Origin of the sequence: Acidiphilium rubrum, assembly GCF_900156265.1 — a bacterium.
Classification (GTDB): Bacteria; Pseudomonadota; Alphaproteobacteria; order Acetobacterales; family Acetobacteraceae; genus Acidiphilium; species Acidiphilium rubrum.
In genome coordinates, this window is sequence record NZ_FTNE01000009.1 from 1 (window position 1) to 57671 (window position 57671).

The window sequence follows — 57671 nt, forward strand, 5'->3', positions numbered from 1 at the left end:
CGCCGCTGATTTGCCCAATGCCCGCGGCATCGACAGCGCCGCACTCGCCATCACGCGGACCGGAATGAACTCCGGCTCCACCCGCACCGGCGCCAACTCACCGCGCCGAACCTGCCCGCGCCATTTCCACAACTGCCCTCGCGAAATCTCGTGCCGCCGTGCCACCAAGGCAAATACAGCATCCGGTGCCTCAGCTTCCGCGACAATCCGAAGCTTGTCTTCATCCCGCCAGCGACGCCGGCGCTCAGTCCCCGTGATGATCTCCATCCGCCACAGCTCCCTGCATATGAATCAGCTCATAGCAGCGCTCTTATGAGCGGCTTCTTCCCGTAGCGGCAGGCGGCTCAGACCGGATGGTTACGGCGGTGGGGACGGCGGGAGTTTTGTTTCTGCTGTGGGCGGCGCGGCGGGAGGTTTTGCGGCGCGTCGTGATGCCGGTGCCTAGTTTCAATTCCTCGGCCGGGTTCGGTCGCGTCTGGCGCTAGGGGCACTGATAACGTGCCTCGATGCCGGGCTCCGCACGCCGCTGCACGCAACCATATGTGAAACGTTAATAGGCCGGGCCACCGAAGCCAAGAGTGATCGGGGGACGTGGTCGTGCCCGGCTCCGTTGTCGCCAGATGAATATGAACGCCCTGAAACTGAGGATTCATTGTGAATTGGTTGGACCGATGCCGGCCAGTGGATGGCGGAGTCGGCGAGCCGGTCGCGCGGTTGAAATTGTGGGACGGTGATGGTCTCGCTGGCGGCGTTGGGATCGGCCCTCCCGACGTCCCGATCGCCCTGAAGTAGCGGTTACCCCGCCTGGTGCGAGCGGCCCTGCCGCAACCGTGCCGCCTCGGTGGCGATATGGCTTTCGAGGTCTGCGGCCAGGGCTTTGCGGCCGATATTGGCGTCGACCGGGGTGCCGAGGACGATGCGGGCGCGCCAGTTGTGGCGGCCGAACTGGGCGTAGTGCGAGGCGATGTCCATATCGCCGTACCAGGCGATGCGGGGGCGGTTGCGCCGGCAGATCGGCAGGCCGTCCATCTGGTCGTAGACGATGGTGACGGGCTGGACGATCGGGTTCGACGGATCGTTGGCCAAGGCGAGGAAGGTTGCGTGGAACTTCATGACGCGCGCGCCATCCGACGTGGTGCCTTCGGGGAACAGGATCAGGCTGTCGCCGGCGGCCAGGCGGTTTTGCATGTCGTTGCGTTCGCGCCCGGTGTTGCCGTGGCGGCGCGAGACGAAGATGGTGCGGCCGGCCTTGGCGACGAGGTTGATGCCGGGCCAGCGGGCGATTTCGCCCTTGGCGACGAAGCAGCCGGGCAGGACGGCGCCGAGGGCGACGATGTCGAGCCAGGAGCTGTGATTGGCGATGAACAGGACCGGGCGGGCACCATCGGTGGCGATGGTGCCGGTGACGTCGAGCTTGACGCCGAGGATGCGGGCGACGCCGGACCAGTAGAGCAGCGGGATGCGGCGCTTCGCGGTGCCCGACAGGTTGATCAGCACAAGCTGGATGGGCAGGAGCGCCAGTGTCCAGCCGATAAAGGCGACGAGGCGGGCCAGCATGCGGAACTGGCCCAGACGGTCATTGTGTTCGATCAGGGTGCGTCGCCCCGCAGCATGGTGCGCAGATCGGCGATGATCGGACCCGGATCGACGCCGAGGGTTTCGCGCAGGACATCCGCCCAGTCGCCGATGTCTTCGACTCTTGTGGGGTTGTCGCGCAGGAGTTCGCGCTTGATGAACGGGTAGCCCGATAGCAGCAGGTGGCGCCAGAGATCGGACGTGGGGTTGAGCGGTTTGCGCCGGGCGATGGCGTCGCGCAGGCGCAGGATGTGCAGCCAGCGGGTGAGATCGAGCGGGTCGTTGCGCGCGCCGGCCGCGCCATCGCCATCGAGGTAGCCGGCCAGCTGATCGCGCGTGATCTGCTTGGTCAGCATTTCGTAAGGCCAGAGCACGGCGACGCGCATTCCGGCTTTGATCATCGCCTGGGTCATGCCGATTTCGTATTTGCCGATGACATAGGCTTTCGAGGGTGCCGGAATGACCTGTTGCCAGAATGTGCGGAAGGCGGGCGCGCGGATGGCGCGGGGGCCGAAGGCGACGAAATAGGATTGCAGGTGATAGCGGCGCTGCCAGCTTTCGGTCAGGCCCCAGACATCGGCATCGGTGTAGTCGAGCCGGAGCAATGTCGCTTCCAGCGGGCGGACCGGACCGAACACGCTGTCGTTGACGATGATGATTTCCTCGGTTTCGGGTTGGGGCAGGTTGAGGGTTTCGATGCCGTCGCGCCAGCCGCCGAAATCGTAGCCGATGTTGCGCCGGATCAGCACGCCGGCGCAGATGGTGAGCAGGCGGGCCTCGGCGTTCGGTTCGATCTTGCCGGCGTTGGTGATGAACACCACCGAGCGGCCGGATTCCGCGAGTTGGGCGATGTAGGTGAACAGCGCCTCGCGCACCCGGCCGCCGCGATCCCAATGCAGGAACAGCACGATTTTGGGACCGAGCACGATGCCGGTGGCGGGTTTGCTGACGATGACCTGATGCGGGCTGCGCAGGCGGCCCAGCACGCCGGCGACCGTGAGGGTGACGGCGGCGCGCACGGCGCTGATGCCCAGCCAGAGTCGACGCAGAATACTCGCCATCGGCCTGTGTTATCCTTTGAGTTCGAGGGCGAGATCGTCTGGTGCTGCGCCATAGCGATCGAGCATGGCGCGGCCGAGCGCGTTGGCTTCGGCGGCGCGGCCGGTCTGATGCAGGGCGATGAGTTCGCCGCGCAGCGATTCCCAGAACAGCGGCGGTGCCGCATCGCCTTGGGCCAGTTCGGCGGCGAAGCCGCGGCGGACCGCAGCGAAGGCGGCTTCCGCACGGTGGGGTTGCGGCGGGTCTTGCAGGTCGAGCACGCCGAGGGCGAAGCCGGCACCGCGCAGGGCATCGGTGGTCGCTTTGGCGTAGTTGGTGAAATCCGGCTCGATCCTTGGGCGCAGCAGCGCGGCATCGGCGAAATCGCCCCGGTTGACCGCGGTGACGAAGCCGCGCAGCGCCAGGTTTTTCACGCGGATGGGGTCGGCGTGGTCGGTCTCCAGCGCATCGAGCAGGGCGGGGACGGCAGCGGTGGCGTGATCCTCGATCGCGAAATGCGCCTCGGTTGCGATCAGATCGATCCGGCTGGCGGGGTCGAGCAGCGCGTAATCGATCAGCGCGATCAGGGGGCGGGCTTCATCGAGCCGCCCGAGATGGATCAGGCGCAGCGCGGCCTGCGCCCGGGCATCGGCCTGGGCTTCTGGCGACAATCCGGGCAGTTGGGCGAGCAGGGCGGGGACCGCGGCGGGGTCGCCGGCCACCAGGGTCAGGGCGATCAGGGCGATCGAGGCGTCGATCGCGTCGTCATCGATGATGGTGGCGGCCCAGGTATCGATCGGGGTGGTGGCGCGCAGGGTGGCGGCGTCGTCGTAGCGGCCGCGGTTGACCAAAGTGACGAAGGCACCGAGCGTGATCTGGCGGCGGCGTTCGGCGTCGATGTCGATGGTTGCGATGCGGCGGGGGGCTTCGGCCGGGTCGCCGGTGACCAGATCGAGGATGGCGAGGCCGATGATCGCATCGCGGCCGGCAGCGTCGTGGACGGTGCTGGGTTCGGGGGCTGCCAATTGGGCGATGGCCTGGGCGGTCGCGTAGGCTTGGGCATCCTGGTAGCGCGCCGCGTTCACCAGGCGGGAGAACGCGCCGATCAGGATGTCGCGGCGGCGTTGTTCGTCGATTGCAAGTCCGGCGAGGCGGGTGGGCACGTCCATCGGGTCGCCGGTGGCGAGGTCGAGCAGGGCGAGGGCGAGGCGGGCGTTGCGGCCGGCGGTATCGTCGCGCGCGACGGCGCGGCTGACGATGTTTTCGGCATCCGCCATGCTGATCGCCGCCTCGTAGCGGCCGGTATCGACCAGGCGGCAGAAGGCTTCGAGCAGGATGGCGTCGCGCCGGGCGGGGTCGAGCGGGATCGGGCGGAGCAGGGCAGGGATGGCGGCGGGGTCGGCACCGCGCTCGATCGCGATGGCGAGCGCATTGCGTGCATCGGTTGCGGCGGCGCTGTCACCCGCGGTGCAGGCGGCGGTGACCTGGGGGACGTAGGGCAGCGCCTCGGTGAAGCGCGCGCGGTTGACCAGGCGGACGAAACCACCGCCCAGCAGGGTCGCGTAGGCGGGATCGGTGGGGCCGAGCGCCTCGGCCATGGCGATGGCGGCGAGCGGATCGCCATCCGGTGCCAGGGCAAGCTGGGCGATGACGATTTGGGCGTCGCGCCGGACGCCGTCCGGCAGATCGGGCGGCGGGGTGGTGAGGTGTTCGCGGGCGAGGAGGTCGCGCGCGAGGGGGGTGGCGCCGGCATTGGTGAGTTCGATGACGCCGCGCCAGACGATGGCGGCGCGTTCGGCGGCGGCACCCGCGATGGTTTGCAGGGCGGCGAAGCGGGGCAGGGCTGCGGCGTCGCCGCTTCGCGCGGCTTCGATCGCCGCTTCGGCGATGCCGCGCCATGATAGTTCCTTGGCGAGACCATCGTTCAGGGACAGGCGGGCGAGGGCGGTGTGCAGGGTGCTGGCGGCGGCGCTGGCGAGCAGGAACAGCGGGGCGGCGCGATCGCGCGTGGCGGGATCGGCGCGCAGGCGGCTCGCTTCGGCGTAGAGGATCATGCCGAGGTTGAGCGGCATGTGGTCCTTGAGTTCGGCGAGGCTGAGGGGTGCGAAGGCTGGCGGCAGGGCATCGATCGTGTCGAGATCGAGGCCGAAGCGGGCCTGGATGGCGGGCCAGAGCCGGTCGCGCATGGTTCTGGCAGCCGGCCAGTCGAGGTCGATTGCGGCTTCGAACAGGGCGCGGCCGGCGAAGCCGAGGCCGAGATCGGTCGTGGGTGGGATGTGTGCGGCGCGGGTGGTGAGGTAGGTGCGGAAGCGGCGGCGCTGCAGTTCATCGTCATCGATCAGGGCGTCGTCGGTCGCGCCGGCGTAGGCGACCAGGGTGAGGCCGTCGTGGCCCATCACGGCACCGGTGAAGCCGGCGCGGTCGAGCAGGCGGCGCAGGCTGGTCGCGGTCTGGAACACCATGTGGATGCCGGGTGCCAGGAGTTGGACCAGGGCGGCTTCCGGGGTTTCGCGGGTGATCGCGGCGCCATCCGGCGTGGTCAGCAGCAGCAGACCGCCGGGGTTGAGCCGGGCGCGGATGGCGGCGAGGAGGTCGGCCGGGGTTTCGACGTGTTCGATCACCTCGGTCGCTGCGATGACGTCCCATAACGCCGCTGCGGGATCGGCCTGGGGGAAATACCCGTCGTTGATGGTGATGCCGAGATCGGCCGCACCGAGGCGCGCCATCGGCGAGGGGTCGATGCCGAGGCCGTGCCAGCCGAGCGCGTGGATTGCGAAATCGAGGCCGAAGCCATAGCCGCAGCCGATTTCGAGGAAGCGCGTGCCGGCGGGGCGGGCGATGCGGCCGATGGTTTCGGTGATCGGCACCAGGCCGGCGCCCTGCTGGATGTGGAACTGGTGCCAGCCCCAATCCATCACATCGGGATCGTGGTAGTTCGGCACGTCGAGCGGCGGGTAGAAACGCGCGGTGCAGGCAGGGCAGGCGAATACCGGCTTGCGGTCGCCGCCTTGGAGTTTCGGGGCGGTCCAGGCGACATCGAGCAGGTGCGGCTTGGCACCGGACGCGCCGCAGTTCGGGCAGGGCCGTTCGTACGGCGGTTGTTCGGTGTCCGGCCAGATGACGCGGATGGCGGGCGGCGGCGGTTGCGGCAGATCCATGGCGCCTTCGCTTCCGGCCGCTGGAGTCAAGCGAACAGGGCCGGCATGCGGGCGCGCAGGGCTTCGGTCAGCTCGTCGCGACGGGCCCAGAGCGCGTGGTACCAATCGGTGCGGGCGCGGATCTGGTAGGCGAGCATGCGGTTGTCGCTGATGTCGGCGCGGGCGGCATCGGCGAGACGCTTGGCGGCTTCGGGGTAGGCGAGTAGGCGGAGCAGCTGCATGCGCAGATGATCGGGGCTGCGGAACAGCAGGCCGTTCTCACCCTCGCGGATGCTGGCATCGTAGACGGTGGGGCTGGCGAGGGAGACGACGCGCGCCGCACTCGCTTCGATGAATTTCAGGTCGGATTTGGCGCGGTTGAACGCGGTATCGGCCAGCGGCATGAAGGCGATTTCCGAACTGGCCAGGGCTTCGCGATAGGTTGCGTAGTCGCTGGTTGGGATGAAATTTTTATTGGTGGTGTCGAGCGCATCGAAAAAGCCGCGATCGTGCAGCACGGTGACGGCGAGGCGGGGGCCGACGGCGCGCAGCACCTCGTTCAGGACGGGCATGTAGGGCGCCCAATCGTCCTCGCGGTTCAGCGCGCCGAAGAACAGGGTCATGCGCTCGGGGTTGGCGAAGTTGCGCGGGGCGGCGAGCTCGGTGATCGCGTTGGGGAAGACGGCGATTTCGGGGTTGTATTCGGTGAGCACGGCGGCCAGCGCCTCGGTGCTGGTCTGCACCGCGTGGACGGCGGTGAAGGTCAGCAGGTCGGCGGCCGCGATGCCGCGCTGTTCGAGGAAGCCGGGGTGATCGTCGAACTCGGTGACGACGAGGTAGCCGCGCTCGATCAGGCTGCGCACGCGGGCGAGACCGGGCTCGCCGATCAGCAGCGGGCGGTGCAGCACGGCGATGTGGGGCGCGCCATCGAGCACGCGGTTGAGCTCGCTCTCGGGTTTGATCGCGGTGATCAGGGAGGGGTCGGTCGCGAGGCCGCGGATCGGGTCGATCACCCGCACATCGGACACGCCGCCGACCGGCGGCAGCATGGTGGCACCCAGCACGAGGCGGGGGCGGGGCTGTTTTTTGGCGCGCCAGATGAACTGGATCGGGGTGGCGCGGTTGCGGTAGTCGTTGGGATCGACGCCGAGGCTGGCCAGCGCGGGGGCCATGGCTTCGGTGAAGCGGGTGGCACCGTCGGGATCGGCGGCGCGGGGGCGGACATCGCACAAAGCGAGGCCGGCGCGTTCGAGGGCGGCGCCCATGGTGCGCGGGGTGAACCAGCGCAGGTGGGTACGGTCGAGCAGGCCGATGTCGTCATAGTCGAACTCGCCCTTGAGCAGGCGATAGGTGATGCTCCAGTGCTCGACATTGGGAAAGCAGACCAGCACCGTGCCATCCGGGTTGAGCAGCTCGGCATGGCGGGCGAGGACGGCCCAGGGATCGGCCAGATGTTCGAGGACATCGCCATAGACCAGGCAATCGACACCTTCGGAGAGATCGAACGGGAAGGGTTCGGTCTGGACGTCGCAACAGGCGGCTTCGGTGAGGCGGGTTTGCGCCATGGCGACGGATTCGCGGTCGATATCGACGCCGAGCACGCGCGCGCGGGGATTGCGGCGAAGATAGGCGGCGCCGATCGCGCCGCCGCCGCAGCCGATATCGATCACGGTGCGGGCGGACAGCGGGATCGCCATCACCAGATCGGGGTTGGCATAGTCGGGATAGGCGCCGACCATCGGCAGGCCGTGGGGATCGAGCCGTTCCGGCGCGGTGGTTACGTCATCCATGCTCATTGGTCCTCATCCGTCTCGGGGTCCACCGTCGCGTCGCCGGTCGGCCGGCTGCCGCGACCAACGCCATGATACACGAAACCGGCCGCGCGCATCGCGGCGGGGTCGAAAATATTGCGCAGATCGACGATGACGCGGCCCGGCATTGCCTGGGCGAGGCGGGCGGGGGCGAGGGCACGGAATTCGTTCCACTCGGTCATCACCACCAGCAGGTCAGCACCCGCGATGGCCTGCGATGCGGTTTCGGCAAACTGGATCGAGCCGGGGAGCAGGGGTTTGGCGGCCGCCATCGCGGCGGGGTCGTAGGCGATGATCGTGGCACCGGTTTCGGCCAATGCCTCGATGGCGGGGATGGCGGGGGAGTCGCGCATGTCGTCGGTCTCGGGTTTGAAGGCGAGGCCGAGGATGGCGATGCGCTTGCCGCGCAGGTCGATCGCCGCGGCATCGATGATGCGGCGGCCGAGGCCGGCCTTGCGGGCTTCGTTGACCGCGACGACGGCCTCGGTGAGGCGGCTGGGCGCGCGGGCATCCTGCGCGATGCGGGCGAGGGCGAGCGTGTCCTTGGGGAAGCAGGAGCCGCCGAACCCGGGACCGGGGTGGAGGAATTTGCGGCCGATCCGCCCGTCGAGCCCCATGCCGCGGGCGACGTCGTGCACGTCGGCGCCGACCGATTCGCAGAGATCGGCCATCTCGTTGATGAAGGTGACCTTCATGGCGAGGAAGGCGTTGGCGGCGTATTTGATGAGTTCGGCGGTTTCGAGGCCGGTCATCAGGATGGGGGTTTCGATCAGGTTGAGCGGGCGGTAGAGCGCGCGCAGGATTGTGCGGGCGTGCTCGGTCTCGGCGCCGACCACGACGCGGTCGGGGCGCATGAAATCGCCGATCGCGCTGCCTTCGCGCAGGAATTCCGGGTTGGAGGCGACCTCGATCGCGAGATCGGGGCGGAGTTGGGCGGCGAGGGCGGCGAGTTTGCGGCCGGTACCGACCGGGACGGTGGATTTGGTGACCAGGACGGCCGGATGGTCGAGCGCGCGCAGCACCTGTTCGGCGGCGGCGAAGACATAGGTGAGGTCGGCATGGCCGCCGCCGCGACGCGAGGGGGTGCCGACCGCGATGAAGACGGCTTCGGCGCCGGCGATCGCCTCGGGCAAGGCGCCGGTGAAGCTGAGACGGCCGGCGGCGCGGTTGCTGGCGACCAGGGCTTCGAGGCCTGGTTCGTAGATCGGCATTTCGCCGGCCAGCAGGCGGTTCAGGCGGGAAGGGTCGGTTTCCGCCACCGCGACCTCGACGCCGAATTCGGCGAAACAGGCGGCCGAGACCAGGCCGACATAGCCGCCACCAATGATCGCGATTTTCAAGCCGGGGTTACTCCTTGAGAACGGTGGGCGGGATGGTCGCGGCGGCGTCGCTGAGTTTTGAGAAAGCGTGTCGAAAACAGGTTACAAGGCGTGTTCTGGCAACCTCCATCCCCGGTTGCAAGGGGTTGGGTTGCGATCGGTGAATGTGTTGTTTTGTGACCTGCTGCATGGATGATTGCTTGCTCAATTTATAACCGTTTCACGAAATCGTGACTATGAATTGGACGTTATGCTGTAACAATGCGTTAAAATTCAGTCGTTGTATCTCGTCAGGGTCTAATTTATGGCAGGGTCATGACCGTAATCGGCTCGCCGCGTAAACGTGCCGCTGAGATGCGCCAGACGGCCATGAACGTGATCGCCGTGACGAGCGCGCCGGTGCTGCTACGCCTTTCGCTGGGTCGATGGCCTTGTAACAGTGAGCGTGATGCATTCCGGCGGGGGTTCATCGACCGTTCCGTGCGATTGCCGGCGCTCGTGCGGGCGCTGAGTTCCGTGAGCGATGTGTGCAATCTGATGGGCTACGCAATGCGGGCAGAGCGGGGCACCGCGGAGGCACCATTGTCGCCCTTGCAGGGTGATATCCTGACCGTGTGGACCGGACCCAAACTCGGGTTCCTCCACCTTGAGAAATGCGGCGGGGTCGCTGTGATGCGCTGGCTCGCACCGCAGTTTCACCCCGAACAGATCGACCCCGACCCGCTGCGCGCAGTGCCGCCGCAGAATTTTTACCGCGCGCCCGCCGGGATCGGGCGTGACGTGGCACGTTACGCCCTGCTGTGGGGGCATTTCGGGCTGCCGGCCCTCGAACGAATCGACCCCGACCGGTTTAAATTCACCTTTCTGCGCGAACCCCGCGCGCGGTTGGTCTCGATCTATCATTTCTGGCGCAGCGTGCGGCCGGATGTGATCGGCGACGTCGCCAACGACCCGCTGATGGGCGCGGCCCACCGGCACGATCTGCTCGGGTTTCTGCGCGATCCGGAACCCTCGCTTCGCGATTACCTCGATAATTTCTATGCGAGACGATTGACCGGCCGCTATAGGACCGGCGCCGCCATCGATCCGCTCATGGCCGATCCCGCAGCCTCACTCGCCGCCGCGCGCGACGCACTCGCTCGGCTGGACTTCGTCGGAATTACCGAAACAATGGACGACTCGGTGCACCGACTCGCCACGCTGATCGGCGCCAAACCACCCGATCGCCCGGTGCGCGGCAACGTCACCGCCGAAAATCACGTCGAATCGGCCGATTTTTTCCGCAAAGCCGAACGAACGCCCATGACACCCGAAATCCAGACCGAACTCGACCGGCTCACCACCCTCGATCGCACCCTCTACGCCGATGCCCTCGCACAACACCGCACCCCACACGCACGGGCCGCGGAGTGATGACTGCAGGGTTCGGGGGGATGGTGCTTTTTTCAGCAAGCAAGGCGGGGGGCTTTCCCTCCGGAGCCATTCCAGCGATGAAGAGCATCGCTGGAACCTTCGGCTTCTGCGCCCCCTCGACCCCCACAGCTATCACTTTGTGACCGTGCTTGCGGGGGTGGGTGATCTGCGCGACGATGGGGGATGATCGCGCGCGAGCTTGTTCTCGATCCTGACATGATTTTGCGGGCTTATCGGCTGGGGATGTTTCCGATGGCGGAGACGCGGCAGTCGCGGAGTTTGCATTTTCTGGACCCGGAGCGTCGTGGGGTCTTGCCGTTGGGTGGATTTCATGTGCCGCGGCGGTTGTTTCGGACGATCCGGACGACGCGGCTGGAGGTGGTGGCGGACCGGGATTTTCGCGGGTTGATCGGGTTATGTGCGGCGGCGCGGGCGGTGCGGCCGGAGACGTGGATCAACCGGGAGATCGAGCGGTTGTTCGTGGCGTTGCATGATCTGGGCCATGCGCACAGTGTCGAGGTGTGGGATGGTGCGACGCTGGTGGGCGGGCTGTACGGGCTGGCGATCGGCGGGGCGTTTTTTGGCGAGAGCATGGTGTCGCTGGTGCGGGATGCCTCGAAGATTGCCTTGGCGCATCTGGTGGCGCGGTTGCGGTTATGTGGGTTCAGTTTGTTGGATACGCAGTTTTTGACCGAGCATCTGGCGCGGTTCGGGGCGCGTGAGGTGTCGCGCGCGGCGTATCATGGGATGTTGGCGGAGGCGGTGGCGCGGCCGGCCGCATGGGTGGCTGACCTGGATGCTGCCACAATTCTTGCGGATATCGGTGCCATGCTGGCACGTGACCATGATCGGGAAGATAGCGTTTGATGAAGAGAATGCGGCGGTTTTTAGCTGGGTTTGCGGTCGTGGGGCTGGCGGTGGTCGGGTGGGGCGGTTTGGCGCGGGCGGCGGTGCCGCGGTTGCTGCCGGACCATGATGTGATGGGGGTGTATCGGATCAGCCAGCCGGGGCGGGCGGACCAGACGTGGCGGGTGCGCTATCAGGCGGCGAGTCGGATGTTGCGGGCGGTGAGTGTGGCGGGTCAGGCGACGGGGGTGACGGTGTTGCTCGATCTGGCATCCGGCTCAGCGCATGTGGTGGTGCCGCAGATGCATGCGGTGGTGGCGGTGCCGGGTTTGTCGGGGCTGATCAATAAGGTGCTCGATGAGAACGGCGCGCATTTCACGCCGTTGGGCCAGGCGCGGATCGCGGGGCATGCGTGCACGCGGTATTTGGTGTTGAAGCGCAAGGGCGATGGTACGGCGTGCATTACCCAGGGTGGTGTGGTGCTGGCGGCGACCGGCAAGGACGATCGTGGTTCGATGAGCGTGACGGCGCTGCAGGTTGCCGATGCGCCGCAACCGCCGGGTGATTTCGTGTTGCCTGAGGGGTATTCGAGTATTTCCTTGCCGCCGCAGATGTTGGCGCAGTTGCTGGGCGGTTGAAACGCGAGGCGGTTGCGCCTGGGTGATGGCTGCCCTTGCGCGGATCTGGAAGTTGCGTCATGAGATAATCCTATCAATGGGTTCGGCGCGAGACTTGAGCCAAGTCGGTGCCGCTCCTTGATCCTCCCATTCTATCCAGGCGGTATTTGCAGCAGGATAGTTTTAACCACCCAGGGTTGCGTTGATTATTCCGGCGCCGCCCCACGAGATAAGGACCGATGCACGCGCTTTTTGTCGCTTTTCCTCAAACGACGCCCTGTTCACGGGTGTTTGTTGCGACCAGCGCCCCGGCCCTTCGCCATGATTGACGTTTTCATTCTTTACTTCACACCCAATCACCCGCGCCTGCACGCTGGCGACCGTATGGTCCCGCCGCCGGCGCGCAGGAGTTCATGTTTCGATGACCAAAACGATGCTGATCGATGCCAGCCACGCGGAAGAAACCCGCGTGGTGGTGCTGGATAACAACCGACTCGATGATTTCGATATCGAGACGGCCGACAAGAAACAGATCAAGGGCAATATCTATCTTGCCAAGGTGATCCGGGTCGAGCCGAGCCTGCAGGCCGCTTTTGTCGAATATGGCGGCAATCGCCACGGATTTTTGGCGTTTGCCGAAATCCACCCCGATTATTATCAGATCCCGGTCGCTGATCGGCAGAAGCTGCTGGCGATGGAGGCCGAGGAGGCGCGCCGCCGCAGCGAGGCTGAGGATGCCGAGGATGCGCGGGCTGGTGCGCCACGCGCGCAGGCGCTGGAGGCCGGGCGGGCCGCGGTGATTGCGGAGATCCCGATCGGTGATGCGCCGCCGGCGATGATCGATGCGGCGACCGCGGATGACGCGCTGGAGCAGACCGAGGGTGAGGGCGAGGCTGATCGGATCGATGATCATGCCCAGCCGGACCATGTTTCGGGTGCGGCCGCCGCGATCGAGGCGGAGCTTGCCAGCAACGGGCCGCCGCCGGAGGATGGCGAGGTGGCGCCGGCCGAGCCGCCCGAGCAGGTTGGCGGCGGTGACGACGGTGCGGATGAGGCGCGCGAGCGGCGCCGGATGCGGGCGTTGCGGTCGTACAAGATTCAGGAGGTGGTCCATCGCCGCCAGATCATTCTGATCCAGGTGGTGAAGGAGGAGCGCGGCTCGAAGGGTGCGGCGCTGACCACGTATATTTCGCTGGCCGGGCGGTTTTCGGTGCTGATGCCGAATTCGCCGAACGGGGGCGGGGTGTCGCGCAAGATTACCTCGGTGGCGGATCGTCGCCGGCTGAAAGAGGTGATGACCGAGCTCGATATTCCCGACGGCATGGGCATGATCGTGCGGACCGCCGGGGCGGCGCGGCCGAAGCCGGAGATCAAGCGCGATTGCGAATATCTGCTGCGGTTGTGGGACGATATTCGGGAAAAGACGCTTGCCTCGATCGCGCCGGCGCTGGTGTACGAGGAGGCGACGCTGATCAAGCGGACGATCCGCGATGTGTATACCCGTGATGTCGATACGCTGCTGATCGAGGGCGAGGAAGGCTATCGGACGGCGCGGGACTTCATGCGGATGCTGATGCCGACCGCGGTGAAGAAGGTGGTGCAGTGGAACGACCGCCAGCCGCTGTATGCGAAATATCAGGTGGAGCAGATGCTCGACCAGATGTTTCAGCCGACCGTGCAGCTGCGTTCCGGCGGGTATCTGGTGATCAACCAGACCGAGGCGTTGGTGGCGATCGATGTGAATTCGGGGCGGGCGACGCGGGAGCGGAATATCGAGGATACCGCGCTGCGCACCAATATGGAGGCCGCCGAGGAAGTGGCGCGGCAGTTGCGGCTGCGTGATCTGGCCGGGCTGATCGTGATCGATTTCATCGACATGGAAGTGCGGCGCAACAATGCGATGGTCGAGCGCAAGCTCAAGGATGCGCTGAAGAACGACCGGGCGCGGATTCAGGTGGGGTCGATCAGTCATTTCGGGCTGATGGAGATGAGCCGCCAGCGGCTGCGGCCTTCGATTTCCGAGACCATGCTGATCCCGTGCCCGCATTGTGCGGGTGTCGGGCATATCAGAAGTACGGCGAGCACGGCGCTGGCCGTGTTGCGCGCGATCGAGGATGAGGCGGCGCGGCAGGCGGCCGAGATTGCGGTGCATCTGGCACCGGAAGTGGCGCTGTATATTTTCAATCACAAGCGTGCGCAGCTGGCGGCGACCGAAGCGCGGTTCGACATGGTGGTGCGGTTTGTCGCCGACGGTGTGGTGCCGGCGGAGTTCAAGGTCGAGAAGCTGCGCAGCCATACGGCACGGCCGATCGAGGCGCCGGTGACGCGCCAGGCCGAGCCGGTGGTGAGCGCGCGTGACGATGAGGATGAGGCGGCGGACGAGGCCGATGACGAGAGCGTCGGTGAGACGGTTGCGGGCAATGCCAGCGCGGGTGGTGATGCCAAGACGGCGGACGAGGCTGAGCGTGGGCGGCGTCGCCGGCGTCGGCGTCGTCGGGGTGGCCGGCGGGATGATGCGGCACCGGCACCGGGTGCCGAGCAGCCGGACATGCCGGAATTGCCCGACGAATTTGCGGCAAGGCTGGGTCAGCCGGTATCGCCGCGGGCCGAGCCGGTTGGCGAGGGTGATGGCGTTGCGGTGAGTGCCGGCGAGGATCAGGCGGTTGCGGCACCGGTGCGTGACGAGGCGGTGCCGGAGACGGTGGTTGCAGCGCCGGCCGAGGTTGCGGTTGTCGCGGTCGCGGTTGAGGGTTCGGCGGACCTGCCGGTTGCGGCTGAGGCTGGGGTCGCGGATGCTGCCACACCTACGGTCGAGAAGCCGAAGCGTCGGCCGCCGCGTCGGCGCCGGACGGCTGGCGATGCCGAGGCGCCCGCGGCGCCGACACCGGTGTTGCCGGTGTTTACCGATATCGCCGATATTTTCGAGGCGGCCGAGCAGGCCGAGGCACGGGTGGTCAAGCCGCGGCGGGCGCCGCGTGCCGCGGCCAAGGCGATCGTGCAGGAATCGCTGATTGCGGCGACGCCGGAGCCGATTCCGGAGCGGGCGCCGGCGCCGGTGCGTGAGCCGGAACCGGTGCCGATGCCGGCACCTGAGCCGGTTCATGAGCCCGAGCCGGAGCCCGAGCCCATCAAGGCGGCTGCGGTGAAACCGATGATGGTCGATGCGGTCGAGCCGCAGGCGGCACCGAAGCGGGGCTGGTGGAAGCGCGGCTGACCCGTATTTCGCTGATGTGACGATGTGGAAAACCCCGGCCGGGTCTCTCGGCCGGGGTTTTTCGTTCGTGGCTTGCGAGGAAAGCATAGGTAGTTGTGTCGCTCGGCTTGAACAACTGGAAGTTGAACATTACGGTTGATTCCGAGAGGCGTCAGGAGTCACCATGAGTTCGACCTTGCAGATCATTGGGCCGGCGGCGATCGATCTGATCGAGGGGACGACGCTTGCCAGCCTCGATCTGTTGCCGCCGGGCGGGCTTGCGGTGAGCGATAGCAATGCGGCTGCGTCGATCAGCGTGACGCTGAGCAGCAGCGTCAGTCTTTCGGCCAGCAGCGCGGGCGGGGCGACCGTGATCGATTCCGGCGGGGCGCTGACGTTGAGCGGGGGGTTGGCCGCGGTTAATGCGGCGTTGGCCAGCCTGATACTGACCGGCACGGCGGCGGGGGCGGCGACGCTGGCGATGACCGCGAGCGATGGCACTGCGAGCGCGAGCACGGTCGTCGGGCTGGAGACGCTGCCGGATCGCGCGCCGGCGTTTGTTGCGCCGGCCGCGAGCCTTGCGCTGGTGGCGGGGGTTGGCGCGTCGCTGGGGCTGACGTTGGCCGATGATCCGGCTGTGGCGCTGGGTTTGCTCGGCGCGGCATCGGAGGGGTTGAGCGTTACGCTGCTGGCCTCGTCCGGCGTGCTGTTGCTCGACCCTGGCGTGGCGCCGGGGATCGGGATTGCCGGGGACGCGACCGGGGCGTTGACGCTTTCGGCCACGAGCACCGAGTTCGCGAGCCTGGATGCGGCGCTGGCGGCGGTCAGGCTCGATGCCGGGTCGGGCGGGTCGTTGCGCTATATCGCGAGCCAGACCAGCGGGCCGTTGGCGCTGACCGATACCTCCGGCAGTCTGAGCTATACGACCACCGGCACGATCGGGGCGACCGCCGAGAGTTGGGCGGGGCAATCGATCGGGTGGCAGACGGCGGCGGCGTGGTCCGGCGATGCGACGCCGGGGCTGGGGACGGATGTGACGATCGGCGGCACCGCGACGGTGCTGGGCTTTGGCGTGGCCGCCAGCCTGAGCGTGGCGCAGGGCGCGGTTGTCGATGTCGAGGCGCAGATCGGCCTGGCGGCGGCGACGCTTGCGAGCGGGAGCACGCTGGTGCTGGGGGTTGCCGCGGTTTCGGTTGCGGGGAGCCTGGTGCTCGATGCGGCGACCATCGCGATCGGTGCGGCGGGGAGTCTGGCGGCGGGTGCCGTGTCGGTCGGGTCGGCGGGTGCGTTGATCGATTTCGGCACGGCGGTGTTGGGCGGCATGGCGGTGGATGGGGCGGCCTTGCTGCCGGGCGGCGTGCTGCTGGATGGGCCGATCGGCATGGGATCGGGCGGGTTCATCGATTTTGCGGGCAGTTTGCAGGCGGATAGCGCGGCGCCATCGGTTGGGTTGACCGCGATTTCACTGGCAGCCGGGGCGACGATTGCCGGGGCGGGTACGCTGATTACCGGCAATTTCAGTTTTTCGGACAATATTGCCGGGCCGGGGACGATTGTTGCGAGCGGTCCGACGGCGTTCGAGGTGCTGGCCGGCAGCGTTGGCGGTGGCGTGCATTTCGTGATCGATCCCGGAGCGTCGCTCGAATTCGGGGCGGTTGCGCCATTGTATGGCGTGTTCAATGCGACGCCGGTGACGGTGGGCGGCGATGCGACGATCAGTTTCGCGCCCGGCGCTTCGGCGGGGCAGGATGCGACCGGTTATGCGAGCACGCTGGGCGAGCAGGGCGGCGTGCTGGTGATCGATAATCCGGAGAGTTTTTCCGGCACCATTCTGGGATTTCTGCCGGGCGAGCGGATTGTGCTCTCGACCCTGTCACCGGCCTCGGTGTTCAACGTGACGACCAATTCCTTCGAGGTCGAGGGGTCGGTGATCGGCAATGCGACGCAGAGCGTGATCGTGACGCTCCATGCCAGCCTGGCCGCCGGGCTGACGCCGGTGATCGAGACCGATGCGGCGGGGAATGCGGTGATCGGGCTGCGTGCGGCCAGTGCGGTGCTGGATTTGAACGATACGGCCGCGAGCCTTGCGGTGATCGATGCGGTCAATGGGGTGGCCACGCCGATCGAGGGGCTGGGCGTGCTGGTGCCGAGCGATGGGTCGGCTGGGTTGGTGCTGACGATTACGGCGAGCCATGGGCTGATCGGCGATGGTGGCACGACGGGGAGCGCACTCACGCTGAGTGCGACGAGCGCGCTGGCGTTGAACACCGATATGGCGGCGCTGAACTATACCGCGCCGGGGAGCGGTACCGGCGATGTGTTGAACTTCAGCGGTTCGGCGGGGCTGGCCGGGCTTTCGGCCGCGATCGCCATTGATATCGGAGCGGCGGCGACGCTGGGGTTTGCGGGCGCGAGCGGTGCGTTGTTCGATTCGGGCAGCGCCTGGAACGGTGGTGCTGCGCCGGCGGTGGGGGATGTCGCGGCGTTTTCCAGCCATCAGGGCGCGCCGTTGCTGGTCGGTGGGGTTGGGGCGGCGAGCGAATTGTCGATCGGCGGGGCGTATGATTTTGCCGGTGCGCTCGACCTTGCGGGCTCGGCGGGGGTTGCGCTCGAGATTAGCGGTGGCGGCTTCGCGCTCTTCGATGCCGATGCGGTGGTAACGCTGGGTGCTTCGGCGGTGATCGGCGATGTGGGTGGCGCGGGCACGCTGGGGATTGCCGGGACGGTGTATGCGCCGTCGGATACCATCGTGGTGGGCGGCGTGGCGGCGGCGACGGGCAGTGTGCTGGATATCACCGGCAATCTGCTGCTGGCACAGGCGCTGGATTTGGGTGGTGGTGCGGCAGCGACGCTCGATGTGACCGGCAATGCCGGGTTTGCCGCCACTACGCTGGGCGGGGCTGGTGCGCTGGCCAGCGGGTTGATCCGCGCGGGCGGGGCGGCGACGCTGGCGCTCGGGGCGCTGGATATTGTGGCGGGCACGCTGGCGCTCGATGGGGGCGCGACGGTCAGTGCGGCGGCGGTGACGCTGGGCAGCGGGTTGGTCAGCCTGGCCGGTCAGAGCGAACTGGTCGCCAATTTCGGGCTTGATATCAATGGGGGGTCGCTGGCGGTCGGCGCGGCGGCGGTTGCCAATTTGTCGCCCGGGACGCTGGTCATCGGTGCGTCCGGCGTGCTCGATCTGGCTGGTAGCCTGAGCGTGGGCGCGATCGGGCAGGCGGGGGCGGCGACGATTGCGGGCGGTAAGGCGGTGGTGAGCGGTGCATTCAGCCTGGCTGGGGGTGCGGTGCTCGATATGGCGGCGGCGACACTGGCGGTGGGCAGCTTGACCCTTGCGAGCGGGGCGACGCTGAGCGGGAGCGGGGCGATCGGCGCGGCGGTTGCGGGGGTCGATCTGATCACGATCGATGCGGGCGGGGTGATCGAGGCGGTCGGCGGCAGCCTGACGCTCGGCGGCGCGCTGGTCGGCGGCGCCACCATTGCGGCGGGGGCGGCGCTTGACCTGGTGGGTGGCGCGAGCGGCGGCACGCTGAGTTTTGCGGGCGGCAGCTTCGCGGGAAGCGACGCGGCGCTGGTGGTGAACGATGTCGCGGCGATGCAGGATGCGGTGGGGAATTTCGCGAGCGGCGATGTGATCGATCTGATCGGGATCGCGCCGTCGCTGGTCAGTGTGACGGGCGGGTTGGTGCATGTGGGCACGCAGACCGAGTTCGCGCTAACGGCGGCGAGTGGGGCACCGGCGGCGGCGGTGGCGGCGGATGGGCATGGCGGCAGCTATATCAGCGCGGGGGGGGCGATGCCGTGTTTCGTGCGCGGTAGCAGGATTTTGACCGGGACGGGGTATCGGCCGGTGGAGACGCTGCGCCCGGGGGACCTGGTGGTGACGCGGGATGGCGGGGCGCAAGCGATCGGGTGGATCGGGTGGCGGACGATCGATCTGGCGCGTGATCCGGCGGCGGCGGCGCTGCGCCCGGTGGTGATCGCGCCGGGCGCGTTCGGGCCGGGGCGGCCGCGGCGGGCGCTGGCGATCTCACCGCTGCACGCGATTTTCGTGCACGGCGTGCTGGTGCCGGCGGTTCTGCTGGTCAATGGCGCGACCATCACGCGCGATGAGCGCGGGTTTGCGGTGACCTATTATCACGTCGAGCTCGATCGGCACGCGGTCGTGCTGGCCGAAGGGCTGGAGGCCGAGACCTATCGGGATAATGGCAATCGGGACCGGTTTCTGGCGCAGTGTGGCACGCCGGGTGTGCCCGTTGATGCGTGCGCGCCGCTTGTGGTGGGCGGGGCATCGCTGCGGGAGGTGCGGGCGGATCTGCATCGCCGGGCGGGCGCGCTGGGGTATCGGGTGGTGCATGGGGCGGTTGCGGCGGCGCGGATCGATGGGGTGGCGGCGCCGGTGGGGGCGCGGCGGCATGGCGGGCGGCTGATGTTTGATCTGCCGGTCGCTGCATGGCATCTGGCGCTGGATTGCCGGAGCGGGATGGCGGCCGAGACCGATCCGGCTTCGGAGGATCGGCGGCGGTTGGGGATTTGCGCCGGGGTGCTGCGGGCGGATGGGCGGCGGGTTGCGGTATGGCACGGTGCGGGCTGGCATGCGCTGGCGCCGGGGGATCGGGGGTTGTGGAGCACCGGGCGGGCGATGGTGCATCTGCCGCGCCCGGCCCGGCGGATCAGCATCGATCTGGTCGGCAGTGTGCCGCGGTGGGAGCGTGATCCGGCGTTTCTGGAGGGCGGGTTGGCAGGGAAGGGGAAGACTTCTTTTTTGTAAAAAAGAAGCAAAAAACTTTCCGACCCTGGTGCACGGGCGTTTTCACCGGCACGGTCTCAAATTAACAAAGTTTTTTTTGCTTCTTTTTTGTTCACAAAAAAGAAGATCTTACCTTACCTTACCTTACCTTACCTTGCCGGTGTCCGATGGCGATGGTGCCGCACGCTTGTTTCGCGCCGGCGAAAGCGTATCTGGGAGCGATGACATCAGAGCTGACGCGCCGGAATTTGCAGATTGCCATTGCCGTTGCGGGGATCGTGCCGGTGGGGGCGGGGTTGGGCGGGATTTTGCTGGGCACCAATTTTGCGGGTGATCCGCAATCGCTGCCTGATCTGACCAGCATGTATGTGTATCTTTCGGGGTTGTTGCTCGCGATCGGGCTGGTTTTCTATGCCAGTATTCCGCATATCGAGCGCCACACCGGGCGGGTGCGGCTGTTGACGCTGATTGTGGCGATCGGCGGGCTGGCGCGGTTGGCCGGGATTTTTCTGCATGGGATTCCGGGGCCTTCGATGTTTTTCGGGCTGGTCATGGAACTGATCGTGACGCCGTTTCTGTGCTGGTGGCAGTCGCGGATTGCGGTTTCGGGGTGATTTCGCGCCGTGATCCGCCGCGATTGACGCGGGTGGGGCGGGTGAAATTTGACATTGGGGCGCGGTTTGCTTAACCACCGGCGCATTGCTGGGAACGTGGACGCATCCCCCATTTCGGTGGCGGTCGGTGTGCGCCCGTTTTGTCGCGCTTGCGGGCGAGGCGGAACCTACCGGTGCAACATGAGGCGAAATTTCGCCCGATAACGAAGGAGTACGGCGCGCATGACCAAGCGTACCGAAAGTAAATACAAGATTAACCGCCGCCTCGGGGTGAACCTGTGGGGCCGCGCGAAATCACCGATCAACAAGCGCGACTACGGTCCCGGCCAGCATGGCCAGCGGCGCAAGAAGCCGTCGGATTTCGGCGTGCAGCTGATGGCCAAGCAGAAACTGCGTGGCTATTACGGCAATATCGGCGAGAAGCAGTTCTATAAATATTATGAGGAGGCGGTGCGCCGCCGTGGCGACACCTCGGAGAATCTGATCGAATTGCTGGAACGCAGGCTGGATGCGGTGATCTATCGCATGAAATTCGCGATCACGCCGTTTGCGGCGCGCCAGTTCGTCAGCCATGGCCATGTGCTGGTCAACGGCAAGCGGGTGAACATCGCTTCGTACCAGGTGCGCGATGACGACACGATCGAAGTGCGCGAGAAGTCGAAGCAGCTCGCCGTGGTGCTCGATGCGACGCAGAGTGCCGAGCGCGATGTGCCGGAATATATGGAAGTCGATCATCGCGCGATGAAGGGGCGGTTTACCCGTGCGCCGAAGCTGGCCGATGTGCCCTATCCGGTGCAGATGGAACCGAATCTGGTGGTCGAATTCTACTCGCGTTGATCTGACATTATCTGTTGGTTGAAAACCGGCTTCGCGCTTGTGCGCGGGGCCGGTTTTTTTGTGCCCGGTGCGGTTTGGCTTGTCGTTAAATTCGGCTCATTTCGCCGATTGGGCATTGTTTGGTGCGTTTGATCCGGCAGAATGGTTCGGTCGACGGAGATTTTGTTTCAGGGAGATCAAGCATGACACATTCGATGATCGCGAGACCGCTGCGCGCCATGATGATGCTGGCCGCGGGGTTTGTGATGGCCAGCGCACTTTCGGGATGCATTGTGCTTGGGGGCGGTTCGCCGCCTTCGAAGACCTATATCGTGGTGCCGCCGGGTTCGTCCGCGCCGAATCCCCCGCCGGCGAGCCAGTAGGGCTCAGCCGGGCGGCGGAAACGCCTGGGTGCGGACTTCATCGGCGTAGCGGCCGATGGCGTCACGCATCAGGCTCGCGCCATCGAGATAGGTGCGGGCGAAGCCGGGCACGTAGCCGCCTGACAGGCCGAGCACGTCGTGCAGGACCAGGATTTGCGCATCGGTGCCGGGACCGGCACCGATGCCGATGGTGGGGACTGTGAGCGTTTTGGTGATTTCGGTGGCAAGCGGGGCGGGGATCGCTTCCATCAGCACCATGCGCGCGCCGGCTTCGGCCAGAGCCTGGGCATCGGCCAGCAGGAGCGCCGCGGCGTCGGCGGTTTTGCCCTGTTTTTTGAACCCACCGAGTTGGCGGACATGTTGGGGCGTGAGGCCGATATGGGCGCAGACCGGGATGGCGCGGGCCGAGAGGAACGCCACGGTTTCGACCATCGGTGCACCGCCTTCGAGCTTGATGATGTCCGCCCCGGCCTTGACCAGCAGGGCGGCGCTGGCGAAGGCCTGGGCGGGGCTGGCTTCGAAGCTGCCGAACGGCAGGTCGGCCATGATGAGGCAGGCTTGTGCGGCGCGGGCGACTATTTCGGTGTGGTAGAGCATGTGCTCGAGGCTGACGCGCAGCGTATCGCGCCCGCCCTGGATGGTCATGCCCAGGGAATCGCCGATCAGGATGCCATCGATGCCGGCCTGTTCGGCGAGTTTGGCGAAGGGGTGATCGTAGGCGGTGATCAGGACGCGTTTGGTTTGACTGCGCTTCGCGCGATCCCAACTGGTGAGCGATTTGCGGTCCGGCGCCGGTTCGGCGCGGGGCGGGATACTGTCCATGGGTTTGGGTTCCTCGTGTCGGCTTTGGCGGAAGCTTAGCCCACCGGCGCGGGTTCCGCGATGATCGTTTCGGCATCTGCGGTGATCTGGCGGAGGGTGCCGTTCGCGACGTCGAAATAAAACCCGAGCAGTTTGAGGGTGCCGGCGGCGCAGGCGGCGGCGATCCATGGAAAGCTCATGAGGTTTTCGAGCGAGACGCGCACGCTTTCGATCTCGGCGCGGCGTTGCGCATGGATCGGGTCGTCGGCGAGCAGCATGGCGCGCTGGCGGGCGGGCTGGGCGATGCGGACCCAGTTGGCGACGAAATCGCGCGCTTCGGGGGGTGGATCGTTCATCAGCGCATGGATGCCGCCGCAGGAGCTATGGCCGATGACGGCGATGCGCTGGACCTTCAAGACGCGGACCGCGAATTCGAGTGCTGCGGAGGTGCCGTGGTTTGCCATGTCCGGCGCGTAGGGCGGGACGAGATTAGCGATGTTCCGGACGACGAACATGTCGCCGGGCCGGGAATTGAAGATCATTTCGAGCGGCACGCGGGAATCGCAGCAGCCGATGGCCATTGTGTGCGGCTGCTGACCGTTGCGCGCCAGGGCTTCGAGCGCTTCGCGTTGCTGCGGCCATTGCGAGGTGCGGAACCGCTGATAGCCTGCGATCAATTCGTCCATGATTTTTCCTCCGGTTCGATCGAGACATGGTAGCAATGCTGTTGCACTGCGGCAAACTCGGCGTGGGAGTAGGAGAGGGAGGCAAGGAGAGTCTTCTTTTTTGTGAACAAAAAAGAAGCAAAAAAAACTTTGTTCGTTTGAACCCGTGCCGGTTTAAATGCCCGTGCCCCAGGGGCGGAAAGTTTTTTGCTTCTTTTTTACAAAAAAGAAGCGCTACCCTTCCCTTTCGCTGTTCATTTCCACGGCACAATCCGCCCTTGCCGTCGGCCCGATGCGGCGCTTATCATCGATGATTAACGATAGGTGTGTGAATGCCCGATTCAATCGCTGACTCCCTTGCCCCGAAAATGACCGCCTGGCGGCATCATTTGCATCAGAATCCTGAACTGTCGCTGCACGAGGCGAAGACTGCGGCTTTTGTGTGTGAGACGCTGACCGAGCTTGGCATCCGGTTCGAATCCGGCATCGGCGGGCATGGCGTGGTTGCGACGATCCGGCGGGGTGGCAACCGCAGCGTGGGATTGCGGGCGGATATGGATGCGCTGCCGATCATCGAGGCGACCGGATTGCCCTATGCCTCGCGGACGCCGGGCGTGATGCATGCGTGCGGCCATGACGGTCATACCGCGTCGCTGCTGGGTGCGGCGATGATGTTGCGGGATGATCCTGACTGGTCCGGCACGGTGCATTTCGTGTTTCAGCCGGCCGAGGAAGGGTATGGCGGCGCGCGGGCGATGCTGGCGGATGGTATGCTGAGCCGGTTTCCGATGGAGCGGATCTTTGGTTATCACAACTGGCCGGGGCTGGAAGCCGGGACCGTGATGATCCCCGATGGGCCGATGATGGCGCAAGGCGAGCGGTTGGGTATTACCATCCATGGCCATGCCGGGCATGCGGCGATGCCGCATCTGACCGCCGACCCGGTGCTGGCGGCGGGGCATGTGATTGTGGCGCTGCAGTCGGTCGTGTCGCGCAGTGTCAATCCGCTGGAGGCTGCGGTGGTTTCGATCTGCGTGATGCAGGGGGCGGAGGCGGAGAATCAGATTCCCGATGTGGTGACGTTGCGCGGGACGTTTCGCGCGTTGATCCCGGAGGTGTTCGATCTGGTTGCCGGGCGGATTCGTGACGTGGCGACCCATACCGCGGCGGCGCTGGGATGCCGGGCCGAGGTGGTGTTCGAGCGGACCGTGGCGGCGACGATCAATCACCAGGACGAGGCTGAACTGGCGCGGGCGGCGGCGGCCGGGATCGGGCTGCCGGTGCGCAAGGATTTGCCGCCGACCATGGCGAGTGAGGATTTTGGCTGGTTTTTGCGGGAAATTCCCGGTGCCTATGCGTGGATCGGCAATGGGCCGGCGGCGGAGGGTGCGTTTCTGCACAACCAGTTCTATAATTTCAACGACGCGATCCTGCCGGTTGCCGCGCGATATTTGGCGGCGACGGCCAAGGCGGCGCTCGGCGGATGAGTGCGGCGGCGTGGTCGGCGCCGATTGCGACGGCTGAGCGGCAGGCGATGGCGCGGACGATGGCGGGTATTGCGGCACCGGCCGATGCGGTGCTGGCGGATGATCCTGTGGCGGTGGTCGAGGCGGCATGCCGCGATCGGGTCGGGTTGGTGACGGTGACCTGGCCGGGGGTTTCGGGGCCGTTATGGGTACGGGCCGGCACGGCGGATGTGGGTGATCTGATTGGTGCGATGCGCGATACCGCCGGAGCGCTCGTGTTGCCGTTCGTGCCGCGCCGGATCATCGAGATCGGCGCGGGGGCGGGGTATCGGACGGTGGCGCTGGCGGTGGCGTTTGCCGAGGCGACGATTGCGAGCGTCGAGCCGATTCCGGCCGAGGCGCGGCTGCATGCGCTGAATACACTGGCATGGCGACAAATTATCGGAGTGCGGGCGGCGATTGCCGAGACGGTGACGCGCTTCGGACTGGGCCGCGCGGCGGAGACCGGGCGGATGGTGCTGCTGCCATCGGTGGATGGGCCGATCGGGGGGATGACGTTGGCCGCGCTGATCCAGCAGCTTGGCTGGGATGGGGTCGATCTGCTCGTGGTCGATCCGGTTTCGTGCCCCGATCTGGCTCAGATGGGGAAGGCGGTGGCGCGGGCGCGGGTCGTCGCGGTGCGGCGGCCGGGGCCGGATCTAGGTGAGGCGCTGGCTGGGACTCATGCGCGGGAGTCATCGAGCGAGTGGGATTTGTATGTCCGGCACGCGGGCGCGGGGCCGGGCGGGCCGGTGCGGCGGGATTTCGTGTTCGATGTCGGTGGTGCGGTCGCGGTTTGCCGGCGGGTTGATGTGATGGATGCGCCATGGGCGTATTTTCCGATCGGCGATACCGGGTTCCGGTTGCATCCGAATGCACCGGGAATGGCGGCTGCACGATTGATTGTGCAGCATTTTGTGATGGGACGGACGGCGTTCGAGGTGCGGGTGCGGCTCAATCACGTAGCGGCGAATCCGGTGCGGTTTCGCGTGGTGATCCGGGCGGCGGAGCGCGGACGGGTGGTCCATCAGGCGGAGATTGTGCTGGGTGCGGCGGAATCACGGTTGTGGCGGTTCGATGTTCCGCTGTTTTTCGGCGAGGCTGCAATCGAGTTTGCGACCGAAATGGCTGACGGCGGCAGCAACGGCCATGCCTGGGCAGAATTCCTCGACCCGGTCTTTTACGAATGAAAGTTTTTTGGTTCTTTTATACAAAAAAGAACCCTTCCTTAACCTTTAGATTCTATCCCGTATGGAATGGTCAGACCCCGCAATCATCCTGAGCCTGGCGCCGTATGGGGAGGGCGATCAGCGCGCGATCGTGCTGACCGAGGCGAACGGCGCGTGGCATGGGCTGGCGCGCGGCGGTGCCTCACGCAGGGGTGCGCCGGTCTGGCAGGAGGGCAATCTGATCGCGGCGCGGTGGGTGGCGCGCCTGCCGGAGCAACTCGGTACGCTGACCGGGGAGTTGGTGCATCCCGCAGCGGCGCTGGCGATGAACGATGCGATGGCTTTGGCGGTGCTGCGCGCGGCCTGTGCGGTGGCGGCGGGGGCATTGCCGGAGCGTGCGGCGCATCCGGCCGCGTTTCTGGGGCTCGCGCGGTTGATGGCGGGGATCGGCATTGCCGGCGCGGCCCTGCCGGCTTTGGTGCGGTTCGAGGTCGAACTCCTCAGGGAGCTGGGCTATGGGCTTGATTTTACGGCATGTGCGGTGAGCGGGGTGCGCGAGGATCTGGCCTATGTTTCGCCGCGCACCGGGCGGGCGGTTTCGCGTGCGGCGGCGGGGGTGTGGGCGGAGCGGCTGTTGCGGCTGCCGGGGTTTCTGGTGGGCGATGATGCGGCCGATCTGCCGGCGTGCCGCGACGGGCTGGCGCTGACCGGGCATTTTTTGGCGCGCGATGCGTTCGGCGCGCGGCATGCGCCGCTTCCCTCGGCGCGGGTCGCCCTCTATGACCTCGTGACACGACGGATAAACGGAGAGACACATGCCGGATGACCTGACCGGAACCATCCAGGACACGCCACTGGCGACGGCGCTGTCGGAGCGGTATCTGGCCTATGCGCTCTCGACCATTATGTCGCGCTCATTGCCGGATGTGCGCGACGGGCTGAAGCCGGTGCATCGGCGGCTGATTTTCGCGATGCGGCAACTCAAGCTTGACCCTGGTTCGGGCTTCAAGAAATGCGCCCGCGTGGTGGGCGATGTGATGGGGAAGTTCCATCCGCATGGCGATATGTCGATCTACGAGGCGCTGGTGCGGTTGGCGCAGGATTTCGCCTCGCGCTATCCGCTGATCGAGGGCCAGGGCAATTTCGGCAATATCGACGGCGATAACGCGGCGGCGATGCGTTATACCGAAAGCCGGATGACCGAAATCGCCGCCGCGCTGCTCGACGGCATCGATGAGGACACGGTCGATTTCCGGCCGACCTATGACAATGAGGATTCCGAGCCGATCGTGCTGCCGGGCGCGTTTCCGAACCTGCTTGCCAATGGCGCGGCGGGGATTGCGGTGGGAATGGCGACCTCGATTCCGCCGCATAATGCCGGGGAGTTGTGCGAGGCCGCGATCCATTTGATCCGCAATCCGGGGACTGAGACGGCAAAGCTGCTCGATTTCGTGCGCGGGCCGGATTTTCCGACCGGGGGTGAACTGGTCGAGGACCGAGAGACGCTGCGGCTGGCGTATGAGACCGGGCGCGGCTCGCTGCGGGTGAGGGCGCGGTGGAGCCGATCCGACCTGAAGGGTGGGATGTGGCAGATCGTGGTGACCGAGATTCCGTATCAGGTTCAGAAATCGCGCCTGATCGAGCAGGTGGCGGAATTGCTGGCCGAGAAGAAACTGCCGCTGCTGGGCGATATTCGTGATGAAAGCACCGAGCATGTGCGGATCGTGCTGGAGCCGAAATCGCGCACCGTCGATCCTGATATGCTGATGGCGAGCGTGTTTCGCGCAACCGCGCTGGAGACGCGGTTTTCGATGAACATGAACGTGCTGGATGCGGACCGCACGCCGCGGGTGATGAACCTGGCGGAGATGCTGCAGGCCTGGCTCGATCATCGGCATATCGTGCTGCAGCGCCGCTCGCGCCACCGGCTGGCGGCGATTGCGCGGCGGCTGGAGATTCTGGAAGGCTATATCACGGCGTTTCTCAATCTGGACGAGGTGATCCGGATTATCCGCACCGAGGATGAGCCCAAGCCTGCGCTCATCGCGGCGTTTTCGCTGACCGATGTGCAGGCCGAGGCGGTGTTGAACATGCGGCTCCGCAGCCTGCGCAAGCTCGAGGAGATGGAACTGCGCCGCGAGCACAAGACGCTGAGTGCCGAGCAGAAGGCGCTCAACGCGATGCTCGATGATCCGGCGAAGCGCTGGGCGCGGATCGAGGCGGAGATCGAGGCGACGCGACAGAAATTCGGCGCCGGGCCGCTCGGGGCGCGGCGGACCAGCATCGGCGGGGCACCGAACGTGATCGAGGTTACGGCGGAGGCGTTCATCGAGCGCGAGCCACTGACCGTGATTTTGTCCGACAAGGGCTGGGTGCGGGCGCTGAAGGGCCATGCTGTGGCCGATGCGGAGTTGAAGTTCAAGGAGGGCGATCGGCTCAAGACGCTGCTGCGTTGTTCGAGCGTGGATCGGATTGCGGTGTTTGCCACCAACGGACGGGTTTATACCGTGCGGGCGGCGGATTTGCCGCGCGGGCGGGGCGATGGCCAGGCGATTCGCCTGCTGATCGAAATGGGCAACGAGGACGAGGTTGCGAACCTGTTCGTGGCCGATGCTGCGGCGCGCTACCTGGTTGCGAACGATCAGGGGCGCGGGTTTATCGTTGCGGGAAGCGAACTAGTCGCCGAGAAGCGCACCGGCAAGCAGATTTTGACGGTCAAGCCCGGCGAAGAGGCGAAATTCTGTTTGCCGGTCGGCGGGGATCATCTGGCGGTGATCGGTGAGAACCGAAAACTGCTGGTGTTTCCGCTGGACCAAATTCCCGAAATGGCCCGCGGCGCCGGGGTGATTTTGCAGAAATACAAGGATGGCGGGCTGGCGGATGCCAAGAGTTTCACGTTGGCCGAGGGGTTGACCTGGCGGTTGGGTGACAAGACCCGCACTGAGACCCGGCTCGCCGAGTGGCTCGGCGCGCGCGGCCAGGCCGGGCGGTTGCCGCCGAGCGGCTTTCCGCGCACGGGCGTGTTCGGCGCGAGCGTGCCGGGCGATGGGGCAGGCTAGCGCTGCGATTGCGTCGGCCGACCGGGCGGGTCTGCCGGGTCTGGGTGGGCTTGCGCTGAATTTTCGGGCGATTTCGCTGCTCGAAGGGGTGCGCGCGGCGATTGCGGTGGCTGGCACCATGGCGGTTGGTTCGCTGCTCGGGCTGCCGCAACTGGGGTTGGCGGCGCTGGGCGCGCTGCTCGCCTGTTTTGCCGATCCGGGCGGCCCGGTGCGGGCGCGGCTGCCGCCGATGCTGGTGTTCGGCGTGCTGGGTGCACTGTGTTTTTCGATATTCGGGCTGATCCTGGCGCGCAGCCCGGCGCTCGCGATCCTGGCGGCTGGGGTTACGATTTTTGTGTGCAGTTTTGCCCGGATTTATGGGCAGAGCGGTATGCAGACCGGCAATCTGGTGTCGGTCGCGACCGTGTTGTCGCTCGATGCACCGATCCGGTCGGTCATGGCGGCGGTGCCGCCGGGCTTGGCGTTCTGGGCCGGTGCGGCGGGTGCGGCGCTGCTGACGTTGGCGTTGTGGCGGATCCGTCCGTTTCATCCGGCGCGGATGGCGCTGGCGGATCTGGCGCTGGCGCTCTCGGCGCTGGCGCGGGATCTGGTGGATCTGGCCAATGAACCCAAGCCGGACGAGGATGGGTTCGATCTGCACGCGCGCGGTCATCGACGGGCGGTACGTGAGGCGATCGAACGGGCGCGGGGAGTGACGCTTGCGACGATCAGGCGGCGTGGCGCGGCGAGCCAGCGGGCGAATGCGATCGCGCTGCGGCTGGCAACGTTCGATCAGATGTTCGGCGCGATGATTGCGGTGGGGGAGGCGATGGCGGCCGACCCTGGCGGCGCGCCGGCATCGCGCCAGGCGCTGCGTGATCTGGCGCCGTTGCTGGCGGCGCTGGCACCGGCGATCGAGGCGGATCGGTCGCTGGATACCCCCCCGATTCGTGAGGCGCTGCGGCGGTTCCGCGATGATATTGGTGCAATCGGCGAGGAGGCACCGATCCGCCGGTTGCTCGATGCGGTGGCGGATCGGCTTTCGGTGATCGTGACGGTATCGAACGCGCCGGGACCCTCGCCGGTGGCGGATGGCGCGGCGATCGACTGGCGGGGGATGATCTTCGGGCCGATCCGCGCCAATTGGACGCTGGAATCGGTGCCGCTGCGCCACGCGCTGCGGACCGCGATGGTAACCACGCCGGTACTCGGGTTCGTGCAATGGCTAGGCAACCCGTTCGGGCACTGGCTGGCGATTACCGTGATTTTCGTGTTGCAGCCACATTTTTCGGCGACCTGGGTGCGCGCGCTGGAACGCGTGGGCGGAACGGCCGCAGGCGGCGTGCTGGCCGCGCTGATCGGGCTGGTCTGTCATACCAGGCTGGAACTGGCTTTGGCGATGATCCCGCTCGCGCTGGTGGCGTTTGCGATCCGGGGGGTGAATTTCAGTGCCTACACCGCGGTGCTGACGCCGATGATCGTGCTGCTGATTGAACAGATTTCGCCGGGGACGAACCAATGGACCATTGCCTTGTCGCGGGTGGGCTTCACCCTCGCTGGTGGTGTGCTCGCGGTGGCGGCCAACCTCGTCTTGTGGCCGAGTTTCGAAGGAAACCGGCTTGGCGCGGCGCGGGATGCGGCAATTGCGGCGCATCGGGATTATCTGGCGGCGAGTTTTGCTTATCTGGTCGATGGCGGGGCACTGCCGGAGGCGGCGCGGCGGCAGGCGGGGCTGGCCAGCAATAATCTGGAAGCCTCGGTCTCGCGCGCGCTGATGGAGCCGCACCGGGGGCATGATCCGCTGCTGCGCTCGGCGCTGGTGGTCGATGCGGCGCTTCGGCGGACCGCCGGGCGGCTGGCGGTGCTCAATCTCGATCCGCTGCCGGATGCCGGCGAGGCGGCATTGTGGCAGCGCTGGCGCGATTGGTTGGACGCCGCGCTAGACCCCGCGCGCGGGCCAACGCCGCCGACGCCGCAGGCGGTGCAGCGGCCGGCATCGGCCGAGAGTTTGCGCCGGCTGGCGCGGCAGGCGGAACTGGTGTTCGAGGCGATCAAACCGGAGGTGTCCGATGAGCGGGAATGAGGCGAAACCCTCGCGTGTCGTATCGATCATCGAGGCGCTGCTGTTCGGCGGGCGATGGCTGCTGGCACCGCTGTATCTGGCGATGGTCGTGCTGCTCGCCCTGCTGGTCGTGCGGTTCATCATCGAGATGGTGCACGCCGTACCGCAACTGCCAACCATGGATGAAACCCATGTGATCATGACGACGCTATCGCTGATCGACCTGTCACTTACGGCCAATCTGGTCGTGCTTGTGATTTTGACCGGGTATGAGAATTTCGTGGCACGGATTACGCTCGCCGAAGGCGATCGGCGACCGGAGTGGATGGGCAATATCGATTTCTCCGGCCTGAAACTCAAACTGATGGGATCGATCACCGCGATCGCCGCCGTGCATGTGCTGCGGGTGTTTCTGGAAGTCCGGACCGAGCCGGATCGGGTGGTGATGTATCAGGGCGGGCTGATGCTCGCCTTCGTCATTACCGGGTTGCTGCTGGCGCTGACCGATCGGGTCGCCGGTCATGGATAGGCGATCAGGCGCTCCACGAAACGGGTGAACAGGTCGGGGTCGGCCTGGAAGACGTGCGGCTCGATCTCGCTGATCCCCTCGGTCAGATAGGCGATCCCCTGGCCGCGTAGCGCGGCGATGGCGGATTGGTCCGGCGCGGGAAAGCGGATCATGCCGGAGATGGCCCCGCGCGGGGCGAACAGCGCATTGTGCATGCCCGAACCGGCCTGGCCGAGAATGATGTTTGCCTGCGCGAACAGCCCGACCTGCTCGGCAAAGGACAGGCGCTCCGGCCGGACGATGCGAAAGCCGAACCGCGCTTCGGCGATATCGGCGAGTGCCACCTCGTTCGCGAGTCGCCGACGCGGTGCCGCCGGGTTGGCGAAATCGCCGCGGGCGACGAACAGACGCGGCGCAGGTTCCGCCGGCTGCTGGCCAACGCCGGACGCGAAAGCATCGATCAACGGCGATACCAGCGGGTGATACCCTTCCGCCCGCGTCAGCAAAGGCAGGAGCAGCGCCTGATCGAGGTCGAGCCGCTCATGCGCGGAATCGAACCAGATCGCGCGGGCCGGATCGATGCCGCAGTGGCGCTCCAGAATTTCGATCAGCCAGCCGGACATCTGTCGGTCCAGCACCGGCAACGCCGCGCCGAACAAGGCGGGAAACCGCTGGGCCAGTAACAGCTTCGGCAGCATCTCGATCAGGAAATGGCCGTAGACCTGCACCCCCCAGCCATGAAACACCAGCCCGAGCCGCCGTTCACGCCGCGCCGGCAACGCCAGTGCCGCCGGCAGCATCGTCGAACCCGGACGGTCTAGCTCCGGACGCACATAAATCGGCATCATCGTATTATCATCGAGCAGCCGATTACCCGACCAGATCAGGCCCGGCCCGCCCAAGGTAACCGGCATCGGTCCGAGCATCGCGAGGTCGAACGGCGCCGGCGCCGGACACTCGCTATGATAACGCCGGTAATAATCCGAGATGAACGCCGCATCTCCGATCGCCACGGCCGGCATAGCCGCCGGTGCCCGCGCCGCCGCCAGGCGCACCCGACCGACGCCGGACGCTACGAGCATGTAATGCCGGAGCCCTTAGAACCCGCTATCTTTAGGAATGGGGAGGACGGCCGCGGGATCGGGGGCGGCGATCGCCGGGACGCCCTCCCCATTCTTAAAGCTAATGGATTCCAAAGGCTCTGCCTTTGGCGGGGTCCAGGGGCAGAGCCCCTGGCCTTCCTTCTGCCAGCACTCACCCCAGTTCTTCGGGGTTACTGTTCGTAATGGGCGGCGACGAGGCGGTCGAGCAGGCGGACGCCGTAGCCGGTGGCGCCTTTCGGGGCGACGGCGCCGTCTTTGCTGGCCCAGGCCATGCCGGCGATATCGAGATGGGCCCAGGGGATTTTATTGACGAAGCGCTGCAGGAACTGGGCGGCGGTGATGGCGCCGCCGGCGCGGCCGTTGCCGAGGTTTTTCATGTCCGCGATGTCGCAGTTGATTTGTTTGTCGTAGGCATCGGCAAGGGGCATGCGCCAGACGGTCTCGCCGGTGTATGTGCCGGCTTCGATCAGGTGGTTGGCAAGATCGTCGTTATTGGCGAACAGTCCGGCGTTTTCGTGGCCCAGGGCGACGATGATGGCGCCGGTGAGGGTAGCGAGGTCGACCATGAAGCGCGGTTTGAAGCGGTTCTGGGCGTACCAGAGCACATCGGCCAGGACGAGGCGGCCTTCGGCGTCGGTGTTGAGGACTTCGATGGTCTGGCCGGAGGCGGATTTGACGATATCGCCCGGGCGTTGGGCGGTGCCGGAGGGCATGTTTTCGACCAGCCCGACGAGGCCGACGGCATCGACGCGGGCTTTACGGCCGGCCAGGGCGGCCATCAGGCCGATGACGGTGCCGGCGCCCGCCATGTCCCATTTCATGTCTTCCATGCCGGCGGCGGGTTTGATGGAGATGCCGCCGGTATCGAAGGTGACGCCTTTGCCGACGAAGACGACCGGCTCTTTCGGGGTGGGTTTGGTTTTTTTGCCGGATTTGCCGGTGGGTTCGGGTTCGGACGCGCCGAGCCATTGCATGACGACCATGCGAGGTTCGCAGGCGCTGCCCATGGCGACGCCGAGCAAGGCGCCGAAGCCGAGTTTTTCCATATCGCGCCGGTCGAAGATTTCGACTTTGACGCCGAGGGATTTGAGCGATTTGGCGCGGTCGGCCATTTCCTCGGGGGTGAGGATGTTGGCGGGTTCGGAAACCAGGTCGCGCGTGAGTTCGACGCCAGCGGCGAGGGCGGCAAGCGGCGCGTAGGCGGTGCGGGCGGCGGCGGAATCGTCGGACAGGACGGTGAGATCGGCCAGTTTGGGCTTTTGTTCGTCTTTCAGCGTGGTGCGGTATTTATCGAACCGGTAGGTACGCAGGCGGGCGCCGAGGGCGGCGTGGGCGAGCATGGGGGCGGCGAGGCCATCGCCAGCGATGGCGGCGGTTTCGTGTTTCATGAGCGCGGCAACGGCACTGGCGCCGGCGGCTTCGGCTTGGTGCGCAGTGAGTTCATCGGATTTACCGATGCCGATGGCAACGACGCGGTCGAGCCCGGCGCCGGGTGCGAGGAGCACGGCGGATTGGCCGCGCTTGCCTTTGAAGGCGGCGGCGGCGAGGGCGCGGTTGAAGCCGCCGGCGAGGGCGGCATCGAGCGCGGCGGCGAGGCCGGTATGGGCTTCGTCTTCCCCGAGCAGCAGTGCCAGCGCACCGGATTTCGGGAGGTCCATGCGGCCGAATGTAATATCGATCATGCTGTGCGTTTCATCCCTGCTTGTCATTTCGGATCGGCTGCCATCATGCCCGCCTATTTGCGGTTTTCCAAGCCCGGCGATATGGACCGCGCATGAATGATGTTGATTTGCTTGAGCTTGCGGCCTCGCTGGCCGAGGCCGCGGGGCGTGAAATTCTGGCGGTGCGGGCGGGTGGCTTTACCGTCGATCACAAGGAGGACCACTCGCCGGTGACGCTTGCGGACATGCGGGCGGAGCGGGTGATTGTCGCGGGGCTGCGAGCGGCGGTGCCCGAAATTCCTGTGATTGCCGAGGAGGAAGTGGCGGCGGGCCGGCTGACCGAGCCGGGAGCGCGGTTCTGGCTGGTCGATCCGCTCGACGGCACGCGCGAGTTTGCAGCCGGGCGGGATGAGTTTGCCGTGTGTGTGGGGCTGGTGGTCGAGGGACGGGTGGTGCTGGGTGCGGTCGGCGCACCGGCACAGGGGGCGGTGTATGGCGGCATCGTGGGCGCTGGCGCGTGGCGGCAGGATGCGACGGGGCGGCGGCCGATTGCGGCGCGGCTGCCACCCGAGGAGGGGATTACCGTTTATGCATCGCGCCATTATGCCGATGATCCGCTGCTGGCTGAATATCTGGCGCGGTACAAGGTGGCGCATCTGACCAATATTGGCTCGGCGTTGAAATTCTGCCGGTTGGCCGAGGGTGTTGCCGATTTTTATCCGCGGTTGGGGCGGACGATGGAGTGGGACACCGCGGCCCCGCAGGCGGTGCTGGAGGCGGCCGGTGGACGGGTGGTGACGATGGATGAGCGGCCACTGAGATATGGCAAGGCGGGATTCGAGAATCCGCATTTTCTGTGTTTTGGCGCGGGGTGAGGCGAAGCCTCTGGGCGTTTGGGCGTCGCCGCGATTGCGTTCAATCGGATTCGAAGTCTGACGCCTGGTTGCCGAGGAGGAAACGGGGGCCTGGTCCGGCGCGGGCGGCGCGATCGTTCGGGTTGTAGAGGGCGCAGCGATCGAGCGAGAGGCAACCGCAACCGATGCAGCCGCCGAGCAGTTCGTGGGTTTTTTGCAGCAGCGTGATCTTCGCGGCGAGGGCGGATTGGAGTCTGGTGCCGATGGCTTGCCAGTCCGCGGCCGATGGCGCGTGGCCTCGTGGCAATGTGGCGAGTTCGGCTTCGATTTCGCTGATGGTGAGGCCGAGTTGTTGCGCGATCAGGGCGAAGGAGAGGCGCCGGATATCGGCGCGGGCGAAGCGGCGCTGATTACCGGCGCCGCGGGTGGCGGTCACGAGGCCGCGGGTTTCGTAGAAGCGGATTGCGGAAACGGACAGGCCGGTTCTGCGGGCGAGGTCACCGATCGATAGGGTGGCGGCCAGATTTTTCATGAATACCAGGAAAAAATGCTTGATCTCAAGTTAGCTTGAGGTTCCAGACGTTGCAACCGGCGAGCGATTTCCGCCTGAACATTGAGGAGATTGAAATGTCGGCTTTACGGATTGAGCATGTGAATATCACGGTTGCGGACCCTGAGCGCACGGCGCGGCTGATGGCGGCGCTGTTTGACTGGCGGGTTCGGTGGAGCGGTGCCGCACGGAACGGGGGCCATTCGATCCATGTCGGGACGTCGGATCATTATGTGGCGCTCTACAACGGTGGCCAAACTGCCGAGGTGTTCGCCAAGGGGCGGCCACTGAACCATATTGGCGTGGAGGTTGATGATCTGGCTGATACCGAAGCGCGGGTGATTGCGGTGGGGTTAACGCCGTTCAGCCATGATGATTATGAGCCAGGGCGGCGGTTCTATTTTTTCGACCCGGATGGAATAGAATATGAGGTGGTGAGTTACGCGGCGCCCTGAGGGCGCCGCTGGCCTCGTTCGAAGAGTTTTTTGCTTCGTTTTTTCAAAAAAGAAGCTCTTCCTTAACCTTTCTGCGTCAGATTATGCGGCGGCGAGATAGTCGATCGCCGCGTTCACGCCGCCATTGGCGTGCGGGACGCCGGCGAGGCGGAGGGAGAGTTCGACGATGGACAGGGTGCCGAGGATCATGGGTTCGTTGAGATCGCCCATGTGGCCGATGCGGAAGACCTGGCCGCCGAGCGGGTCGAGGCCGCCGCCTAGGGAGACGTTGAAGCGGTCGTAGGCAATTTTGCGAACGGCTTCGGCGTCGTGGCCTTCGGGCATTTTGACGGCGGTGACCGAGTCTGAGCGGCGTTTGGGGTCGCTGCAGAAGAAGGCGACGCCTTGGTTACCGCTCCAGATCGAGACGGCGCGGCGGGTGGCTTCGGCGAGGCGGTGGTGGCGGCGCCAGACGTTTTCGATGCCTTCGGATTCGAGCAGGCGGACGGATTCGACCAGGCCGTAGAAGGGCGGGACAGGGACGGTGCCTACGAAGCTACGGTGGCGACGGGCCATCATTTTGGTCCAGTCGAAATAAAAGCGGGTGAGGGTGGCGGATTTATGGGCTTCGAGCGCTTTTTCGCTGACGGCGGTGAACGCCAGACCTGCGGGCAACATAAGGCCTTTCTGGCTGCCGCCGACGACGGCATCGATCCCCCAATCTTCCATGCGGAACTCTAGCGAGGCGAAGGAGGAGATGGTGTCGACCAGGAACAGGGCGGGGTGCTTGGCGGCATCGATGGCGGCGCGGATGGCGGGCAGGTCGAGCGCCACACCGGTCGAGGTTTCGTTATGAACGATGCAGACCGCTTTGATCTGGTGGGATTTATCAGCGAGGAGGCGTTCGGTGATGGTCGCGGGGTCTGGGCCACGGCGCCAGTCGGTCTCGGGCATTTCGGTGTTCAAGCCGAAGCGTTTGGCCATGGCCCCCCAGGTGCGGGAGAAATAGCCGCATTCGGGCATCAGGATGGTATCACCGGGGGAAAACAGGTTCTGGATGGTGGCTTCCCAGGCGCCGTGACCGCTGGAGGTGTAGATGAAGACCTCGCCGGTGGTGAACAGAAGGCGTTTAAGGCCGGCGACACCCTGGTCGTAAATGTCGATGAAGTCTTCCGACATGAAATCGACGGTGGGGACATCCATGGCGCGGAGAATGCTGTCGGGGATGTTGGTCGGGCCCGGGTTGGCGAAGAACAGGCGGCCTGGCTTGCGGGGTTTTGAGGTCATGGGGTGTGGTGATCCTGGCGATTGCGGGGTGTTGTTGGTTGCAGTCTGACGTTCACTTGGTTGGACGGCAAGACCTGACGCCGCGGAAACCGCGGTGGCACTCGAGATTAGCGGCAGGCATGCGATTATTGTTGTCGGTGGGGGCTCGCGGGGGGGAACTGGCCTTGCGGTTCTTCAACACCTTGCGTCAGGACTTTCCTCCCATAATGCGGTAACAGGGCCGGACGGAGCTAGGCAGGATTTCAATACGTCGATCAGATGGCTATCAACACGCCTTACTCCCACTCGATGGTGCCGGGGGGTTTGCTGGTGATGTCGTAGGTGACGCGGTTGATGCCGCGGACTTCGCCGACGATGCGGCCGGCGACGCGGGTGAGGAACTGCATGTCGAAGGGGAAGACGTCGGCCGTCATGCCATCGGTGCTGGTGACGGCGCGGAGCGCGCAGGCGAAATCGTAGGTGCGGCCATCCCCCATGACGCCGACGCTGCGGACCGGCAGGAGGGCGACGAAGGCTTGCCAGATGGCATCGTACAGGCCGGCGGCGCGGATTTCCTCGAGGTAGATTGCGTCGGCCCGCTGGAGGATTTTGACTTTTTCGCGATCGACCGGGCCGGGGATGCGGATGGCGAGGCCGGGGCCGGGGAAGGGGTGGCGGCCGACCAGGGTTTCCGGCAGGCCCAGTTCGCGGCCGAGGGCGCGGACCTCGTCCTTGAACAATTCGCGTAGGGGTTCGACCAGTTGCATCCGCATCCGCGCGGGCAGGCCGCCGACATTGTGGTGGGATTTGATGACGGCACTCGGGCCGCCGGTGACCGAGACGCTTTCGATCACATCCGGGTAGAGGGTGCCCTGGGCGAGGAAATCGGCGCCGCCGAGTTTGGCCGCTTCCTGTTCGAACACGTCGATGAACAGGCCGCCGATGATCTTGCGCTTCTGTTCGGGGTCGGCAACGCCTGCGAGGGCAGCGAAGAACAGGTCTGACGCGTCACGGTGGATCAGGGTGATGTTGAAACGGTCGCGGAAGACGCGGATGACATCGTCGGCCTCGCCGGCGCGGAGTAGCCCGTGATCGACGAAGATGCAGACCAGTTGATCGCCGATCGCTTCGTGGATCAGGGCAGCGGCCACCGAACTGTCGACGCCGCCGGACAGGCCGCAGATGACGCGGCCGGTGCCGACCTGGGCGCGGATTTTGCCGCGCGCGACATCACGGAAGTTCGCCATGGTCCAGGTATTCGAGAGGCCGCAGACATTGTGCACGAAATTGGCGAGGAGCTGGGCGCCGTGCGGCGTGTGGATGACTTCCGGGTGGAACATCAGGCCGTAGAAGCGGCGGGTATCGTCGGCGATGACGGCGAAGGGTGCGCCGTCGCTGGTGGCGACCGTACGGAAGCCGGGCGGCGGGGCGCTGATATGGTCGCCGTGGCTCATCCATACCTGTTCACGGCCGCCCTGGGTCCAGGCGCCGTCGAACAAGGTGCAATCATCGGTGATGTCGACGAAGGCGCGGCCGAATTCGCGGATATGGGCGCCGCTGACATCGCCGCCGAGTTGGGCGCACATCGTCATCTGGCCGTAGCAGATGCCGAGCACGGGGACATCCGATTCAAAGACGAGTTCGGGCGCGCGAGGGGAGTTTTCGTCGCTGACGCTGGCCGGGCCGCCGGAGAGGATGAAGCCGCGCGCCTTGAAGGCGGCGATACGGGCGGGATCGGCATCGAAGGGCCAGATTTCGCAATAGACCCCGGCCTCGCGCAGCCGGCGCGCGATAAGTTGCGTCACCTGGCTGCCGAAGTCGAGGATCAGAATCCGTTCGTCGGTCAGCTCATTCATGGAGCGTCATGAGCATGACCGGCGCGGGGTTTCAATAGGCGGACGTCCGCTTGGTGGTCAGACCAGATGTTCGGCGAAGAAGGCAAGGCTGCGGTCTTCGGCCAGCTTGTTGGCCTCGGCGTTGAAACTCGCCCGCGCGTCGCAGCCGAAACCGTGATCGGCGCCCTCGTAGATGAAGACCGGGATTTCGGGCTGGGAGGTCTTGATCGCTTCGACATCGGTGAGCGGGATGCCTTTGTCGAGCGCGCCGAAATGCAGCTGCACCGGGCAGGCGATGGGCGCTTCCTTGGTTTGCACGATGCCGCCGCCGTACCAGCCGATCGCGGCCTTGAAGCTCTTGCTGCGGGTCGCGCCCCACCAGGCGATGGTACCGCCCCAGCAATAGCCGATGATGCCGGTCGGGCGGGGGCTGAGGTTTGCGGCGGTCGCCTCGATATCGAGCATGACGTTGGATTCGGCGATGGCCGCGCGCAGTTCGAGGCCTTTTTTGATGCCGTCGGGCGTGTAGTCGAGTTCGACGTTGCGTTCGGCGCGGTCGAACACGGCGGGCGAAAGTACACGGTAGCCAAAGCTTGCCAGGTGATCGGCGATTTCGCGCATGTGCTGGTTGACGCCGAAGATTTCCTGCACGACCACCAGCGCACGCTCGGCTTTTTCATCGCCGGCGGCGTAGGCGTGGAATTTATGGCCGTCGGACGCGGTCAGTTCGATCATTTCACCCAAGATCAGTCTCCTTGCGGGGTTGCGAACGCGGCGAAATCGCGCGCGATGCGTTCATAGATGTGACGTTTGAACGGGACGGCGAGAGCGGGGATGGTCGCGAGATCGGCCCAGCGCCAGTCGATGAATTCGGGGTTTGGGTCTGCATCGAGCCGGATCATGGCGTCGGTGCCGGTAAAGCGCAGGGCGAACCAGCGCTGGCGTTGGCCGCGATGGCGGTTGCCCAGCCGGGCCGCGATATCGGGCGGGAAATCGTAGGTGATCCAGTCGGGGATTTCGCCGATGATGGCGGCCTCGGTGGTGCCGATTTCCTCACCGAGTTCGCGCAGCACGGCGGTGCGCGGGTCTTCCCCGGCATCGATGCCGCCTTGCGGTAATTGCCAGGGGTGGGTGAAGCTCGCCTGATGCCCGGCGCGACGCGCGATCAGGATTTGCCCGACGCGGTTGAACAGGGCGGCGCCGACGTTGGGCCGATAGGGCAGGGTGGCCGGGTCGGTCATCGCGATCCTGCGGGCAGGGCGAGCGCGCTGACCGGGACGAGGGCGATATGGGCGGCGCCGAGGCTCTTGCACCACGCTGCCAGGGCGGCGATTGCCGGGCCGGTCGGCCGGTCCAAGACGCCGAGCGCGTGGCCGTGGGCGAGGGCGATGGTGCCGAGCCGGTTGAGGTCGGCCGTTTCGGCGGCGATGCCAGTATCGGGGTCGATCACGATGTCGGCGATACTGGAGGCAACGCCGGGGGGTGGGGTGACGTTGGGACTGGCAATGATCATGAAGACGCCGGCCTTGGCGAGTTGGCCACCGAGCCATGCGGCGGCGTGCTGATGTTTCAGGAACAATTCTGGCACCGTAAGGCCGATTGTATCGGTGACGCCGGCATAGCCTGCGGCGCGCGACAAGGCCCAGTCGAGCCGTTTCAGATTATGCGGTGCCGCCGAGCCGGCGCGGAGTGCATCATCGCCGGCGGTGAACGTGGGTTCGCCATCGACCTGCATCGGCAGGCCGATGATGGTTTCATGGCCGGCTGCGCGGGCGGCGGCGGCGATGGTTTCGTCATGCGGCGCATAGGGTGACAAGGCGAGGGAGATTTGCGGGGGCAGGTTATGTACCGCGGCGAGGCTTGGGGTGAGGGCGTAGCCGATGCCGGCGATCATGATCGCGACGCGCGGTTCATCGGCCGCCGCGGTGGCGCGGGCCGCATAATAATGCATCGGGGTGACGCCGTAGGGACCCGGATGCGGGATTTTCCACGCGGGATCGACGCTGGAGGCTGCCTGGAGCATCGGGCTGGGCACGGGTATGCCGTTGCCGCGCGCGGCAAGCGCCGGGACTGATTTGATCGGGCCGAGATATTGCAAAACGGCAACGCCGATGACCACGACGGCCGCGACGCACCCCCAGAACAGCTTCAGTGAGGGTGGTACGCGCGGCATGGCTGGAAGGGAGATCAGTGTGCCGCGTCCGCCTGGCTGGACCCGCCCTGCTGGGCCATGGCGCGGGCCAGTTTCAGCGCCATCTGCAACTGATAGTCGGTTGCCGGTTTTTGAGGGTCGAGCTTCGGCCAGCCGACCGGCGGGCGCGGTGCGATGGTTTTGGCCATGGCGGGGAGCACCAGCTTCGGCGGTAGGATCGGCGCCTTCATGCCGGACGGGTTGTGGAATGCGTTCGGCATGTTGGCTTCGCGGATTTTCGGGAATTGATCCTTCGGGTTGGCGCTTTCATGCACGACCACATCCGGCTGCACGCCGTAATCCTGCAATGATTTGCCCGACGGCGTGTAGTAGAGCGCGGTGGTCAGGCGCAGCGCGCCATGGTCGGGGATGGTGAAAATTGTCTGCACCGAGCCCTTGCCGAAGCTGCGCGTGCCCATGACGACCGCGCGGCGGTTTTGTTGCAGGGCGGCGCTGACGATTTCGGCGGCGGAGGCGGTACCGGAATTGACCAGGATGACCAGCGGCGTGTGTTTGACCAGCGTATCGTCCGGGTGGGCGTACCAGACTTCGTCATCGGAACTGTGACGGCCGTGGGTGGAGACGATTTCGCCGGTTTGTAGGAAATCGTTCGCGACAGCGATGCCCTGGTTGAGCAGGCCGCCGGGGTTGTTGCGCATGTCGAGCACATAGGCATCGACATGGCCGTGGCTTTCACGGCGGAGTTTGTGCACGGCGCGGCGGATGTCGCGGCTGGCGTTTTCGGAAAAGCTCGCGAGCCGCATATAACCGATCTTGCCGTAGAGCTTGCCCTTGACCGCCTGGACATGGATGGTTGCGCGGGTCAGGGTATCGACGATCGGCTTGTCGACACCGGCGCGCTTGATGGTCAGGGTGATCTTGCTGCCCGGCGGGCCGCGCATCGCGGTGACCGCCTTGTCGAGCGTGAGGCCGACCATCGGCTTGCCGTCGATCCCGACGATCAGATCGCCGGGTTTGATGCCGGCCTTGGCGGCGGGCGTGCCATCGATCGGGCTGATCACCTTGATGAAGCCGGCCGCCTGCGAGACTTCGAGGCCGAGGCCGCCGAACTGGCCGCTGGTTTCGGCCTGCATGTCCTGGTACTGTTGCTTGTTCATGTAGCCGCTGTGCGGATCGAGCCCGGCCAGCATGCCGTTCATGGAATCATAGATGAGTTTTTTCGAGGGTTCGGGCATCACGTAGTCGGCCTTGACCCGCTGGAAGATGTTTTCGAACAGGCCGAGCTGCTGATAGGTGTCGCTGCCCGCCGGCGCATCGGCCAGCGCACCGCGCACCACCGGGGCGATGACGCCGATTCCGACACCGGCAATAAAGGTGCCGGCGATCAACAAGCTGGTCCGAAACTTCATCCGCGCCATCCTTTTGCCACGTCCAATCGCTACTGTCTCAACCAATAATGCGCCCTGACCGGAAGTCCAGTACCGGATTTCGCGCCGCCCCGGAACCTACGTGCCGCCGCCGAAATGACCGGCGGGGTCGATCGCGGTGCCGTGCTGGCGCAGTTCCACGTAAAGACGCGGCTGATTGCCTGGATCGTGCGGGTCATATCGTGCCATGCTGCCGACCGGTTGGCCAGCCCGGACTGACTGGCCGACGCTGACGGAAAACCGATCAAGCCCTGCCATCACGAAATCGTATCCGCCGCCGCAATCGAGAATGATCAACTTGCCGTAACTCTCGAACGGTTTTGCGAACACCACCTGGCCGGCACAGGCGGCGCTGACCACGCCGCCCGGCGATGCAGCAAACGTGTCGCCGGTTGCCGGACCCGCCGCCGTTGGTGCGCCGAACGCGCGGACCAGTTTGCCGGCGACCGGCGCGCCGCGCAGTGGTTGCGGGACGGCGCCGGCCGGTGCGGGCAAACGCGCGGCGGCCGCCTGCGCGCGGGCCTTGGCCGCTGCACGACGATTGTCCTCTAATCGGGCGATCACAGCCACCAGGTCGTGCGCATTTGCTGCCGCGGTATTTGCCGCACGCTGTTCCGCCGCGTGCCGGGCGATCGACGCGGTTTCCTGGGAGCTGACCTTCGCAATATCGGTCTGCAGCGCGGCGTCGCTTGCCTGCTGGGCCGTGATGGCTTGCGTCAGCACGGCCTGCTGGGTGCTGAGAGCGGTGGTCAGTGCGGCGTAGCGCCGCCGTGCGGCGCGCAAGGCGGTTGCGCGGGCGCCGATTTGGCGGGTCAGCCCCTGCATCACGAGTGCCCCCTCCGCGGCGCGGCCGGGTGCGGCATCCGCGGCCAGCAAGGTCGCGGCCGGGTGCAGGGCAAGCCGCGCCATCAAGGGCAGCAAGGGCGCGATTGCCGCCGAATCGGCCTGTAGCTCGGCACGGGCGGCATTTGCGTGGCGGGTCAGATGATCGAGCTTCTCGACGAGGCCTGCCGTTGCGGTCTCATCGACCCGCAAGGCGGCGGCCGCCGCGACCTCACGCGTCACCAGCGCCGCCTGCTGCGCCCGCGCCGCCGCGGCCGCGCGCAACGCCGCCGCCGCGGCCGCCTGATGCTGCTGCGCCGCCCGATTGTCCGCATCCAGCCGTGCTCGCGCCCGGTCCAGCGACCCGGCCTGCGCGATGCCGGACAGGATGATCAGGATGGCTGCAACTGAGAGGGTGAGGCAGGTGAAGAAGAAGGCCAGGGGGCTTTGCCCCCTGGCCCCCCACCAAAGGCAGGGCCTTTGGAATCCATTCGTTTTAGGCGCGGGGAGGGCGGGCACGGGATTCGGTATGGCAATCGCCTGGACGCCCACCTCGCGCCTAAAACTAGCGGGTTCTAAGGGCTCCGCCCTTAGCGGGGTCCAGGGGCAGAGCCCCTGGCCTTCTTCCTTGTCTGCCTCACCCCCCAATCGCAGCCGTCCCGATCAACGAGGTTCCGGTCATTTCGGCCGGTTGGGCGATGCCGAGCAGGGCGAGGATAGTGGGGGCGAGGTCGGCGAGGCGGCCGTCGTGCAGTGTGGTGCCTGGTGCCGCGCCGGCGAGCAGGACGGGCACGCGGTTGAGCGTATGGGCGGTGTGGGGCCCGCCGGTTGCGGGGTCGCGCATCAGTTCGCAATTGCCGTGATCGGCGGTCACGATGAGGCTACCGTGCTGGGCGGCAATGGCGGCGGCGATGCGGCCGAGACAGGTATCAACGGTTTCGACGGCTTTGATGGCGGCGGCGAGGATGCCGGTGTGTCCGACCATGTCCGGGTTGGCGAAGTTCAGCACGATCATATCGAGGTCGCCGGCTTCGATGGCGGCGACGACTTTTTCGGTCAGTTCGGGTGCGGACATTTCGGGTTGCAAGTCGTAGGTGGCGACCTTGGGTGAGGGGACCATGATGCGGTCTTCGCCTTCGAACGGCGTTTCGCGGCCGCCGTTGAGGAAGTAGGTGACGTGCGGGTATTTTTCGGTCTCCGCGGCGCGGAGTTGGCGTTTGCCGGCGCGGGCGACGACTTCACCGAGCAGGTTGGTCATCGGGTTCGGCGCGAACAGGCAGTGCATGAGTTTGTCGATATGGTCCGAGTAGGGGACCATGCCGAGGGCGGCGGCGAATTTCGGGACCAGGGCGCGGGAGAAGCCCTCGAAGCCGGGGTCGAGCAGGGCGGTGAGGATTTCGCGGACGCGGTCGGCGCGGAAATTGGCGCAGAGCAGGCCGTCGCCATCGCTGATGCCAGCATATCCGGTGATCACGATGGGTTTGACGAATTCATCGGTGATGGCGGCGCGGTAACTGGCGCGCACCGCCTCGACCGGATCGGTCGCGGCGGTGCCTGCGCCATCGACCAGCAGGTCGAACGCGCGTTCCACCCGCTCCCAGCGGTTATCGCGGTCCATGGCGTAGTAGCGGCCGATGATGGTGGCGATTTCGGCGCCGGAGGGAATGGCATCGATCAGGGTTTGCAGGCAGTCGGCGGCGCTTTCAGGGGCGGTGTCGCGGCCATCGGTGATGGCGTGGATGAACACCGGCACGCCGGCATCGGCAATGATGGTGGCGAGGGCGGCGACGTGGCGTTGATGGGCGTGGACGCCGCCGGGCGAGATCAGGCCGAGCAGGTGGCAGGCCCCTTCGGATTGTTTCAGGGCGGCGATGAAGCGTTGCAGGTCGGGGTTGGTGGCCAGCGAGCCATCGGTGATGGCGGCATCGATGCGCGGCAATTCCTGCATGACGACGCGCCCGGCGCCGATATTGGTGTGGCCGACCTCGGAATTGCCCATCTGGCCGTCCGGCAGGCCGACATCGTTACCGCAGGTGCGCAGGAAGGCGTGGGGCGAGGCTTGCCAGAGGCGGTCGAAATTGGGCGTTTGCGCCAGCGCGACGGCATTGTCGGCCTGGTCTTCACGCCAGCCGAAGCCGTCGAGAATGGTCAGCATGACCGGTTGCTTCATGGTGGTCTCCTGGACGGGCGGCGATGGGATGCCGGCGGCGGGCCGCATAGCGGCAGGTTCCGGTTGGGCGAACTGCGGTCTATATAACGGTCATGTTGATCGATTCCCATTGCCATCTGGATTATTTCACGGAAACCGAGCGGCCGGCGGTGCTGGCGCGGGCGGCGGCGGCGGGGGTGGGCGAGATGGTGACGATCGGCACCAGCCTCGCGCAGTCGCAGCAGGCCGTGGCGATGGCGGCGGCGGCCGCGAACGTGTGGGCCTGCGTGGGTGTGCATCCGCACAATGCGGGCGGGGAGGGTGGTGTGCCGGCTGCCGAAACGATCGCGGCTTTGACCGTGCATCCAAAGGTGATCGGGATCGGTGAATCCGGGTTGGATTATTTTTACGACAAGGCGCCGCGCGATGTGCAGGCGGCGAATTTCGCAGCGCACATCCGGGCCGCGCAACTCACTGACCTGCCGCTTGCGATTCATGCGCGGGATGCCGATGAGGATATCGCATCGATGCTCGAGGCGGCTTATGCTGAGCGGCCGTTTTCGTTTTTGCTGCATTGTTTTTCATCCGGCCGGGGATTGGCCGAGCGGGCTCTGGCGATCGGCGGGTATGTGTCGTTTTCGGGGATTTTGACGTTTCCGAAATCGGACGATCTGCGGGCGATCGCGCGGGATGTGCCGGCGGATCGGGTGCTGGTGGAGACCGATTCGCCGTATCTGGCGCCGGTGCCGTTGCGCGGCAAGCGCAATGAGCCGGCCAATACGGTGCATACCGCGCGCGTGCTGGCCGGCGTGCTGGGGCTGAGCGAGCCGGCGCTCGCGGATTTGACCAGCCAGAATTTCCGCCGCCTGTTCACCAAGGCGGCATGAGGTTTCGCGTCACGCTGCTCGGGACCGGCGGGTCGGCAGGTTTGCCGCAGATTGGTGGCGCCGATGGCGCGGGCGATTGGGGGAGTTGCGATCCGGCCGAGGCGCGGAATGCGCGGACGCGGGCGAGCATTGCGATTGAGAGCGCGGCGGGACGGTTGCTGGTGGATACGGCGCCAGAAGTGCGGTTGCAGCTAACCGCGAACCGGATCGCCCGGATCGATGCGGTGCTGTTTACCCATGCGCATGCCGATCATATCGCCGGATTGGACGAGGTGCGGATTCTCAATCGAATTCTGGGCGCGCCGATCCCCGGTTACAGCGACGAGCGGACCTGGGATGAGTTGGTCCGGCGGTTCAACTATGCATTCAAGCCCTGGCAACCGCCGGGTTTTTTTCGGCCGGTGATCGATACGCACAGAATCGCGCCGGGCGAGACGAACCGGATTTGTGGCCTGCCGGTCGGTATCATCGGGCAGGATCATGGGTTTATTCCCTCGCTCGGGCTGAGGATTGGCAATTTTGCCTATTGCACCGATGTGATGCGGTTCGACGACGAGGAGTTCGCGCGGTTAGCGGGGATCGACACCTGGGTGGTCGATTGTTTCACGCACGGACCGAAACATCCGACCCATGCCAATCTGGATCAGGTGCTGACGTGGGTGGACGCCTTACGGCCACGGCGGACGATCTTGACGCATATGGGGCCGGACATGGATTACGCGACGCTGCTGGCAGGGCTGCCAGCAGGAATCGAGCCTGGGTATGACGGCATGCTAATCGAGGGAGAAGTAACGTGACGCAGGACGAAAAACTGGACCGGTTGGCCGAGATTGCCGTGAAGATCGGTGTCAATGTGCAGAAGGGGCAGGAGTTGATCGTCAACGCGCCGGTCGATGCACGGGCGCTGGTGCAGCGGATTGTGGCGCATGCGTATGATGCGGGTGCCACGCTGGTGGTGCCGTTGTTCGTGGATGATGTGGTGCAACGGGCGCGGTTCGTGCATGCGGATGAGGAGAGTTTCGATTTCTCGCCGGCGTGGTTGTATGAGGCGATGGCGAAATCAGTGGGTGATGGCGCGGCGGTGCTGACCATTGTGGGGTCGGACCCGATGCTGCTGGCGGGATGCGATCCCGCGCGGATCGGGCGGGCGCAGCGGGCGACGGCGGCGGCGATGAAGCCGGTGCGCAACTTGATCAGCAGTTTTGCGACCAATTGGTCGATCCTGTCGTTCGCGACGCCGGGGTGGGCGGCTTCGGTGTTTCCCGATGAGCCGCGCGATGCGGCGGTGGCGAAGTTATGGGATGCGATTTTCGCGGTCAGCCGGGTCGATCAACCCGATCCGGTGCGCGCGTGGCGCGACCATGCGGCGACGCTGAGGCGCCGCTGCGACGTGCTGAACGAGAAGCGCTTTGCCGCACTGCGGTTTCGCGGACCGGGGACGGATTTGCGGGTCGGGCTCGCGGAGGATCATCGCTGGGCTGGTGGTTCGGTTGAGTCGCGCAATGGCACGGTGTGTCTGCCGAACATGCCGACCGAGGAAGTGTTTACAATGCCTCACAAGATGAAGGTGGAAGGCGTTGTTTCTGCGACAAAACCTCTGGTCAATGGTGGTGCGCTGATCGAAGGGATATGGGTGCGGTTCGAGGCCGGGCGTATCGTTGAGGCACAAGCGTCGAAGGGGCAGGACGTGTTCCGCGCGCTGATCGGTACCGATGAAGGTGCGGCGCGGTTGGGCGAGGTGGCGCTGGTACCGGAGGCCTCGCCGGTCGCGCAATCGGGGCTGATTTTCCGCAACACGCTGTTCGATGAAAACGCTGCCTGCCATATCGCGCTCGGCCAGGCGCTGTCGTTGAACATGGAGGGCGGCTGCGATGCCGCGCGCGGGGCGAACGAGAGCTTGATCCATGTCGATTGGATGATCGGGTCAGGGCAGATGGATGTCGATGGCATCACGGCTTCAGGTGCGGTGGAACCGGTGATGCGGGCGGGGGCGTTTACGCTGGGATGATCGTCGTCAGAGAGGTCGTGTCTTCAGCGTGACGCGGCATTTTTGCGAGGGCAGTGCAGCGACACATGGTCCGGCAGGTCCCAGCTTCGATCCATGACCCAATCCCGCCAGTCCCAGGCGTAGGCGGCGGGCCGGCGATCGGCCAGGATCGGGCGCTGGCGTTCACCGAGCGCCGTTGCAAAGGCGAGGCGCCAGGGGTGTGGAATGTCGTCGATCAGGATGTAGTGGCGTTGCCGGCTCGGGGTATGGATGGGAACGAGCGCCAGCAGGGCGCGCCTGGTCTTGGGCGTTTCGGTGTTGGAAACCGGGGCGGCATGTGGGTCATGGCACGTCATGATGTGCAGTCCATGTGAGGGAGTCTGTGATGATTGGCGGACGCTGGGATCATGATTGCCTTGGTGTTTGTCGGATCGTGGTCGGTCGTGGCCGCGTGGGCAATGTGACTTTGTTATTATATTGCAACGAATATTTATTATTACAGATTTGGCTTTTACGGTTGTAGACTCGGACTTTACTTATATCGGGCAACGCGAATAAAATCGGAAACGATGCTATTTCTGGTTGTTTTTCGGGTCAGGCAGGTTTGCGCCGGTTGGACTTCGCGGGCGTGAGTTGTTATCCGGGTTTCAACGATCAGGAGACGCTCGATGCAACAGCGCGACCCCACTGCCTTGCGTAGTTACCGCTGGTTCGGTGCCAGTGATCTGCGCAGTTTCGGCCATCGTTCGCGCATTCGCCAGCTTGGCTTCGATCTTGAGGATGTGGCGGGCCGGCCGGTGATTGCGATCATCAACACGTGGAACGGGCTGGCGCATTGCCATGGACATTTCCCGGCGCGGGTCGAGGCGATTAAGCGCGGCGTGCTGGAGGCGGGGGGATTTCCGGTCGAGGTACCGGTGATGGCGCTGCCGGAGAATTTCGTGAAGCCGACCACGATGCTCTATCGCAATCTGCTGGCGATGGAGGTGGAAGAAAATCTGCGCTCATTGCCGGTCGATGGGGCGGTGCTGATGGGCGGGTGCGACAAGACCACACCGGCGACCATCATGGGGGCGATCAGCGCGGGGTTGCCCGCGATTTTCATGCCGGCCGGGCCGATGCTGCGGGGTAATTGGGGCGGCAGGATTCTCGGCTCGGGCTCGGATATCTGGAAATTCTGGGACGAGAAGCGCGCGGGCAATATTTCCGAGGCGCAGTGGGCGGAGATGGAATCCGGCATCGCGCGGTCCGACGGCGTGTGCATGACGATGGGCACCGCGATGACGATGACCTCGCTCGCCGAGGTTTTGGGGCTGACGCTGCCGGGGGCGACCTCGATCCCCGCGCCGGATTCGGGCCATGCGCGCATGGCGACGGCGACCGGGCGGCGCGCGGTTGATCTGGTTTGGGAGGGGCGAAGGCTGACCGATATTCTGACCCTGGCGAGTTTCGAGAATGCGATTGTCGCGAGTGCGGCGCTCGCGGGTTCGACCAATGCGATCATTCATTTGATCGCGATGGCACGGCGGGCGGGAATTGCACTCGAGCTTGGCCGGTTCGACGAACTTTCGGCGGGCGTGCCGGTGCTCGCGAATATCAGGCCGTCGGGTGAGTATCTGATGGAGGATTTTTTCTATGCGGGTGGGCTGACCGCATTTTTGACGAGGCTGACGGATCGGCTTGATGTATCGACGGCGACGGTGAACGGGGCGACGCTGGGTGATAATATTGAAAACGCAACGATCTGGAACGAGGACGTCATTCGCCCGGTTGGCAACCCGGTTTCACAGGCCGATGGGCTGGCGGTGCTGCGTGGTAATCTGGCACCGGACGGGTGCGTGATGAAACCATCGGCGGCGGAGCCGCGGTTGCTCAAGCATGAAGGACCGGCCTTGGTGTTTGATGATTATGATGCGATGGCGCGCGCCGTGGCCGACCCGGCGCTCGATGTTACGCCCGATCATGTGCTGGTGCTGCGCAATGCCGGGCCGCTAGGCGGGCCGGGGATGCCGGAGTGGGGGATGTTGCCGATTCCGGTGAAGCTGCTGCGGCAAGGCGTGCGCGACATGCTGCGGATTTCCGATGCGCGGATGAGCGGGACCAGTTATGGCGCGTGCATTCTGCACGTGGCACCGGAAGCGTTCGTCGGCGGGCCGCTCGCGCTGATCCGCACCGGGGATATCATTGCGGTGGATGTTGCGGCGCGCACGATCGATGTGCGGCTGAGCGCGGATGAGTTGGCCGCGCGGCGGGCAGGGTGGGTGGCGCCGGCGCCACGGTATCTGCGGGGGTATGGCGCGATGGCGGCAGCCCATATCGGCCAGGCCGATACGGGCTGCGACTTCGATTTTTTACAGCGTCCCGGCGCGGTGCCGGAGCCAGAGATCCATTAGGTTCAGGGCGCTTTGGATGTCGCGCCGACCGCCTGATTCTGATGGGCGGTTTTATGGCCCATGGTTTTGGAGACATGCGAACGGCGCTTCATGTGCGACGACGTTGCGTGGGTGCGCGAGTGCGATGTGCGCTTGAGCGTGCGCTTATGGCCGCTCATGGCGGTCTGATGGCGCGCGGCGGCGCCGGCATCCTTTTTGGTGGAGTGCGACATCGCGGTGGTGGTGCTCTGGGCATGAGCGGAAATCATGGATGTCATGCCGGCAAGCAATAACGTGGTGCCGAAGGCGATGGCGGGTCCGATGGATCGATGGGCGGCCTTGGTTTTCATGATGATCTCCTGATGATGTACAGCACTTGGTGCAGGCGGGGGCAAAACAAAGTTACAATCAGGCAAGGCCAGACTGCGCTGGTCGGGGCGCGCACAAAGATCGCAGAAGAAATATTATGGAAACTCGTGTTGCCGTGATTTGTGCTTTGGGTATGCCGGATCACGATTTGGCCTCGGCGTGCGGCGCGCACAGATCGGCCACAGATCCGCCTGAATTGCCCAACAGAGTGACCAGATCAAATCGAGTTGGTCAGGAACCGTAAACATGGAACACGCTGCCGATCATAGCATTGCGATCGTCGTACCGGTGCATAACGAGGCGGCCAATATCGAGCCGTTGCTGTGCGAAATCCGCGCCGCGATGGCCGGGCTCGATTACGAGATTGTTTATGTCGATGATGGCAGCACCGATGCGACGGCCGCGATCTTGGCGGCGCAGGCGCGCAAGAACACGGATTTGCGGGTTATCCGGCATCGGGCCAGTTGCGGCCAGAGTGCGGCGATCATTACCGGGGTACGCGCGGCCGACGCGACGTGGATCGCGACGCTTGATGGCGATGGCCAGAACGATCCGGCCGACATTCCCGCGATGTTCGAGGCGGCACGCCGCAGTGATCGGCCCGGTACGCCGGTGCTGATCGCCGGGCATCGTCAGCGCCGGCAGGATGACGCGATCAAGCTGCTGAGCTCGCGGATCGCCAACAAGGTGCGCGCGCGGCTGCTGGGCGATGCGACGCCGGATACCGGTTGCGGCCTGAAACTGTTCCGGCGCAAGACATTCATGTCCCTGCCCCAGTTTGATCATATGCACCGGTTTCTGCCCGCCTTGGTCATCCGTGCCGGCGGGGTGGTGATATCGCACCCGGTTGGCCATAGGCCGCGCCACGCCGGGGCGTCGCATTATGGCACGTGGGGCCGGCTGAAGGTTGGCGTCGTCGATCTGGCTGGGGTTGCCTGGCTGCAGCGCCGGTGGAACCGTCCGGACATCGTGATTGGCGCAACAGCGCAGACTAATGGGCCGGCCAAGGTGGATCGCGGCATCGTGGCGCGGCCGCTCGAACATAGCCATTAGGCGGCACCGACATGGGCTTTCGCTGGATTGGTCTGAAACCGTTCGCCAAGCCGGCGCTGCTGGTGATCGGGCTGACCGGTGGAGCGTTGGCGCTGCGGCTGCTGCCGTTCGGCGACATTCTGAAATCTCATGCACATAGTCACGCTGATGCCCGCGATATCGGCCTGTTCGTCGGGCTGGGCGCGTTGGCCTGCGCGGTTGGCATGCCTCGGCAGATCGTGGCGTTTGCCGCCGGCTACGCCTGGGGTGTGACGATCGGCGCCAGCATGGCGCTGGTGGCACAGGTGATCGGGTGTGCCGCCGATCTGTTCTGGGCGCGGTGGATTGCCCGGGATTTTGTGCAGGCGCGCCTGCGCGGCCGGGCGCTGCGGCTCGACCGGTTGTTGACGACCAGCCCGTTCATCAGCGCGCTCACGCTGCGGTTGATGCCGGTGGGCAATAATCTGTTGCTCAACCTGCTGGCCGGCGTATCGGCGGTGCCGGCGCGCGGGTTTTTATTGGGCTCGGCGGCCGGGTTTATTCCGCAGACGGTGATTTTCGCGTTGCTCGGCTCGGGCAGCCGGATTGCGCGCGCAACGCAGATCGAGATCGGCGTTGCGCTGTTCGTGGTTTCCACGTTGATCGGCGTGGTGTTGTTGCTGCGCGGGCGACGGAACCGGGACGAGCTCGCCGTGACGATGCGGTCGACCGGCTGATCCGCGCTACTGGCAAAGCGCTGTTGCGGCCTCGCTATCCGAGCAGGCGACGACGCCGAGCGAGCCCGGATCGATCTGTTCGATGGTGATTTCCTTGCCGGCGCCGATCGGGGCGGCGGTGCCGCCGAGGGCCGCAACCTTGGCGAAGAAGATCGTCTGGTCGGGTTCCCTGCCCTGCCCTGCTGGTCCGTAAACCGCGAACACGCGATGGCCGGCCGCGAGACTTTTGGCCGCGCGTTTGACATGGGTCGTGGTTTGCCAGGGTGTCGCGTTGGGATCGCTCGACTTGCGTTCGAAGGCGAGCATGGCCGGGGCCGCGCCGTCGCTGACCAGGAGCATATCCCCTGCGGTCATCCGGCTTTCCAGCAGAACGGCAGCCTTGTCCCAGCGGGGTTTGGTTTCGGCGTGGTAATAGGGGGTGAGGTTGAGCAGCAGCAACAGGGTGGCAAGCACCAGCGCGGGTTTTTGCGCGCGACCGGCCAGCGCTTCGATGCCGAAGCCGGCCAGAATAAAGAACGGTGCGGCACTCCAGAGCAGGTAGCGCGGCAGCAGGACCGGGTGGATCAGCGAGATCAGCGCCAGGGTGAGCGGCAGGCCGAGGAAGGCGATGATGAGCACGACCAGCGGCGCGGCTTGGCGGCGCAGGTGCCAGACGCCGAGGGCCGCGAAGGCAAAAGCCAGTGCTGAGAGGGCGGCATAGGCCGTAGGCAGGAGGCGCATCGTCACCATGGTGGCATCGCGCAGGCCGTAGAGACTGGCGATATCCGCCCAGCCGGCGCGTGCTGACAGCGGCGGGATCCAGTTGAAGCTGCGCATGACGTGGTCATGGACGGCTTGGAGCATCGCGATGTAGCCAGGGGCGGCCGCGATGATGATGGCAAACTGGATGAGGCTCCAATTGGCGAGGAACCGCCGGCGCGCGGTGACGCGCGGCAGGATGGCCGCGGCCATTGCGACATTGGCGGTGATCAGCCAGGGGATCGCATCGCCCAGGGCCCAGAGGGCCGCGAGCGTACCCAATCCGTAGGCGGCCCAGGCGGCGCGTGGCGCGCGGCGGTCGCGCAGGCGCAGCCCGCCGGCATCGGGTGCCAGAGCGAGGCCGATCAGACCATCGAGCCCGATCAGGATGAAGGTCATCATCAATGTATAGGAGCGGGCTTCCTGGCTGAAGCCGACCTGCAGGGGTGCGAAGGCCATCAGCAGGCCGGCAAGCACGGCGGCGGCGCGGCCGCCGATTTTCCAGGCGATGGCGAAGACGAGGACGGCGTTGACGGCACCGGCAACGGCCGGGATTGTCCGCAGTGCGGCCGGGCCGGCACCGGCGCCGAGGGCGATCATTGCGTGTTCGAGCAGAAAGAAGCTGGGGATGTGATGATGGCGCAGGGAATTGGCGATGACGCCTGGCAGCGCGAGCGAGGAGCGCTGGACGGTGAAAATCTCATCGAGCCAGAACGGTTTGGTACCCAGGTGATACAGGCGCGCGATCAGGCCGGCGATGAAGATGCCGATGCCCGCAAGCCTGGCACTGACCATGGTTGCATGGTGCGCGATGGCGCTGGAGGCGGTGGCGGACGGCGACCTGATCATTGCAGTGATTGCACCATGGGCTTGTAACGGAACGATGGCAGAGTGACCCGGCGCGTGCCGGATTTGTCAGGCGGAGACGTCACTGTCGCCAAATTGGGCTTCCGGCATGGCAATCCAATGACTAGTCAGCCAATCATCGTCGATTGCCGCGTGGGGCGCGATGACCGGGCCGGCGAGCGGCCGCGGTGACGGCATCGCGGCGCGATGGCCGACCGGGGTAAGCCCGATGGCGGCCGCGGCGAGGTTGAACAGGGAGCGATGATGCATGGCGTGGGGTTCCGCGATACCGACGCGAGTGTTCAACAGGGGAATCATGGCGGAATACGGGCCGTAACGCGGAGACTGTGCGGCAGGATGTCCCGTCAGGGTTGCGGATGGGGCCGATGGGCGGCATCGCGCCGCCGGGCGTAGCGGTGCAGCAGGCGTGCGAAAATCGGCATCGCGATCATCATCAGGATCACGCGCAGGACGTGGACCGCCAGCACGAAGGTGACATCGGTCCGGCTTAATATGGCGAGGGCGAGGGCCGCGTAGATGCCGCCGGGCACGGTGGCGAGGTAGCCATCGTAATTGCTGACGCCTGTCGAGGCGGCCAGCAGATAGCCTAGACCGGCGCAGATCAGATTGACCAGGATGATCAACGCGGTTGCGGCCGGCAGCGTGCGGCCGACTTGTTTCAGCCGTGTCATGGTGAAGCGCACGCCGGCCTGCCAGCCGATCAAGGCGTAAGCGATCGCAATCAGGGGAAACGGCACGATCGCGCCCTTGGCGATGCCGCTGAGCGTAAACGCTGCGGCAATCAGCATGGGGCCGAGCAACGTGCCGGCCGGCAGGCGGGTGAGCGCGGCGAGTGCGACACCGAGCACGCCGCTGACCAGCAGGACGCCGATTCCGACATACCAGGCGGCGTGGTCGGCCAGTCCCGGAGCGTGGGCGGCGGCGTGGCGCGCAGGGTGGAACAGCAGGGCCACGACCAGCGGCATGCTCGCGGTGACGATACCGACGCGCAGATATTGCACGATGGCGACCATGCGATCGTCACCGCCGAGTTGCGCCGCAAGTGATACGATGGCCGAGGCGCCGCCGGTAGTCAGGGCCAGGGCACCGGTGATCGGATCGACATCGCGCCGCAGGCTGAGCAGGACGCCTGCCGCCATGCTGACGACCAACGTCGCCACGGTGACCAGCAACACCGGTAGCATATGGGCGCCGATCGCCTGCATGGTGGAGGTTTTCATCAGCATGCCGATCATGACGCCAAGCACGGCCTGCGCCACGGTGACGGCGCGCACCGGCACGGCGGACGGTGCGAGATCACAGAGCGCCGCAGTGGTGGCCACGAATAGGGCGGCAAATAATGCAGCGGAGGGCACGTGGATCGCGGCGAGGCCGATGGTTGCTATCAGGGTGACAACGATCAACCCGATCCAACGCGGTAACTGCCCGCGCCCGGGTCCCGGGAGCCTCGCTGTCAGGGCCATAATGATGTCATCGGTCCGATCGTCCGGCGATAGGTCTGTATCACTGCCATGACGATGAGCTTTGAACAATGAGACGGAGGCGATTTACCGTGCGGCGCAGAACTGGGATACTGACGCTGCATGACATCAGACCCATTGAGCCATCGATGATGCGCGCGGCGGTTTACTACGCGCCGGCCGCGGACGATCCGCTGTGGCGCGCCGGTACGGCGTGGCTCGGGCGCGATCCGGAGGCGCGGCTGGATATTGTGCAGCCGGATATCGAGGGGTTGGCGGCCGCCACTGCTTCGCCGCGCCGCTATGGGTTTCATGCGACGCTGAAGCCACCGATGGCGTTGGCGCATGGGTTGGACCGGTTGATCGATGATGTGCGGGCGCTCGCGCACGATATGGTACCGTTCGAGGCGCCGAGGTTTACCGTGGCGCGGCTGGACGGGTTTCTGGCCCTGCTCGAAGCCACGCCTTCAGCGCCGTTGCGGGCTCTGGCGGATGCGTGCGTGGTCGGACTTGACCATCATCGGGTCGGCGAGAGTGCGGATCTTGTGGCGAAGCGCGCGGTGGGGTTGGATGCGGTGGGCGAGGTGTATTTGAGACGCTTTGGCTATCCGTATGTGCTCGAGCGCTGGCGGTTTCATATGACGCTGAGCGAGCGGCTGGCGGTGCCGCATCCGATCGAAGCGGCGGCACTTGAGTATTTTGGTGCGGCCTGCGCGACGCCGCGGGTGATTGACAGTGTGGCGATCTATAGCGAGTCAGCGCCGGGCGCTGCGTTCGAATTGATCACGCGCATTCCGTTGGGAGCTCCGTAGCAGCGGACGCCCCTTACGGGCGTCCGCCTTGGTTGCTCAGCGGTTGGAGCCAGACGCGGTAACAGACGGCGCGCTCGTGGCGAACTGCGTACCGTAGGCGTTATTGATCTTCTGGACCAGCTGGTCATGGTGGGTCGGCGACGGCGCGGCCTGCGCAATCAGCGGCATTGCGAGGCCGAGGGCGACCGCGAGAACGGTTATAGTGGTCATTTTGTTCATGGCAGAAATCCTTGATCTACGAAGGTCGGGGTGCCATCGGCCAGCGGGGCCGGTCGATGGCGGGGGGCGTTCAGGCGGCGGCGCGGTTGCGCTGGATCGCGTTCAGCTGATCGGTGTGAACCGTACGGCCGTCGGCCAGCTTGGCTTGTTTGGCGGTCGCAGCGCTCGAGGGCGCGTGGACGATAATCGGGCCGGGCTGATAGATCGACGTGCCAACCGCAGCGTTTGCGGCCACCGGCGCAAATGCGCCGGCGATGGTTAGAACTGAAGCCAGAAGGGCAAATTTACGCATGGGAGTCTCTCCTCGGTCAAACGATGCAGGGGGTTCCCTGCTCTGCTGGAGGAGATAGCTCTAACCATGAGATGTATTAAGCCGGCCATTCGCTCTAATACTCATACGTCTACGGTATGAATTTTGCCGATGCCTTGGATCGGACACAGTCGTTGCGGCCCGCCGAAATTTGGCAGCAGCCGCAACGCATGATTGGGCCAGTTTTTGAAGGGGGTTTTGGTGAGCCCGGAGGGAATCGAACCCTCGACCCCAAGATTAAAAGTCTCGTGCTCTACCAGCTGAGCTACAGGCTCTCACCAAAACGGCAACTACCGCTGAACGCCAATGCTGCGGTGAAGCCGCAATGACCAATTCTTGGCCGGTTCGTCAAGCCCAACCGATCCTTGCGGCACCATGTTCCGTCATTT

Annotated in this window: 50 protein-coding genes and 1 tRNA gene; 24 read left to right on the plus strand and 27 right to left on the minus strand. The window is 65.6% G+C overall.

Going from position 1 to position 57671, the window contains the following annotated elements:
* On the minus strand, positions 1-267 hold a 267-nt coding region (locus BW994_RS08385), incomplete at its 3' end, for a transposase (protein ID WP_139334041.1).
* Between the two features lie 86 nt (positions 268-353).
* On the opposite strand from BW994_RS08385, the gene BW994_RS20405 reads away from it, so the two are divergent.
* Positions 354-485 (plus strand): hypothetical protein, encoded by a 132-nt coding sequence (locus BW994_RS20405; RefSeq protein WP_281174430.1) that lies wholly within the window; start codon positions 354-356, stop codon positions 483-485.
* A gap of 310 nt (positions 486-795) precedes the next feature.
* On the opposite strand, the gene BW994_RS08390 is transcribed toward BW994_RS20405, so the two are convergent.
* From BW994_RS08390 to BW994_RS08410, 5 genes are read right to left on the minus strand one after another with little or no spacing between them, the layout of a single operon-like run.
* A complete protein-coding gene (locus BW994_RS08390) occupies positions 796-1557 on the minus strand; it encodes a lysophospholipid acyltransferase family protein (protein ID WP_051657201.1) in 762 nt (253 codons plus the stop codon).
* Positions 1558-1589: 32 nt separating this feature from the next.
* A complete protein-coding gene (locus tag BW994_RS08395; RefSeq protein ID WP_051657202.1) occupies positions 1590-2636 on the minus strand; it encodes a rhamnan synthesis F family protein in 1047 nt (348 codons plus the stop codon).
* A 9-nt stretch (positions 2637-2645) separates the two neighbouring features.
* Entirely contained in the window at positions 2646-5771 is a 3126-nt protein-coding gene (locus BW994_RS08400) for a class I SAM-dependent methyltransferase (protein ID WP_029311021.1), read from the minus strand.
* A gap of 26 nt (positions 5772-5797) precedes the next feature.
* On the minus strand, positions 5798-7540 hold the full coding sequence (locus BW994_RS08405; protein WP_029311022.1) for a methyltransferase domain-containing protein: 1743 nt from the start codon (positions 7538-7540) through the stop codon (positions 5798-5800).
* A gap of 2 nt (positions 7541-7542) precedes the next feature.
* Positions 7543-8901 (minus strand): UDP-glucose dehydrogenase family protein, encoded by a 1359-nt coding sequence (locus BW994_RS08410; RefSeq protein WP_029311023.1) that lies wholly within the window; start codon positions 8899-8901, stop codon positions 7543-7545.
* Positions 8902-9195: 294 nt separating this feature from the next.
* Between BW994_RS08410 and BW994_RS08415 the strand changes: the two genes are divergently transcribed.
* The 8 genes from BW994_RS08415 to BW994_RS19175 all read left to right on the plus strand — a co-directional run bounded on the left by BW994_RS08415 (position 9196) and on the right by BW994_RS19175 (position 21512).
* Positions 9196-10293 carry a sulfotransferase family 2 domain-containing protein gene (locus tag BW994_RS08415; RefSeq protein WP_029311024.1) on the plus strand — a complete coding sequence of 366 codons (1098 nt, stop codon included), beginning with the start codon at positions 9196-9198 and terminating at the stop codon, positions 10291-10293.
* Positions 10294-10476: 183 nt separating this feature from the next.
* A complete protein-coding gene (aat, locus tag BW994_RS08420) occupies positions 10477-11160 on the plus strand; it encodes a leucyl/phenylalanyl-tRNA--protein transferase (protein WP_035228280.1) in 684 nt (227 codons plus the stop codon).
* Positions 11161-11168: 8 nt separating this feature from the next.
* Positions 11169-11777 (plus strand): DUF1320 domain-containing protein, encoded by a 609-nt coding sequence (locus BW994_RS08425; protein ID WP_217696449.1) that lies wholly within the window; start codon positions 11169-11171, stop codon positions 11775-11777.
* Between the two features lie 400 nt (positions 11778-12177).
* Positions 12178-14970, plus strand: coding sequence for an Rne/Rng family ribonuclease (locus tag BW994_RS08430; RefSeq protein WP_029311027.1), 2793 nt, complete (start codon positions 12178-12180; stop codon positions 14968-14970).
* Between the two features lie 163 nt (positions 14971-15133).
* Complete coding sequence (locus BW994_RS08435) at positions 15134-19720, plus strand: Hint domain-containing protein (protein WP_051657204.1); 4587 nt, start codon at positions 15134-15136, stop codon at positions 19718-19720.
* A 200-nt stretch (positions 19721-19920) separates the two neighbouring features.
* Positions 19921-20313, plus strand: a complete 393-nt coding sequence (locus BW994_RS08440; RefSeq protein WP_029311029.1) for a DUF4345 domain-containing protein — start codon at positions 19921-19923, stop codon at positions 20311-20313.
* Positions 20314-20535: 222 nt separating this feature from the next.
* Positions 20536-21150, plus strand: a complete 615-nt coding sequence (gene rpsD, locus BW994_RS08445) for a 30S ribosomal protein S4 (protein WP_029311030.1) — start codon at positions 20536-20538, stop codon at positions 21148-21150.
* A gap of 182 nt (positions 21151-21332) precedes the next feature.
* On the plus strand, positions 21333-21512 hold the full coding sequence (locus BW994_RS19175; RefSeq protein ID WP_139334042.1) for a hypothetical protein: 180 nt from the start codon (positions 21333-21335) through the stop codon (positions 21510-21512).
* A gap of 3 nt (positions 21513-21515) precedes the next feature.
* Here BW994_RS19175 and panB read toward each other — a convergent pair whose 3' ends face one another.
* Together panB and BW994_RS08460 are read right to left on the minus strand one after the other, a co-directional pair.
* Positions 21516-22334, minus strand: coding sequence for a 3-methyl-2-oxobutanoate hydroxymethyltransferase (gene panB / locus BW994_RS08455; RefSeq protein ID WP_051657205.1), 819 nt, complete (start codon positions 22332-22334; stop codon positions 21516-21518).
* Between the two features lie 35 nt (positions 22335-22369).
* Complete coding sequence (locus BW994_RS08460) at positions 22370-22999, minus strand: carbonic anhydrase (RefSeq protein WP_029311033.1); 630 nt, start codon at positions 22997-22999, stop codon at positions 22370-22372.
* Positions 23000-23310: 311 nt separating this feature from the next.
* Between BW994_RS08460 and BW994_RS08465 the strand changes: the two genes are divergently transcribed.
* The 6 genes from BW994_RS08465 (at position 23311) to BW994_RS08490 (ending at position 31281) form a co-directional block, all read left to right on the plus strand.
* Positions 23311-24465, plus strand: a complete 1155-nt coding sequence (locus BW994_RS08465; protein WP_029311034.1) for an amidohydrolase — start codon at positions 23311-23313, stop codon at positions 24463-24465.
* On the plus strand, positions 24462-25673 hold the full coding sequence (locus BW994_RS08470; protein WP_029311035.1) for a hypothetical protein: 1212 nt from the start codon (positions 24462-24464) through the stop codon (positions 25671-25673). The genes BW994_RS08465 and BW994_RS08470 overlap by 4 nt, the downstream gene beginning before the upstream one ends.
* A 61-nt stretch (positions 25674-25734) precedes the next feature.
* Positions 25735-26478 (plus strand): DNA repair protein RecO, encoded by a 744-nt coding sequence (gene recO / locus BW994_RS08475; RefSeq protein ID WP_029311036.1) that lies wholly within the window; start codon positions 25735-25737, stop codon positions 26476-26478.
* Positions 26468-28711 (plus strand): DNA topoisomerase IV subunit A, encoded by a 2244-nt coding sequence (gene parC / locus BW994_RS08480; protein WP_029311037.1) that lies wholly within the window; start codon positions 26468-26470, stop codon positions 28709-28711. The genes recO and parC overlap by 11 nt, the downstream gene beginning before the upstream one ends.
* Complete coding sequence (locus BW994_RS08485) at positions 28698-30773, plus strand: FUSC family protein (RefSeq protein ID WP_029311038.1); 2076 nt, start codon at positions 28698-28700, stop codon at positions 30771-30773. The genes parC and BW994_RS08485 overlap by 14 nt, the downstream gene beginning before the upstream one ends.
* Positions 30760-31281 carry a TIGR00645 family protein gene (locus tag BW994_RS08490; protein ID WP_029311039.1) on the plus strand — a complete coding sequence of 174 codons (522 nt, stop codon included), beginning with the start codon at positions 30760-30762 and terminating at the stop codon, positions 31279-31281. The genes BW994_RS08485 and BW994_RS08490 overlap by 14 nt, the downstream gene beginning before the upstream one ends.
* Here BW994_RS08490 and BW994_RS08495 read toward each other — a convergent pair.
* Entirely contained in the window at positions 31272-32342 is a 1071-nt protein-coding gene (locus tag BW994_RS08495; protein WP_245594061.1) for a glycosyltransferase family 61 protein, read from the minus strand. The genes BW994_RS08490 and BW994_RS08495 overlap by 10 nt on opposite strands.
* 191 nt (positions 32343-32533) lie before the next feature.
* Positions 32534-34045 (minus strand): leucyl aminopeptidase, encoded by a 1512-nt coding sequence (locus BW994_RS08500; protein WP_029311041.1) that lies wholly within the window; start codon positions 34043-34045, stop codon positions 32534-32536.
* Positions 34046-34137: 92 nt separating this feature from the next.
* Between BW994_RS08500 and cysQ the strand changes: the two genes are divergently transcribed.
* Positions 34138-34899, plus strand: coding sequence for a 3'(2'),5'-bisphosphate nucleotidase CysQ (gene cysQ / locus BW994_RS08505; protein ID WP_029311042.1), 762 nt, complete (start codon positions 34138-34140; stop codon positions 34897-34899).
* Positions 34900-34939: 40 nt separating this feature from the next.
* Here the strand turns inward: cysQ and soxR are convergent, their stop codons facing one another.
* The gene (soxR, locus tag BW994_RS08510; RefSeq protein ID WP_029311043.1) at positions 34940-35410 is read right to left on the minus strand and encodes a redox-sensitive transcriptional activator SoxR; all 471 of its coding nucleotides are present in this window, start codon (positions 35408-35410) and stop codon (positions 34940-34942) included.
* 95 nt (positions 35411-35505) lie between these two features.
* Between soxR and BW994_RS08515 the strand changes: the two genes are divergently transcribed.
* A complete protein-coding gene (locus BW994_RS08515; RefSeq protein ID WP_029311044.1) occupies positions 35506-35883 on the plus strand; it encodes a VOC family protein in 378 nt (125 codons plus the stop codon).
* An 81-nt stretch (positions 35884-35964) separates the two neighbouring features.
* Here the strand turns inward: BW994_RS08515 and BW994_RS08520 are convergent, their stop codons facing one another.
* The 8 genes from BW994_RS08520 to gpmI form a co-directional block, all read right to left on the minus strand.
* Positions 35965-37149: a pyridoxal-phosphate-dependent aminotransferase family protein gene (locus BW994_RS08520; RefSeq protein ID WP_029311045.1), complete on the minus strand. Its 1185-nt coding sequence runs from the start codon at positions 37147-37149 to the stop codon at positions 35965-35967.
* 275 nt (positions 37150-37424) lie between these two features.
* On the minus strand, positions 37425-38984 hold the full coding sequence (guaA, locus tag BW994_RS08525; RefSeq protein ID WP_029311046.1) for a glutamine-hydrolyzing GMP synthase: 1560 nt from the start codon (positions 38982-38984) through the stop codon (positions 37425-37427).
* Positions 38985-39041: 57 nt separating this feature from the next.
* The gene (locus BW994_RS08530) at positions 39042-39707 is read right to left on the minus strand and encodes a dienelactone hydrolase family protein (RefSeq protein ID WP_029311047.1); all 666 of its coding nucleotides are present in this window, start codon (positions 39705-39707) and stop codon (positions 39042-39044) included.
* 2 nt (positions 39708-39709) lie between these two features.
* Positions 39710-40204 (minus strand): RNA pyrophosphohydrolase, encoded by a 495-nt coding sequence (locus tag BW994_RS08535; protein WP_029311048.1) that lies wholly within the window; start codon positions 40202-40204, stop codon positions 39710-39712.
* Complete coding sequence (locus BW994_RS08540) at positions 40201-41136, minus strand: divergent polysaccharide deacetylase family protein (protein ID WP_029311049.1); 936 nt, start codon at positions 41134-41136, stop codon at positions 40201-40203. Before BW994_RS08540 ends, BW994_RS08535 begins: the two co-directional genes overlap by 4 nt.
* Before the next feature lie 14 nt (positions 41137-41150).
* Entirely contained in the window at positions 41151-42524 is a 1374-nt protein-coding gene (locus BW994_RS08545; RefSeq protein WP_029311050.1) for a S41 family peptidase, read from the minus strand.
* 96 nt (positions 42525-42620) lie between these two features.
* A complete protein-coding gene (locus BW994_RS08550; protein ID WP_245594062.1) occupies positions 42621-43883 on the minus strand; it encodes a murein hydrolase activator EnvC family protein in 1263 nt (420 codons plus the stop codon).
* Between the two features lie 118 nt (positions 43884-44001).
* Entirely contained in the window at positions 44002-45534 is a 1533-nt protein-coding gene (gpmI, locus tag BW994_RS08555; RefSeq protein WP_029311052.1) for a 2,3-bisphosphoglycerate-independent phosphoglycerate mutase, read from the minus strand.
* Between the two features lie 92 nt (positions 45535-45626).
* Between gpmI and BW994_RS08560 the strand changes: the two genes are divergently transcribed.
* Genes BW994_RS08560 through BW994_RS08570 form a run of 3 tightly spaced genes read left to right on the plus strand, consistent with a single transcriptional unit; the run spans position 45627 to position 48408 of the window.
* A complete protein-coding gene (locus tag BW994_RS08560) occupies positions 45627-46400 on the plus strand; it encodes a TatD family hydrolase (protein ID WP_029311053.1) in 774 nt (257 codons plus the stop codon).
* Positions 46397-47197, plus strand: coding sequence for an MBL fold metallo-hydrolase (locus BW994_RS08565; RefSeq protein ID WP_029311054.1), 801 nt, complete (start codon positions 46397-46399; stop codon positions 47195-47197). Before BW994_RS08560 ends, BW994_RS08565 begins: the two co-directional genes overlap by 4 nt.
* Positions 47194-48408 (plus strand): aminopeptidase, encoded by a 1215-nt coding sequence (locus BW994_RS08570; RefSeq protein ID WP_029311055.1) that lies wholly within the window; start codon positions 47194-47196, stop codon positions 48406-48408. Before BW994_RS08565 ends, BW994_RS08570 begins: the two co-directional genes overlap by 4 nt.
* A gap of 23 nt (positions 48409-48431) precedes the next feature.
* On the opposite strand, the gene BW994_RS08575 is transcribed toward BW994_RS08570, so the two are convergent.
* Positions 48432-48743: a hypothetical protein gene (locus BW994_RS08575; RefSeq protein ID WP_029311056.1), complete on the minus strand. Its 312-nt coding sequence runs from the start codon at positions 48741-48743 to the stop codon at positions 48432-48434.
* Positions 48744-49055: 312 nt separating this feature from the next.
* On the opposite strand from BW994_RS08575, the gene araD reads away from it, so the two are divergent.
* Positions 49056-50780: an L-arabinonate dehydratase gene (gene araD, locus BW994_RS08580; protein WP_029311057.1), complete on the plus strand. Its 1725-nt coding sequence runs from the start codon at positions 49056-49058 to the stop codon at positions 50778-50780.
* Positions 50781-50782: 2 nt separating this feature from the next.
* Here the strand turns inward: araD and BW994_RS08585 are convergent, their stop codons facing one another.
* On the minus strand, positions 50783-51109 hold the full coding sequence (locus BW994_RS08585; protein WP_029311058.1) for a hypothetical protein: 327 nt from the start codon (positions 51107-51109) through the stop codon (positions 50783-50785).
* A gap of 265 nt (positions 51110-51374) precedes the next feature.
* On the opposite strand from BW994_RS08585, the gene BW994_RS08590 reads away from it, so the two are divergent.
* The gene (locus tag BW994_RS08590; protein ID WP_029311059.1) at positions 51375-52181 is read left to right on the plus strand and encodes a glycosyltransferase family 2 protein; all 807 of its coding nucleotides are present in this window, start codon (positions 51375-51377) and stop codon (positions 52179-52181) included.
* 11 nt (positions 52182-52192) lie between these two features.
* The gene (locus BW994_RS08595) at positions 52193-52876 is read left to right on the plus strand and encodes a TVP38/TMEM64 family protein (protein ID WP_076454476.1); all 684 of its coding nucleotides are present in this window, start codon (positions 52193-52195) and stop codon (positions 52874-52876) included.
* Between the two features lie 6 nt (positions 52877-52882).
* Here the strand turns inward: BW994_RS08595 and BW994_RS08600 are convergent, their stop codons facing one another.
* The 3 genes from BW994_RS08600 to BW994_RS08610 all read right to left on the minus strand — a co-directional run bounded on the left by BW994_RS08600 (position 52883) and on the right by BW994_RS08610 (position 55884).
* On the minus strand, positions 52883-54463 hold the full coding sequence (locus tag BW994_RS08600) for a hypothetical protein (RefSeq protein ID WP_029311061.1): 1581 nt from the start codon (positions 54461-54463) through the stop codon (positions 52883-52885).
* A 66-nt stretch (positions 54464-54529) separates the two neighbouring features.
* Positions 54530-54730, minus strand: a complete 201-nt coding sequence (locus BW994_RS08605; protein ID WP_217696450.1) for a hypothetical protein — start codon at positions 54728-54730, stop codon at positions 54530-54532.
* Between the two features lie 95 nt (positions 54731-54825).
* Positions 54826-55884: an AbrB family transcriptional regulator gene (locus BW994_RS08610; RefSeq protein WP_245594063.1), complete on the minus strand. Its 1059-nt coding sequence runs from the start codon at positions 55882-55884 to the stop codon at positions 54826-54828.
* Between the two features lie 206 nt (positions 55885-56090).
* On the opposite strand from BW994_RS08610, the gene BW994_RS08615 reads away from it, so the two are divergent.
* Positions 56091-56753 (plus strand): DUF1045 domain-containing protein, encoded by a 663-nt coding sequence (locus tag BW994_RS08615; protein WP_051657207.1) that lies wholly within the window; start codon positions 56091-56093, stop codon positions 56751-56753.
* 36 nt (positions 56754-56789) lie between these two features.
* Here BW994_RS08615 and BW994_RS08620 read toward each other — a convergent pair whose 3' ends face one another.
* From BW994_RS08620 to BW994_RS08630, 3 genes are all read right to left on the minus strand, one after another.
* Positions 56790-56972 (minus strand): hypothetical protein, encoded by a 183-nt coding sequence (locus tag BW994_RS08620; RefSeq protein ID WP_029311065.1) that lies wholly within the window; start codon positions 56970-56972, stop codon positions 56790-56792.
* Positions 56973-57042: 70 nt separating this feature from the next.
* On the minus strand, positions 57043-57264 hold the full coding sequence (locus BW994_RS08625; protein ID WP_029311066.1) for a hypothetical protein: 222 nt from the start codon (positions 57262-57264) through the stop codon (positions 57043-57045).
* A gap of 217 nt (positions 57265-57481) precedes the next feature.
* Positions 57482-57557: transfer RNA gene (locus BW994_RS08630), tRNA-Lys, on the minus strand.
* Between the last annotated feature and the right edge of the window lie 114 nt (positions 57558-57671).

Excerpts from the sequence above, each read along its gene's own strand:
- panB (WP_051657205.1), bottom strand. The coding sequence starts at position 22,334 with ATGGACAGTATCCCGCCCCGCGCCGAACCGGCGCCGGACCGCAAATCG.
- BW994_RS08400 (WP_029311021.1), bottom strand. The coding sequence starts at position 5,771 with ATGGATCTGCCGCAACCGCCGCCGCCCGCCATCCGCGTCATCTGGCCG.
- BW994_RS08605 (WP_217696450.1), bottom strand. The coding sequence starts at position 54,730 with ATGCATCATCGCTCCCTGTTCAACCTCGCCGCGGCCGCCATCGGGCTT.
- BW994_RS08460 (WP_029311033.1), bottom strand. The coding sequence starts at position 22,999 with ATGGACGAATTGATCGCAGGCTATCAGCGGTTCCGCACCTCGCAATGG.
- BW994_RS08620 (WP_029311065.1), bottom strand. The coding sequence starts at position 56,972 with ATGAACAAAATGACCACTATAACCGTTCTCGCGGTCGCCCTCGGCCTC.
- BW994_RS08485 (WP_029311038.1), top strand. The coding sequence starts at position 28,698 with ATGGGGCAGGCTAGCGCTGCGATTGCGTCGGCCGACCGGGCGGGTCTG.
- BW994_RS08595 (WP_076454476.1), top strand. The coding sequence starts at position 52,193 with ATGGGCTTTCGCTGGATTGGTCTGAAACCGTTCGCCAAGCCGGCGCTG.
- BW994_RS08535 (WP_029311048.1), bottom strand. The coding sequence starts at position 40,204 with ATGACCGACCCGGCCACCCTGCCCTATCGGCCCAACGTCGGCGCCGCC.
- araD (WP_029311057.1), top strand. The coding sequence starts at position 49,056 with ATGCAACAGCGCGACCCCACTGCCTTGCGTAGTTACCGCTGGTTCGGT.
- BW994_RS08395 (WP_051657202.1), bottom strand. The coding sequence starts at position 2,636 with ATGGCGAGTATTCTGCGTCGACTCTGGCTGGGCATCAGCGCCGTGCGC.
- BW994_RS08575 (WP_029311056.1), bottom strand. The coding sequence starts at position 48,743 with ATGACGTGCCATGACCCACATGCCGCCCCGGTTTCCAACACCGAAACG.
- BW994_RS08490 (WP_029311039.1), top strand. The coding sequence starts at position 30,760 with ATGAGCGGGAATGAGGCGAAACCCTCGCGTGTCGTATCGATCATCGAG.
- BW994_RS19175 (WP_139334042.1), top strand. The coding sequence starts at position 21,333 with ATGACACATTCGATGATCGCGAGACCGCTGCGCGCCATGATGATGCTG.
- BW994_RS08495 (WP_245594061.1), bottom strand. The coding sequence starts at position 32,342 with ATGCTCGTAGCGTCCGGCGTCGGTCGGGTGCGCCTGGCGGCGGCGCGG.
- soxR (WP_029311043.1), bottom strand. The coding sequence starts at position 35,410 with ATGAAAAATCTGGCCGCCACCCTATCGATCGGTGACCTCGCCCGCAGA.
- BW994_RS08390 (WP_051657201.1), bottom strand. The coding sequence starts at position 1,557 with ATGCTGGCCCGCCTCGTCGCCTTTATCGGCTGGACACTGGCGCTCCTG.
- BW994_RS08560 (WP_029311053.1), top strand. The coding sequence starts at position 45,627 with ATGTTGATCGATTCCCATTGCCATCTGGATTATTTCACGGAAACCGAG.
- recO (WP_029311036.1), top strand. The coding sequence starts at position 25,735 with ATGGAATGGTCAGACCCCGCAATCATCCTGAGCCTGGCGCCGTATGGG.
- BW994_RS08425 (WP_217696449.1), top strand. The coding sequence starts at position 11,169 with ATGCGGCGGTTTTTAGCTGGGTTTGCGGTCGTGGGGCTGGCGGTGGTC.
- BW994_RS08515 (WP_029311044.1), top strand. The coding sequence starts at position 35,506 with ATGTCGGCTTTACGGATTGAGCATGTGAATATCACGGTTGCGGACCCT.
- aat (WP_035228280.1), top strand. The coding sequence starts at position 10,477 with ATGATCGCGCGCGAGCTTGTTCTCGATCCTGACATGATTTTGCGGGCT.
- BW994_RS08470 (WP_029311035.1), top strand. The coding sequence starts at position 24,462 with ATGAGTGCGGCGGCGTGGTCGGCGCCGATTGCGACGGCTGAGCGGCAG.
- BW994_RS08590 (WP_029311059.1), top strand. The coding sequence starts at position 51,375 with ATGGAACACGCTGCCGATCATAGCATTGCGATCGTCGTACCGGTGCAT.
- BW994_RS08625 (WP_029311066.1), bottom strand. The coding sequence starts at position 57,264 with ATGCGTAAATTTGCCCTTCTGGCTTCAGTTCTAACCATCGCCGGCGCA.
- BW994_RS08465 (WP_029311034.1), top strand. The coding sequence starts at position 23,311 with ATGCCCGATTCAATCGCTGACTCCCTTGCCCCGAAAATGACCGCCTGG.
- parC (WP_029311037.1), top strand. The coding sequence starts at position 26,468 with ATGCCGGATGACCTGACCGGAACCATCCAGGACACGCCACTGGCGACG.
- BW994_RS08435 (WP_051657204.1), top strand. The coding sequence starts at position 15,134 with ATGAGTTCGACCTTGCAGATCATTGGGCCGGCGGCGATCGATCTGATC.
- BW994_RS08405 (WP_029311022.1), bottom strand. The coding sequence starts at position 7,540 with ATGGATGACGTAACCACCGCGCCGGAACGGCTCGATCCCCACGGCCTG.
- BW994_RS08430 (WP_029311027.1), top strand. The coding sequence starts at position 12,178 with ATGACCAAAACGATGCTGATCGATGCCAGCCACGCGGAAGAAACCCGC.
- gpmI (WP_029311052.1), bottom strand. The coding sequence starts at position 45,534 with ATGAAGCAACCGGTCATGCTGACCATTCTCGACGGCTTCGGCTGGCGT.
- BW994_RS08600 (WP_029311061.1), bottom strand. The coding sequence starts at position 54,463 with ATGATCAGGTCGCCGTCCGCCACCGCCTCCAGCGCCATCGCGCACCAT.
- BW994_RS08585 (WP_029311058.1), bottom strand. The coding sequence starts at position 51,109 with ATGAAAACCAAGGCCGCCCATCGATCCATCGGACCCGCCATCGCCTTC.
- BW994_RS08415 (WP_029311024.1), top strand. The coding sequence starts at position 9,196 with ATGACCGTAATCGGCTCGCCGCGTAAACGTGCCGCTGAGATGCGCCAG.
- BW994_RS08500 (WP_029311041.1), bottom strand. The coding sequence starts at position 34,045 with ATGATCGATATTACATTCGGCCGCATGGACCTCCCGAAATCCGGTGCG.
- BW994_RS20405 (WP_281174430.1), top strand. The coding sequence starts at position 354 with ATGGTTACGGCGGTGGGGACGGCGGGAGTTTTGTTTCTGCTGTGGGCG.
- BW994_RS08615 (WP_051657207.1), top strand. The coding sequence starts at position 56,091 with ATGATGCGCGCGGCGGTTTACTACGCGCCGGCCGCGGACGATCCGCTG.
- BW994_RS08565 (WP_029311054.1), top strand. The coding sequence starts at position 46,397 with ATGAGGTTTCGCGTCACGCTGCTCGGGACCGGCGGGTCGGCAGGTTTG.
- guaA (WP_029311046.1), bottom strand. The coding sequence starts at position 38,984 with ATGAATGAGCTGACCGACGAACGGATTCTGATCCTCGACTTCGGCAGC.
- BW994_RS08520 (WP_029311045.1), bottom strand. The coding sequence starts at position 37,149 with ATGACCTCAAAACCCCGCAAGCCAGGCCGCCTGTTCTTCGCCAACCCG.
- BW994_RS08545 (WP_029311050.1), bottom strand. The coding sequence starts at position 42,524 with ATGAAGTTTCGGACCAGCTTGTTGATCGCCGGCACCTTTATTGCCGGT.
- rpsD (WP_029311030.1), top strand. The coding sequence starts at position 20,536 with ATGACCAAGCGTACCGAAAGTAAATACAAGATTAACCGCCGCCTCGGG.
- BW994_RS08440 (WP_029311029.1), top strand. The coding sequence starts at position 19,921 with ATGACATCAGAGCTGACGCGCCGGAATTTGCAGATTGCCATTGCCGTT.
- BW994_RS08540 (WP_029311049.1), bottom strand. The coding sequence starts at position 41,136 with ATGCCGCGCGTACCACCCTCACTGAAGCTGTTCTGGGGGTGCGTCGCG.
- cysQ (WP_029311042.1), top strand. The coding sequence starts at position 34,138 with ATGAATGATGTTGATTTGCTTGAGCTTGCGGCCTCGCTGGCCGAGGCC.